This is a genomic window from Bacillus sp. S2(2019) (assembly GCF_005144805.1).
Classification (GTDB): domain Bacteria; phylum Bacillota; class Bacilli; order Bacillales; family Bacillaceae; genus Bacillus; species Bacillus altitudinis.
On the sequence record NZ_SWFL01000005.1, the window covers coordinates 115344 to 170129 of the forward strand.

Here is a 54786-nt window from a genome sequence, read left to right on the forward strand (position 1 = left end):
GAAATGCTCACTGGCAGCCATTTACAAGTAGGTCATATTGCGGCAGCCGTTGGTTATCAAAATGCAGAACATTTCATTCGTTTATTTAAGAAAAAGTATCACCTAACACCACATCAATATCGATTAAATAATAGATAATAAAAAGGAGAAATGATCATGTCAATCAAACAAGTAAAAGATTATTTTAAACAATATGATATGGATACTCGAATTCAAGAATTTTCAGTATCTAGTGCAACCGTAGACTTGGCTGCTTCTGCACTGGGCTGCGAACCTGAAAGAATCGCAAAAACACTCTCCTTTCTAGTAAATGGACAAGCTATTTTAGTTGTGACCTCTGGCGATGCAAAAGTTGATAACAAAAAATTCAAGGAATATTTTAAAACAAAAGCTAAAATGCTTTCTCCTCATGAGGTTGTTGACTTGGTCGGTCATGAAATTGGCGGAGTATGTCCTTTCGCTACAAAGAATGGCGTTTCTGTTTATTTAGATATTTCACTCAAACGTTTTGAGACAGTCTATCCAGCCTGCGGAAGCAGTAACAGTGCTATTGAACTCACAATAAAACAATTAGAAAAACACTCCGGTGATTCACAATGGATTGATGTGTGTAAGGGATGGAATGATGAATGAACACATGAAGACGGAAGGAAAAAGTGCAGTTAAAAATAAAAAAGAGCTAGAAACCCTTGATACACAAAGGTTTCTAGCTCTTTTATAACTATTCCCACTCAATCGTAGCAGGCGGTTTACTCGTAATATCATACACCACGCGGTTAATATGCTTCACTTCATTCACGATACGAGTCGAGATCTTCTCAAGTACATCCCAAGGGATTCTTGCCCAGTCACTCGTCATACCATCAATAGACGTAACAGCACGGATACCGATTGTGTAATCGTATGTTCTTGCGTCACCCATGACACCTACGCTGCGGATGTCTGGGAGAACCGTGAAGTATTGCCAGATGTCGCGCTCAAGGCCGAAGTTGGCAATTTCTTCTCGTAGAATCGCATCCGATTCACGGACGATTTCTAGTTTTTCTTCAGAAATTTCACCTAGTACACGGATTCCTAGTCCTGGACCTGGGAATGGCTGTCTCCATACGATGTCGTCTGGAATACCTAGCTCTGACCCTAGAGCACGGACTTCATCCTTGAATAGCGTATTAAGTGGCTCAATCAATTCAAACTGCATGTCTTCTGGAAGACCGCCAACGTTGTGGTGAGATTTGATTGTTTGTGCCGTTGCTGTACCACTCTCAATGATGTCAGTGTAAAGCGTTCCTTGTGCTAAGTAGTCGATTCCTTTTAGCTTGTCCGCCTCGTCATCGAATACATAGATGAATTCGTTACCGATGATTTTACGTTTTTGCTCAGGATCAGACACACCTTTTAGCTTGTTTAAGAAGCGATCTTTCGCATCTACTTTAATCACGTTCATGTTGAAACCTTCGCTAAATGTTTTCATTACCCCTTCTGCTTCGCCTTTGCGAAGAAGACCGTGGTCAACGAAAATACATGTCAGCTGATCGCCGATGGCTTTGTGGATCAATACCGCCACAACAGATGAATCTACACCGCCGCTTAGTGCGCACAGTACTTGTTTGTCGCCTACTGTTTCACGGATTTTCTGCATTTCGATTTCAATGAAGTTCTCCATTGACCATTTGCCATCGCACTCACATACGCCGAAGACAAAGTTCTTCAATAGATCATTTCCGTACTCAGAGTGACGTACCTCTGGGTGGAACTGAACGCCATAGAAATTCTTCTCAGCTAAGCTCATCGCTGAGTTTGGACAATGTGCACTTGTTGCATCAACTGTAAAGCCTTCTGGTACTTCAACGACAAGGTCACCATGGCTCATCCAAACGACTTGATCCGTTGGAAGGTCTTTGAATAAAGCAGGTGTTCCGTTAATATGAATGTCTGCTTTCCCATATTCACGCTGGCTAGCCGCTTCTACTTTCCCACCTAAATAGTGAGTCATCAGCTGCATGCCGTAGCAAATGCCTAGAACCGGAATGCCTAGATCAAAAATCTTTTCGTCACAGCGGAAAGATCCTTCATCATATACACTGTTTGGTCCACCAGAAAGGATGATTCCTTTCGGCGCCATTTCTTTAATTTCTTCAGCAGTTAAAGTGTGCGGATGAAGCTCACTGTACACACCAAATTCACGAATACGGCGAGTGATCAGCTGATTGTACTGACTACCGAAATCGAGAACCAAAATCATTTCATTTACTAAATTTGTCATGGTGTCACCTCTATGTCCAATATAGTTTTTATAAACGCACAGAAAAAATGAGAGGAGAAAACCTCTCTCAGTGTAAATCACGCTTTTGAAGCGCCCAGACTCACATCCGAACGCTTCAATTTCATGTATTTTAGAAGGTTTTAATATTCACCTATTCTAACAACAGGAAGGTACGTGGTCAAGACTATCTCCTGTTTATTAAATTTTCCCATAACTTCACCGACTGCTGCCAAAGCGCCGACGCATCTTCTCGCCTGTAGAGCGCCCGCTCATAGAACTGCGTTAGTTCAGACATGTGATGATTCCTTTCCTTGTCATCGATCAAAGAAGCAAATTCTCTTAGCGTCATGCCTGGCTTTTTCTCGATCCCTCTGCGCCTTAGCTGCTTTAATAGAGCAGCATATGCGTAGAAAAAAGCTTCCTCATCTGGCAGACGTTTTACCTTTCTCACAATAAAGATTGGCAGCCATCTTGCTCTGAACCGGTAAAGCATCCAGCCTATAAATCCAAGAAAGACAATCACACCTGCTGCGTAGCCCAAGATTGAACCAACATGAACCATACTTGGCTTTGCTTTAGCTACTTGTTCCTCTTGTTTTGCCGCCTGTTCTGGTTCTTGTTGCTGCGGCTGCTGTGTCTGCTCGTTTTCTTGTTGATCAGATGCGGGCTGATCTTTTTCATCCTGTTGATCATCTGCTTGGTCGTTGTTAGCCGTGGTTTCATTCGTAAATGTCTCTGGGTTCGTGAACCCTTTTGTCGGTTCAAAAGTCACCCAGCCACGGTTTGGAAAATACACCTCTACCCATGAATGGGCATTGTTATTGGTCACTTCATACACATTGTTTCCATCCATCTGTGTTTCATATAATTGACCTGACGTGTACCCTTTCACCCATCTCGCCGGAATTCCAATCGAGCGAAGCATGACAATCATCGAGGTTGAAAAGTTATCACAATAGCCAATCATTGTGTCAAATAAGAACTGATCCACATAGTCTTCGTTACGCCCAGGCACAGCGACATTTTGGGTTTCATATGAAAACTTCGCAGATCCTAAATAATCCTCGATCGCTTTTGCTTTATCATACATATTATCCTTCGTTTCCGTTAAGCTGTTCGCCAATGTTTTCACACGCTCTGGCAGCGAGGATGGGAGCTGCAAGTATTCACGTCCGACCTGCTGGTTCACTTGCTGCTTGGTCGGTACTTTGATCCGCTGTAAATCCTCTAGGATAAATGTAGGTGATAAGAAGCTGACTCGATAGTTCCCTAAATTTTTGGGCGGGTTTTGAGTAGATGGGACAATTTTCTCCGTTTTGCCCATCATTTGCAGTGGAATGTTTTCCATTGGCGTCAGCATAACCGTACCAATCGGATAAACAGCATGATTAAATCGATAATTTGATTCCATATCGACTCTTGTTTCATGCTCCTCTGTTTTTACGCGATTGGTAAACCACCGGTTCGGCACATCACTCCCTTTTAACCGAGTAGGTTTCGTATCATTTGAAGCATCCTCCCAGCCTTTCCCCGTGTAAATACTTTTTGTTTCTACACGAAAATAAGACGGCTCTTTTCCGCTCCATTTAAATACCGGTGTACGGTCCTCACTAAACGGTCCCCCAAGCGACGAATCATCCGCACTATATCCCACCTTATTCTGCCCGGCAGAACCATCTTGATTCGTGACCGCTTTAAAAAACGGGACAGGGTCAGGCCATTTTGGATCAGATTTTGGCAAAGAAGCACCGAGTGATGCTGATACAAGAACAAGCGCCAGCATGGGTAAGAACCAATTGAGACGCGCTTTCTGTGACACCCGCACACCTTCAGCCGAACGAAGCCGGTCGAAATAGAGCAGGCCAAGCAAACAAAAGCCAAATACCATAATTCGAACGATCGCAAAAGTCGCATCATAAGGCGTAAATGTATCAAGAATCGTGACATATACAATCGTCATCAGTAAAAAGAAGAAGATACGCTGCTGATACACAACCCAATAATGAAGTAAATAAACAAGTAGCCAAAGCAAAATATAAAACAACAATGTGCGGAAAGACGGATACATGTCACTCCACATGCCCATGCTCATCAAAGAAATATTATCTTTAATATCAGCAAACAGCGCAGGCAGATAACTTGGCTCTGATTGATAAAAAATCAAATATAATGCGAGCAAGATCAATCCAGCACAAATAGGAAACGTCACATACCACTTCAATCGAAAGAACGTAAACAAACACGTAAGCCCTATAAAAATGATGAAATAAGACGTATGACTCGTCTCTGTAAAATCTTGAAGCGGACGAAGCCACTCCCAAAGTAGCAGAAATGCGACAGCATAATAGATGAACAACTCAAAACGACTTTGCCGCTGATGCATATGCAGCATAAATGTTTGTCACCTCACAGTTCTTTCGTGCAGCCGATCCTCAAATAAAAGGGTCGTGTATATCCCAGAAGCTTTAAGCCGGTCCACAAGCTGTTTTTCTTTTGCCGTCAATCGATCAACGGCTCTCTTCACTAAAAGAACGGTGATGTTCTTTCTGTTTCGATTCCCAAGTAAAATGGTAGCAAGCTCTTCTTGCAGATGACCTGTCACCACATACTTTCCTGTCTGCTGGTGCTCACTCGCTGTTAATGATTGATAATCAGGTGCACGAGAAGGCTGATACTGCACCTTCGTTAAATAGTAGAGCATGTCCTGTAAATGCCACTCTCCTTGATCCACTCGAAATAAGTGCTGATCCCCAAGCGGGACAAGGCCTACCGGCACCCCTTTTTTCACAGCCGTTTGCAAAACCGATGCGGCCATAGACACAATCGTTTCAAAAGCGGCTTCATCTGTAAAATCAGCAAACACTACAAGATCTTTTGTCTGATTCTGTTCAAACTCTTTCGTCATAAGCTGACCTCTTCTAGCTGTTGTCTTCCAGTCCACCCAAGCGAAACGGTCTCCTTGCTGGTATTCACGCACACCTGTCGTCACATTTGTCGGTTCATTTAACCAAGAGTGCACCGCTTTGCCTCCATTTTCATTCACCGATGCAGCAGATATAACAGGAATATCCGACATTTTCGGATACACAAGCAATGTTTTCTCTAATGGAAGAATCACTTCTTTTTCAACAAACCCAAACATATCACCCGTTTTGATTCTAATCGCCGTCAACTGATGCTCTCCCCGCATGATGTCATTGAATTGATAAGAAAATCGCCACGTTTTCCGAAACCACGGAAAGATCATTCGCTTCATTTCAATTTGTTCCTGTAAATGGAAGGTTTCCGGCGGGTCATCCTCAAGTATGACGTACACGTACGGAAATAAATTCGTCCGCTTGATTTCAAGGTCAACAGACAGCACATCCCCTGCCTTTAACCGGGTATGCTGTAATGTCCTTTTGGCTGTTGCACGAAGTGGAACAAGGGCAAACAGCAAAGCATACAAAGCATATGGTGAAAATGCATAAAAAAGGAACCAGCTCACAAAGCCGCCCTGAAACATGGCATAGCAAAAGGCTGCTGCCGTGAGGAGAAGGAGCATAAACACCCGTAACCATAGTGAAAAAGCGAAACGGTCACGTGACTTCATTGAGTCATCGACTTTTGAACTGGTACGCCAATATGCTCAATCATCTGTCGTAGCAGTGTCTCCGCCTTCTTCCCTTCATATGTTGCTTCCGATGTCAAAATCATGCGATGCGGCAATGTGTAAGGCGCCAAATACTGTATATCATCAGGAATCACATAATCCCGCCTGTTCAACAGCGCATACGCCTGAGCCGCTTTCATCAATGCAATTGAACCCCTTGGGCTCACGCCTAAATAGACAGACGGATGATTTCGCGTCGCTTGGGCGATTTCGACAATATATTCTTTAATCGATGCATCCACATGTACGGTCTGAACCGCTTGCTGCAAAGCATGGATATGATCTTTTGTCATGACTGCCTGAAGCGTGTCAATTGGCGTTTGCTTCTCCTGCAAATTCAGCACCTCAAGCTCCTCCAGCATGGTTGGATACCCCATCTGCAGCTTAAATAAGAAGCGATCCATTTGCGCTTCTGGAAGTGGATAGGTTCCCTCATACTCCACTGGATTTTGCGTTGCCATCACAAAGAAAGGATCTGCCAGCGGCATCGTTTCTCCGTCCACTGTCACACTGCCTTCTTCCATCGCTTCAAGAAGGGCTGATTGTGTTTTAGGAGAGGTTCGGTTGATTTCATCAGCCAAAATAATCTGCCCCATAATCGGTCCTTGTCTAAATTCAAACTCGTTTGTCTTTTTATTATAAATCGACACACCTGTTACATCTGAAGGCAAAAGGTCAGGCGTAAATTGGATTCGCTTAAACTCACACCCAATGGATTTTGCCAGAGCACGAACCATCATGGTCTTCCCAACGCCAGGCACATCCTCTAATAGCACATGCCCCTTCGCCAAAATCGCAACAAGGCTTAATATCGCAATATCTTTTTTCCCTACCATCACTTTATTGATGTTATCTACGATTTTTTGTAAATCTGAATGCATCGGTTCATCAAATGCCATCCTGATCCTCCTATCACGTTTCCGTCAATTTTCATATAGTCTAACTTTACCATACAACACGCATTTGCATGAAACATCAACACGTAGAAAAAAGAAGCCTTCTCACGACGGAAAAGACTTCTGCTCCTCTTTAGGCTCACTTGCTGGTTCCATATGAACATGAGAGTGTAGAATATCATGTTCCTGCTTCATTCTGCGTTCAATTTCATCTGCAATATCATGGCTTTCTGCGATGTTTAAATGCGGTTCTACTTCAACGACCACATCCACATGGACGGTGCTTCCAAGATAACGAGCTTTAATGTCTTTCAAATCGCCCACTCCTGGTGTCGCTTCAATCGTCTCTTTATATTTAGACATATCTTTTATATGAAAACCGTCCGTTAACGAATGAGACGCATCTCGGAAAATCTCCCACGCCGTTTTACAGATAATTAAGCCAATCACAAACGCAGCAAGCGTATCAACCCACGCCAGCTGAAATTGAGAGGCGATAATTCCGACAAACGTCCCGATACTCACATAAGCATCTGATTTATTATCAGCCGCTGCGGCATATAGCGCCTGGCTATTAATTCGTTTAGACAGTTTACGGTTATACATATACACGCCATACATCACAACAGCACTTCCTGCTGCCGTCCAAGCTGCAATCATATCAGGCGTTTGATGCTCTGATGAGAAAAGCGACTGGCCTGCGCTCAGCAAAACCTGAAGCCCGACAAGCATCATAATAAAGGAAGCCACAAGTGACGCAATATTTTCAGCTCTAAAATGACCGTATGGATGATCCTCATCAGGTGGCTTCTGAGAAATACGCAACCCAATTAATACGGCAAGCGAAGCAATGATATCTGTCGTATTATTCAAGCCATCTGCGGAAAGGGCTTCTGAATGAAACACATACCCAATGATCAGTTTGACAGCAGATAAGATCACATAGGCTATAATGCTGACCCAAGCACCTGTTTCACCTTGTCTTAATTCGTTGTAGCGCTCCATACCGAACAGCGCCTCCTCACACATTACTTTTCTATATTTATCTTACAAAGCCAAGCCCGTGTGGGTCTACAGCAACATGATTCGCTTGAATCAGCAAAATAGGATACATAGAAATGTGTTGACCTAAGCAAACTTATTTTTATAAGGTCAATTGACCTCAAGACCTACTCCCATCAACGTTTTTCAAAACCACCCCGAAAAATGAAAAAGAACAAAATCACTCTACTATATAATTGTCAGAATAGTTTTATTTTAAAACACAACTTTTCTATCTTCCTTCTTATGCTATTTTTAAGAATGGGCAGAGGAAAATAAGGGAACATAATCTCTCAAATCCTTTATACTTTTTAACATCATGTTAAGAGGTTTGAAATGTCAGTTTGATAACCTGTCCAATGCTGAATGACAATTCAGTATGATAAAATTTAAAATATTCTAAAAACAAACTCTCGAATAAAAGAGAAATGTTTGGAGGTAAAGAAATGTCCAACATGACAAACGGTCTTCAAAAAAACCTTAAGACAAGACATATTTCAATGATCTCCATTGCCGGGGTCATTGGGGCAGGGCTATTTGTTGGTAGTGGTGCTGTCATTCATTCTGCAGGGCCTGGATCGATTCTTTCCTATTCATTTGCCGGACTTCTGGTCATCTTTATTATGAGAATGCTTGGAGAAATGGCCTGTGCCTATCCGACAAGCGGCTCTTTCTCACAATATGCGAGCGACGCCATCGGCCCGTGGGCCGGGTTTACAATCGGCTGGCTTTACTGGTTCTTCTGGGTCATCGTCATCGCCATTGAAGCCATTGCCGGTGCTGCCATTATTCAATATTGGTATGGAGATGCACCTGTTTGGCTCACAAGTCTTATCCTCACAATCCTCTTAACTTTGACAAATATCTTTTCTGTTAAATCTTTTGGCGAATTTGAATATTGGTTTTCATTGATTAAAGTCGTCAGCATTATTCTCTTCCTACTCATTGGTTTTGCATTTATCTTTGGTTTTGGCGGTCATCATACTGCAGGTCTTGCTAATTTAACGGGGAATGGCGGTTTCCTTCCAAACGGGTTCGGCTCTGTGCTCCTCGGGATTGTCGTTGTCATCTTTTCCTTCATGGGAACCGAAATTGTGGCAATTGCCGCAGGTGAATCAGCAGACCCTGTCAAATCTGTGACAACAGCTACCCGTTCAGTTGTATGGCGTATTATTGTGTTCTACGTCGGGTCGATCGCCGTCGTTGTCACGTTACTCCCATGGAATTCAGCGAATATTTTAACAAGCCCGTTCGTTGCAGTATTAGAATACATCGGTGTCCCATCAGCCGCTCAAGTCATGAACGTCATTGTTTTAACAGCCGTTCTTTCTTGTTTAAACTCCGGCCTATACACAACGTCCAGAATGCTTTATTCATTAGCAGAAAGAGGCGAAGCACCAAAACGTTTTATGAAAATCAGCAAACGCGGTGTCCCTGTAGCAGCGACAGTCGCAGGTACCTTCTTTTCCTATATTGCCGTCATGATGAACTACTTTTACCCTGAAACCATCTTTCTATTTCTAGTCAATGCCTCTGGTGCCATTGCACTTCTTGTCTACTTGGTCATTGCCGTTTCACAATTAAGAATGCGTCGTAAAATCGAAAAAGAAAATCCAGAACAACTCAAAATCAAAATGTGGCTGTTCCCATACCTTACGTACTTTACCATTTTGGTCATCTGCGCCATCTTGGCCTCTATGCTGTTTATCGAATCAATGAGACCTCAGCTCATACTGACAAGCATCATTACCATCAGTGTACTAGCCGCCTACTTCATCTTTAAACCGAACAAAAAAGTGCCTGCAAGTGCAGCGCTTGAAAATAAACACCCTTAATTCTCCCGCTGAAAAGCGGGTTTTTTTATTTTATTCACCTATTTGGATGTCCGCACTTATAATGTATCAAATTGATTTTAAGTGAGGATTAGTCAACATGAACCTAGAAAAGTTTGTTGACGAGCTGCCAATTCCAGAAGTCGCAGAGCCCGTCAAAAAAAACCCAAGACAAACGTATTATGAAATCGCTATGGAGGAGGTGTTCCTAAAAGTTCATAGAGATCTGCCCCCAACCAAGTTATGGACCTATAATGGCAGTTTGCCTGGTCCAACCATTAAAGCGAATCGAAATGAAAAGGTCAAAGTGAAATGGATGAACAAATTGCCGCTGAAACACTTCCTGCCTGTCGATCATACCATTCACGCTGGACACCATGATGAACCCGAAGTCAAAACAGTCGTTCACCTGCATGGGGGCGTGACACCTGCAAGCAGTGACGGTTATCCGGAGGCTTGGTTTTCGCGAGACTTTGAAGCGACCGGCCCCTTCTTTGAACGAGAGGTTTACGAATACCCTAATCACCAGCAAGCATGCACATTGTGGTATCACGATCATGCCATGGCATTAACACGATTAAATGTATACGCCGGATTAGCTGGCTTTTATTTGATCTCAGATGCGTTTGAAAAATCACTCGAATTACCGAAAGATGAATATGATATCCCTTTAATGATCATGGACCGGACATTCCAGGAGGATGGCGCACTATTTTATCCAAGTAGACCAAATAACACACCAGAAGATAGTGACCTTCCAGATCCCTCTATCGTGCCATTTTTTTGCGGGGAAACGATTTTAGTCAATGGAAAAGTATGGCCATATTTAGAAGTAGAGCCTCGAAAATATCGTTTTCGTATCTTAAACGCGTCCAATACAAGAACTTACGAGCTTCATCTAGATAACGACGCCACAATCTTACAAATTGGATCTGATGGCGGTTTTTTGCCAAGACCTGTTCATCACCAATCTTTTAGCATTGCACCTGCTGAACGTTTTGATGTTATCATCGACTTCTCAGCTTATGAAAACCAAACGATTGTTTTAAAAAATACGGCAGGCTGCGGTCAGGAAGTCAATCCAGAAACAGATGCGAACATTATGCAGTTTAAAGTCACTCGTCCGCTCAAAGGAAGAGCAGCTAAAACATTACGTCCGATCTTCAAACCACTGCCACCGCTCCGGCCGAGCCGAGCTGATAACGAGCGAACGCTGACCCTTACTGGCACACAAGATAAATATGGGCGCCCGATTTTATTACTAGATAACCAGTTTTGGAATGATCCTGTCACAGAAAATCCTCGACTTGGCAGTGTAGAGGTGTGGAACATCGTCAATCCAACAAGAGGTACACACCCTATTCATTTACATCTTGTTCAATTTCGAGTGATTGATAGAAGACCATTCGATACAGACATCTATCAATCAACAGGTGAAATCGTGTACACAGGACCAAATGAGGCGCCTCCTTTGCATGAACAAGGCTACAAGGATACAATTCAGGCGCATGCCGGTGAAGTCATTCGCATCATCGCTCGGTTTGTCCCATATAGCGGACGATATGTGTGGCATTGTCACATTTTAGAACACGAGGATTATGACATGATGCGGCCGATGGATATCATTTAGTAAATATGAAACCTCTCTTAATTGCGTAATATGAAAAGGGCTAACAGCTTCTATATATTAGCCCTCTATTTTCTTTTCAATCTCCATGAGAAAAAACGAACAATGTATCGCATGAATGGCATTTTTTTGAACATTACACACTTAAAAAGTTGACGAAGTAAACCGATAATACTACTATATACCCATTACCTCTATCAAAAGGCACTTAAGAAACCATGCACAAACAAATAGAAAATCGTCATAAAAAACGGAGGAGTTCAATTTGAATGAAGAAAAAGAGACTTGCCAGGTCAAGCAAGAAACAGTGGCAGGTAACAGGGAGAAGCTTTCAATTCATGAAAACGAGAGCATTCGATCAAACATTGAACAACTAACAATTGAACTCGGTGAACAAAAAGAATTCAATCACTTCATATTAGATGAAAAACAGAAGGCCATCAGCACATTATCGGCTCTCATTGCAAAAGGTGATTGTGATGAAGAGTTAAAAGCTCATTTTGTACAAGCATTACATATCGGGCTCTCTGTTATAGAGATTATGGAGATCATTAAGCACTGTACAAAGGTTGCGGGATTCCCTCATTCCATTAATGCCTTGTTTATTTTTCAAAACTTACTAGATGAAAACAATAAATAAGAGAAAACGAGAAGTCTTCTGTCCTCTCGTTTTTTTATTTCCACTTACTTTACTCTCTTACGCTGATTCTGTCACAGTAGCAAAATATCAAAATACCACTCATTTCCTTGCTTAAAAAGTGATGTTGATTTCACAAATCCGCATTTTTCACCAACACATCCCATGACAAAATAAAAAAACGTCCAGTTATATGAAATAACTGAACGCGCACCTTTTACCGATTGACAGTGAAATTGTTAACAATCCCGCCTTCTTTCTCCCAAGCGGTTTCTACTGTTTTCTTCTTAATATCATATTCAAAAATGGTTCTGACCTTCGCCTTTCGTCCTGTGTCATCCTTTAATTCCTTTGCGTTCTTTGCAACACCTAAGAAATAAACAGATGTACCATCCGCAGAAAATTGCGGCTGGGCAGCACTTAAAATACGTACATCCTGACTGTTTTTAACAAGTGTCTTCGTTTTTCCTGTATCTACATCCATCACCTTAATAGATGATACTTCTTTTTCATTTCGAACCTTCACTTCTGTATAAATGAGTTTTTTATGATCTGGTGAAAAAGAAATATCATTGATGGTTTGAGAAATACGTGCAATTCGCTTTCCCTTCTCACCTGTTTGTAGGGTAATCTTCATGGTCGTTGGTTCAGGATCCATTCCTTTTTCATTTGCCTCATCCGTCTTTTTATAATCCTCTTTTAACGAATAATGCTGAATGGCCAACAGATTTGATGCTGGATCATAAGCAAAAGAACTCACCGTATCATCATCACTTTTTTCTGGATATAACACTTTCACTTTCTGTGTTTTCAAATCAAAAGACGCTACATAAAATTGCTCACCTGAATCCTTGTTATACCTTAAATATAACTGTTTTCCGTCACCAGAAAGTCTCATACTGTCGATTGAATCGTCACTCGTAAAGAGCGTTTTTTCTTTATCCGTTTTCACATTCAATTCCCGTATACTTACTTTTTGTGTGTCTTCATCTGTATACGTGTAGTATAAAAGCTGTTTTGCCTGATCATAAGCAATTGAAGGATATGCTGTCAGTTTCTCTGTATGAAGCGCCTTGTCATGCAAGTAATAAGTATTGTTTAACTTTTGATCCGTAAATGAAACAAGCAATTCGTCTTTTGCATCTTGATTTGTTTTCACTTTTCCTGCATGTTTTGCCTCTTGCCCCGGCTTCATCATGAAGAAGATGACGGCCGCAATTGCTGCGACTCCAATCACTGTGACGATCCACCATGTTGATTTTTTCATTGATTTTCAGACCCTCTCCACAAGAAAAGAAGCCAGAAAATGAACTTTTCCCGCTTCTTTGCATGCCTATGTATTAATAAGTGTAATGCCCTTTGACGACACCTTTACTTGTTTTATACCCAAGTGCTTTGAATGCTTTCGGACTTACGTCTAATACTGCGTTTGGCATTCTACCTACATCATATTTATATACTGTAATCACTTTATGTGGTTTCGCTTTTGTTGTCACTCTTAGTTTTGTACCTTTTTTCGGTACGTCAAATCCCATTTTCGTTGCTGCATCCCAATGACCGAGTTTTTTTCCATCTGCGCCTTTTTTACCGACACCATTATACCATGTAATATTGCCGCTTACTTTTTTTGCACTTGCTCCATGTGAGAAACTAAACGCTAAAAATAAACTAGCTACTGTTACGATTGTCGCGATAAGCTTTTTATTCATTAAAAAATCCTCCGTATTTGGTTTCTGACCCTATTATACATGAAGATGCACCCAGTTATTTTACAGTCACATTACAATTCGAATACAAGTTGACCACTTAATGACCGATTTTGTTCATAAATTTCACCAAAAACAGCCAGAACATCGTAAGTAGACCTCCCCTTTCGTTTTATATAATAGAAATGAATCAAAGATAAGGAGGAATTTCCATGAAAAAGTGGTTCATCGTTTTGAGTGTAAGTTTGACCTTCGTTTTGATGCTTTCAAGTATTCCCGCCTCTGCGGCTGGTCCTCGTCACGGCGCCATCGTGACACAAACGGATGAAGCCAAATGGTCAGGTATCTCGGCTGATATTGTGCTGCCAAAAACAGCCACTATTAAAAATGGCTATGCTGACTGGTATCTTGGTCTCGGTTCTGCCGTTGTTGAAAGCGGGATTTCAAAAACATCTTCTGGCTATAAGGTATTCCTGGGCACCGGCTCCCAAGGCGGCAGTCAATATTGGAACAGCGAATACGATTCAAGTATTAAAGATGGTGCACGTGTCAACTTAAAGCTCATCAACAATGGTGATGGCACAGTGTCACTATACGTCAACGGAAAACTGCGTTATAAGCAGCCTGTTTTCAATCCTAGTCGTCTGAAAGACTTCGATGTCGTCAAAATGGTACATGGCGTACAAGATAATGGAACAAACAGCTACTCGCAAGCAAGTTTCTCTAATGTACAGCTTCGCGCAAATACATCTGGAAGTGTCTATAAAAAATGGGACGGCACCGTCAAATCATCTCTTTTACGCAAAAATCTAGAATCAGGTGCTTCGACTCCAAAATTCACGGTCATTTCGTCTATCCCACTTAGTACAACCCTTTCAGCACAATAAAACACGAGCACCCACCTTTGGGTGCTTTTGATTGTTCACAGCTTATCAACACTTCTCTTTTAATCAAAACATCGATTCGTGGTAACATAAGCATACATACTTTGAAGAACAAAGGAGAAAGAACGTGAGAAAAAGTCTACTTGTTTTCATGAGTCTTGTTGCAACCTTCTCTATCCTAGCAGCTTGCTCAAATACGGCAAAAGAAGAAAAAACAGAATCTACGGCACTTCCAACGATTAATCAACGCATTCAAAATGAAACGAAAGAGGTCATGGAGCAGTCTAAGCTCGTAAAAGACACAGCGATCACCGTTGATCAAAAGAAAAAAGTCATTTCCTTAAACGTGACATCTTCATCTGAGACCAATAGTGATTACGCTGAAGTCATTGGTTTGAACTTTGCCAAAACACTAGCTATTGGTGCATCCACTGAAAAGGAAAACAACCTGCATAAACCGGAAAATGACAGCCTCGGTGCCCTCTACTCCTTTTATGACCTAAACATTACCGTGAAACAGGAAAACGGAAAAGTACTGGCAAAAGGAAAGAAAACAACAAATGAAACAAAGATTACCTGGGAGAGAGCCCAGTAATTGGACAAGAAAATCCTTTATGGATTTTCTTGTTTTTTTTAACAAAACTATTAACATTGTGAAAAGAATGCCGATGAGTAAGATTGTGTTGGTTCTTAAGTACCAATAATTCTTATTTACATATCGGAGGAAAGTATTATGAAAAGAACAACGGAATTTGTTTTAGGCTTAATTGGAGGTATTTTTGGGTTTTTTGGTGCAATGTTTGCCATTGCCTTTGGAGGACTCGATGCCGCATTTAGTGAATCAGGTACGAGTCAAATCACAGGATTAGGCTGGGCAGCAATGCTTTTCTCTATTCTTGCGATTGTGGCATCTGTTATCGTGAAGAAAAAAGCAAAGCTTGGCGGGATTTTATTATTAGTATCTGCTGTTGGTGGTATTATTTCTATTTCTATGTTCTTTATCCTTCCAGCTGTATTAATCCTCATCGCAGGATGCATGGGTGTGTTTAGAAAAGAGCCTGTCAAAACAGTTCCAGCTGAATAAAGTTGATATAAAAAAGCTTGTAGAGGGTCGCTCTACAAGCTTTTTTCATTGTATATTTTCATTTAAATCTTCTCTTATGATATCAATCAGTGTGTCAATATCCGAGTGAGTTCTAGATGCTAATCGTACCAGCAAATGATCGATATACTCATACAAATGACGATCTTTCAACATATACTTCCCATAATACGGAATGACAAAGAAATAGAGCAAATCAGCTACTTCTAGTGCAACGTCATCACCAACTTCATTCTTTAGCGCCTCCCCAACACATTGGATCAGCCAATTCAAATCTTCTTTCTTTTCAATCGAAACGTACATCAGCTGATGAATACGGTCCGTATCTCCCGTTTGTAAAATCTGCTCCGCTGCTCCCTTTGATAGAGCACCAATCTCTTTAGAAGATATATTAAGAACCGCGAATTCATTCTCTGATCTGTCTTGATCCATTTGCAGCACGTTTTGGTCCATCTCGACTCACTCCCCGTTCTCAGATACTTTTATTATAAGGAATTCATCTGATTTTTTATGGAAATAGTGGATTTTTTTATGTAATTTTAAACAAAAAAAGAACCAAATGATATGATTCAATCTCAATTGACATAAAAAAACCATTGCACTTTATTTCAATCTATCTCAATATATGTATGTTAGTAGATTGAAAGGGATGAGAGAAATGAAGATGAAACACCCGTGGATCAAAGGAATTATTGTCAGTGTGGTTCTCGTACTTGGGCTTGGAATCTTTCCTGTCCAGCTGCCCTTTTTACACATGACTCATGCGACACCAGTCGCAAAAGCAGCCGCACCGAAATACGTGACAACAGCGAATGTTCATCTTCGCAAGGGACCTGGAACAAAATATTCAGTGATATTGACCATTCCAAAAGGGAAAAGGATTCCTTATCTTAAAAAGAATGGTTCATGGATTCAAACAAAGTATAAAGGAAAGACGGGTTACGTCAGCTCTCAATATATTAAAAAAGCAGGCAAAAGCTCACCAGCTTCATATGCTGCTCCTTCCACTAAAACGCCAGGTACGTATGTAAAAGGGATATTGGTTGTGAATAAGAAACATAGACTCCCATCTTCATACAATCCCGGAGAAAACAAACAAGCGAGAAAAGCAGTAAACGCTATGATCGCGAAAGCAAAAAAAGCAAACATCCGACTCACCGCTTTTAGCACCTTCCGTTCATACGACCGTCAGCGTGTCTTGTACAACAATTACGTCGCCTCTCATGGCAAAAAACAAGCAGATCGATTTAGCGCAAGACCAGGCTATTCCGAACATCAAACCGGCCTTGCTTTTGATATCGGCGGTGCCAATTCAAAACATTGGGCTGAAGATTCTTTTGCCAATACAAAAGAAGCGAAATGGCTGGCCAAACATGCCCATGAATTTGGTTTTATCATCCGTTATCCGAAAGGTAAAGAAAAAGTGACAGGCTATCAATATGAACCATGGCACCTCAGATACCTCGGATCAAAAAATGCGAAAAAAGTGAAAAAGAGCGGCAAAACCCTTGAAGAATATTTAAACATAAAAGGATAACAACAAAAGCACTCTTTTTCTTCAGAGTGCTCTTTTCATATATTCTCTTCTCTCTTTTTCATCGCAGCCGCCATTTCCACTTCACCCTCTGCTTCCAGCTGTTCAATAATGCGAGCATAATCTCTTTCATGGCGATTTTGGCTTAACTTAAAAGCAGCTTGAACTTCATCAATGATGATTTTGAAGCCCACAATCCCTTTCATTTGTTTCTCTAACAGTTCCTCAGACAACGTATCCCATAACACTGGCTGATCTCTATGACTTTCATATGTCTCCAGCATCGCTGTTAATTCCTTGACCAGTTCTGATTTTTCGAGCAGTGCAGCCTTTCCATATACATGTACAGCTTGATAATTCCACGTCGGTACGGCTTCTTTCTCATACCATGAAGAGGATATGTAGGCATGCGGCCCTTGAAAAATGACGAGCACCTTCTCATTTTCTTCAAACGTTTTCCACTGAGGATTTCCAATTGCCATATGCCCTGAGATCACATACGAATCGCCAATTTGATGAAAACTCACTGGAATATGTGTCGCAATGGGCTTTTCATTCGTTGTCGTCACAACTGTAGCAAATGAATGAGATTGAATAAATGATTTGATTTTCTCCATATCTTTCACTTGAAAAAATGATGGTATATGCATGTTCCCTTCCCCCCTTATTTAATTAGTAGCTTCTCTTTTTGCCTTTTTTCACATCTTCCCAATCTTTTTCGATATTCTTTCGCACCCTTAGAAGATACTCATAAATCTGTTCCGCTTCCTCTTCAGAAAACCCATCCAGCGCTACCCGATTTGAATGATCATGTTCTCGTTTGATAATTGGATAGACGGCTTTCCCTTTCTCAGTTGGAAACAATTTCTTGATTTTTTTATTCGCTGAGTCATGTTTCTTCTCAATAAATTCATGCAGCTCTAATTTTTGAATAGCCCGAGCAGCCGTAGTTCGATCCACCTTAATCATTTCCGCTAGTTTTTCCTGAATGATGCCAGGCTCCTCACAAATACGCACAAGATACAAATACTGCCCCTTCGTTAAATCATACTCTTTAAATTCAATATTACTAATGGAATCAAGCGCGCGAGCAATCACGCCGATCTCCCGCAAAATTTCTCTCATTTATCACGCCTCTTTTTTATTGTATTTACATAAATTTTAAAAATTAGTATAGCTCATGAATATTGTATATGCAATAAAAAGCCCACTTCCTCTCTGGAAGTGGGTTTAACCTCTTATTTATCACGCCTCTTCGATCCAAACAATCCAAACACGACAGCCAGTGCAACAATAATCGCCACCCAAGTCGTAAAGCCCATATGATCACCGCTTTTCTTTTAAAATCATCTCATCTCTTTATGTTAGATAAAACCAAAAAAATCACTGTCTCTTTAGTTAACGGATGTAAAGCGGTGAAAGTTTCAATTCATTTAACGCTCTTAACCAAAAAATAGACAAAACAAAAACCCCTATATTTCAAGGGGTTTTCGAAGGGTGTTACATCATGCCACCCATGTACCGTACATGAACAAGAACATTCGTTCTTATTCATTTCGTCTTTTATCTCGGAATTTCAATTGATCAGTTATTTTGTATTTTTATCAATATTCACATTCAATTTCATTTCTTGTGACCAAATATGTGACCAAAAAAGCCATCCACAAGGACGGCCGAGTGTGAGCAATATAAGAAGAAAAATCATTGAAATATACGAATTTTTTTATACCTGTTTCCGCAGGTTAAACCGTATACTCTAATTATACACCACATTTAGACACCAAACAAACATTCGGTTATAATCTCTATTGAGGTGATACTGTGTGGGATGAAAGAAAAGATCAGAATAGATGGCAGATGAAATTCATCTTGCCAGAACATAATGAGGCATTAAGACAACTGCATCTTTCAAAAAAGAAAATTGAACAGCCGATTCTAAGTCCTGAGCAATTAGAAGAATTTGAATACACCATTGCAACCGCAATGAGTGAGGACATGCCCCTCAATTTTGAGTTATTCGATAATGGGTTTTCCAGAGAAATTTCGGGGCGAGTTGTATACGTGGACCACATAAAGAAACTGTTTCATGTAAAAGATAGCCGTTCTGATACAAATTTAATAAAATTTGCAGATATACTTAATGTAAAAATACTTTAAATAAAAAGGCCGTCCTTCTGGGCGGCCAAGTTGTTGTGAATAAAGAAAGAACTCCCCTTTTGGGGAGTTCTAGAATTCAAAGGTTAAGGCCCTGGACACTCTGCCATATTGGCGGGGCATCTTAGATACCGAGTGGCTACCCAGCTGACCGTAACCTCACTATACAACATATGCATTTTTTTGTCAACGTATTAATTTATTTTGAGAAAAGTTTTTTTGTTTCCCAAATGGAAAATTATGTTTCATAAAACATGATTTCGAGATAATTTCACAATACTCTTTTTTCTTATTTTCGTATTTTTGGAAGACGGCTCCTGCGACAAAATCAGATAATTGCAACATTCGCTCACTAGTTGAATCACCAAAGGTTAAGGCTGTAAAATACATACTGTCTGCTGCTGTAAAACGTCTTGACTTCATATATTCCTCTACTGCTCGGTTTCTAACAATATCTCTTCCATCAATTACAATTTCTAAGTTTCTTTGATTCCCCAATTCTTTATTAATTGCTTGTAAAATTAACTTCAATGGAAAATTGTACCTTGCATCCATATCTTTATAAAGTTGTGTATTGTCTAGTATTAAGTGCTTTCTATAAAGAAGATAACCAATCTTAATATTCTGATCCTCTACTAATTTATTCAATATAAATTCTCTTTGTTTCGGCTTACTTTTTTGGAATTTAAACTCTTTTACCTTTTTAAAAGGAAGATTAAAGGCTTTTCTAGCATCATTAATTATATGTCTTGCTTGTGAACGATAGCTCTTTTTTATTAGAACAATTCCATATGCTAAATACTTACTTGAACCCTTATCAAAATTTATACCGGCACATCCTGATTCGTCTATGTATGCTATCCACTCTGTATTCTCAGGTGCGTCCAACACACCTAATGATTTTAATCTATCTATTTCATTTTTGTATTGAGACACTACCTTAACCTCCGAACCTGTAATCTAATGTCAAATATTCTTAATTTTTTATTATACAACATATTTTTGACTTTCGAAATTATTTTTAACAAAATAACATAAAAAAGGAAGCAACTATATAGTTGCTTCCTTTTTTGGCTTACCAGTTCTTTTTACTTTTGATTCTTCCAAATAAACTCCCTCTTTTCGCTAGTAATCAAAATACATACTAAACATATCATGATTTAACCCAAAAAAGTATATAGAGGATTATAAAGGTTGCTGAACAAAATTATTCGTAAGGGCGGTATTTCTTCCGCCCTTCTTTTAATTCTTTTTCAAGAGCCTGTACATGTTGTAACAAAAACAAAGCAACTGTTCCAACCTTTTTGACTGGTTTGAGCTTTCCTGAACTCACAAGTGCGCTTAAGCGCTGGCGTGTTACTCCGAGTATCTCCCCGACTTCTGCTGTCGTTAAAACTTCTTTTTGAATAAACTTAATTTTTTCACTTTCGTTCATGTCGCTTTTCTCTCCACATCATTATTAATCCTTTTAACAAGGTGATTACAACGGCTGCCAGTAATACAGTATTCGCAATTTTTCCAGACATACTCTGATTTGTGGAATCAATTACAACAATACCAGCAATTAAAATCATCATCACGGCAAAATCTGCTGTGCTATAGTGTCTAAAGTATTTTTTCATATCATCGTGGACGTGGGCTTTTACGGTATACTGTAACACGCTTTTGCAGTATACTATATAGAGAGTAAGGGGATTTCTCCCCTTTTCTCTAGTGTATTTAGCGCTTCTTGCTTGTCCGGCGGGAGCGCTTTTTCTTTTTCTTGCTACGCTTTTCGTTTTCCTTCGTCCATATATCGTAGATATGTTTTACGATGGTCACGATACCTGCGGTAGCAAGAATCCAGTTTCTAACCTCGTCCACTTTAGCACCTCCTTTCTATACTTTAATTATAACATACCTGTTTACAATAGTAAACAGGTATGTTTAAAAAAATCCCCTTTTTGAAGAGGGGAAGAAGATTATTTAAAAATATTACTTCAAGAGTTTCTCTAAAACTGCTTTTGTCTTCGGTCCGTATATGCCGTCCGCCGTTAGGCCGTTCATTAATTGAAATCGCTTGACTGCATCCGCTGTTTTTGGACCATAGTAGCCATCAATCCCGTTGTTTTTTGCTCCCTTTTCAGGATAGAATAAAAGAGCGGCTAGTGCTTCCTGTACGGCTTTTACACCAGCGCCCTTTGTCAAAGGCTTGGTCACTTTAAGGATTCCAGATGGTAAGTTAAATGACTTCTTGGACGTGCTTGTTTTAGGCTTGATCGTGCTTTTTGATGGGGATGATTTAACAGGTTTAGCTTTTGTTGTTTGCTTTACTGTGCCAGCTAAAACCGCTTTATAATCAAAGACAGGACACGCTTTCCAAGAATAGCCCGGAAACTCATTGTGCCCTCTTGTTCTTTTGTAATTCGGCATATCTTTCTTCAATGCCGTTACTAAAGCTCGAAAACTCGTTTCCTGTGCTGCTGTCGGCTTTTCGGTTCTAAAATCCCCCACAAGACAAATGCCAATCGCAAAGCGGTTTGAATTGCCTACATGATAGGATTTGATTCCTAGATCATGATTCCATTCAATTGTACCGTCTTTGAGAATGACAAAATGATAAGCTATACCCGGCCAACCATTAGTGCCTACATGATAGTTTGCAAAAGTTGCACTGTTCCCCGATGTTGTTAAGCTATGATGTACTGCGATGTCGGTCTTAGCATTGACACCAACATTTGCGTAACTCCCCTTACTCTTTGTTTTTCCTCGAAGATCAACAAGCTTGCTTAATTGTCTAAAATTCATTTGCGTTCTCCCCATTCGTTTAATGGAATTTAAAAAAGCTACCCGAAGGCAGCTTCTATTTTGTTAATCCTTTTTGTTTTAGAACTTCTTTCTGCTTCTGTCCTCTAGGTGTCACATAGTTGTTTTTGAACCATGTGATAAGGGTCATAACCGTTGTAAAGAGTGTCGAGAAAGCAACATATAAAACGTTCGCTAAATTGTTTACAGACTCTTCATCCAATGGTAAAGGCGTTTTACCGAACATCACTAAAATTTGATTGATCAATGCAATTAAAAGAAGCACCGTGCGGATCACAGTGCCTTTGTCGATGTTTTTCATAATTCATTTCCCCATTTCATTTATTTTTGTAAGAATGTAAACGCAACGGCAATCACACCGCCAATCACTCCACTAATAACAGCTGTTATCATCGCCCCTGTGATTGTTCTTTTAATCCATGTTGTATTTTCTTCAATCTTGTTAAGCTGATTGTTTAAACTTTGAATTTGTTGATCATGCTTATCATAATTTCTCTCAAGAGTGTTAACACGCTGTTCCAAAGCCTTCTGACTAGACTTTAAATCTACCATGTCCTTTTGTATGATGTTCAAGTTGTTGACCTCCGTCACCTCTGACATCAGTAAGCCCCCATTCCTATTTCAAGTTCCTCACCTCCTTAAAGAAGGCAAAATAAAAACGCCTATTCAGCGTTTGCGTTTGTGTCATTCTCTTGTCGATTTAATAAAGCTTCTTTAAGCTTCTTATGTTCATCTGACAACATCGTATATGTCGCCCTCACTTCTGCAAATTTATTGTTTGCTTCATTGAGCAGCTCGCTTAGACTGATCACTTTTAACTGTGTTGCCCTCAGCTCTGTTTGCAGCTGTTCTTTTGTCATTTCATTACTCATGTGTTATCTCCTCCTGTATCTTTATTTCTTCTTTAATCTCTTGAAGTGTTTTTTCGGCTTCTTTCAATCTTTCTTCCAGTGATTTTGTAGGAGCGGCACCTCTAATTACGTTGGGTATCAGTTCCTTCATCTTCAATCACCCTTTCTGTAAAAGCATTTATATATCCATCTCTTTCACCTTCAACGCCTATTTTGATACTTAATAGAGTTAAAACGAGATAGTCAGAACCGGCATAACACGGCATTTGATCAGGTGACATGTAACTTTTGTCCAAATGATAAGTATGTTTCTTTTCTTGATCCATCGTTATATAAAGGTCATACAGCACTGGATATTTTCTTTCTTCATCCGCATCAAGCTTTATCAAAGCTGCTGGAAGCTCTCCTGTAACTAATTCCCCCTCATACATGTGATGAATAGTGCAAGCGCTCAATTCAATTCCTTGATCTGTTTCCTTTGCTTTCAGTGAACGAAAAAATGGATTACTTCTCTCTTCATCTCTAATTTCAATCACAGTAATTCTCCCTCACTTTGCTTCTGTAATCATCATAATATTAACGGTGTATGTCCTATTATCCGCATTAGAATTACCAACATTTCTAAGATATATTCTAAATCCCGAAGTTGTTTTATTTTCAAAGCCTGCAACAATGGCATTTGAATAAGCTCCTTCAACCTGCAAAAAGACATGAAACATATTTTCAATATTCCGGCCCGACCATACAGTAAAATCATGGCTCCCGATATTACTAGACACTCTTATGGGGATTGATTGAAAAATAATTTGACAATTTGTTTGAAGTCGATTCATGTTATCTTCCATCCATACACCAGCAGCTCTCAACAAGGTTTTAGTTTCGTTTCCGCTATACATATGAATGGTATGAGCGTTCAAGTCTCCCAAACCATCTAATGTATTTATAATAAATCCTTTTTTTGCGAATACATAAAAATACCCGTTATCTACATCAACTGCAAAGTTACCATCTTTGCTGACAGTCCATGAGCCTTCATTATATTGTCCGTTACCTTTAATATAATAATTTGTTCCTACAGAATTGATAATAGTTTCTTCATTTGATGTGATAGTAAGGTCAATGGTATCTGCTACCATAGAGAAAAGTTCTCTCTCAGTCGATCCGTTGTATTCCGTCATTTTAAAACCTGAACCATCTATGAAATCAGAAAACAGGTAGAATCTATATGTATCTTTACCTGCCACTGATAATCCTGAACCACCTTCAAGGGTTATAAAGCCTTTATCAATTGTTGTTCCTCCAACCACTTCTTTATTGTCATCTCTAAATGATTGTTTAAAAACTCCTTCTTTTATAGTTAATACGTTTGTCGTTCCGTCAAAATATTCTTGATATATCTCATTAGCAGTTATATAAGATTTATATCTGGAATTTTGAGAAATTGGCTCGATTCTAGCCCCTTTGATGATCGAACCCTCAATCGTAATCCCTTTAATTGTGCCAGCTGTGATTTTGTCAGCAGATAGATTGGCTATTTTGGCATTTGTGATGGCGCCATCTGTGATGTGCGCCGTGTCAATTATCGCTGTGCCTAAATGTGCTTTTTGGATTGCGGCATTTGCAATTGCAGCTGATCCAATCGCTGCATTAGAAATGTGCGCTGAGTTTATAGCTGCTTCATTAATATGCAATGATGTAATTGACTTTTCGGTAAGCATCACATCATAGGGGCTTGGTGACCATTCTTTTATTTCACTGCCTGACCTTAACTGTACATTGCGTATATCGAACGAAACAGATGTCACATCTAAAGTTTCAATACCTTCCACAGTTGTTGATGATCTCGCAACACTACCTATAATGGTATCTTGTGAGTTTGGCGTAAAATTGACCCAAGTTGAATTATTGTTGTATTGCCATTGTGAGCCGTTATATCTCACTACTCTGAAATCATATGTTTGTACCGTGACACCGCTTGTAAACCTTGAATTATCTGATCCTGTAAACATTAAAAAGGCATTGGTTTCAGTAGAATTTGCTCCTATACCTTCTAAATTTGTGCTAATTTCGGTGCTTCCCTTTGGAAATTTGTAAATAGTTCCGTCTGGCGTTGTAAAAGAAGCATTTTCACCGAAGATAACTTGAATTTCCCCCGGGTTGTACGATGCGGCGAAGTTCATATTTTTTAAAAACTGTATGTCTCTTACTCCCCCGCCACGTTGAACCCCATTTACTGTTAGGGCAGGTACCTTTCCACCTAAACCAGCTATTAAGATGTAATAGTCAGAATTTGTTTTGCCAGTAAATTCGAAAGGAATATCATATCTCACAAATTCTTCTTCTGGATAATTGGTTATGTCCGTGTATGGCGATGGAATCAGAACACTTTCCGTACTATTAGAATTGGTAATTCTTCTTACATAAACATAATTGAAGTTATCCATTAAACCTCTTTTGGCTTCGAAAGACAAAATATATTGTTTTCCGTTTTCTAATCTCAACGTTTTTCTTTTGTTTGTTGTAATTCCTATAGCATTATAAGTCGAATTTCTCATCACAGAAACGACATTAGACCTTTCGTTTTCCTTGAAGAAAAGAAAGCCATTATTCACCGCTGTTAAATCGCTTGATCGCAGGAGAGAACCCGGTAGTATGTTTGAATTCTCAATGTCTGTATATAGCTTTTCAGCAGTGACCGAGAGCGATGCCAATTTATCCGCTGTGACAGCACCGAACATAATATCATCGGTGAGGATTCTCACTGTCTTTGCTTCATATTCTTCTGACCAATCACTAGCCGTTCCATGTGTATTTATGGTTCTCAATCGGTAATACCATACCTGATCAGCTTCTACACCGTCTTGATGATGCCAGCCGCCTGTTTTGCCTCGGAAAATAAGCTGTGCGGCTGTAGGTGTAAACCCCTTATTTTGTGATGCGTACACTTCATACGCAGCTATAAAGGATCTAGGGTCATAATCCCATGTAAGTGAAATCGTCTTGTAAAGACCTTCTACTTTGATATTAGCTGGACGTGGCGGCTTCGTGTTTGGGAAACTACCATCTGTCACGTTGCCCGCTTCCGGCTTTCTCTCCCATGTGCCACGATTACTATCAATGATCTTTTGCAACTGCTTTACTCGGTCATCACCCTGTAAGGCTGACAAGAACTGCCCGATCTCAACGACACACGTATTTTCAGGATCTGTGATGTCATATTCCATTACTATAATTCGCTGTGAAGTTTCGATCGGAATTGCGAAATTACGGTCAATAGCAATGGTTGTATCTCCAAGATCAACATGCTCATGCTCATACCCCTCAACGCCTTCAAGAAGCTTAACCGATAATTCATAGTTGACTTCTGTTTTTGAAGCGACAGTGATTAAATGGTTGTAAGTTGCTTTCAACAATTCTTCGGGATCTTCAATATCTTCATCGCTGAAAATATCTTCTCTATGAATTAATTCCCCATTTTTCAAGCGGCCGTATTTTTGTAATAGAGCAGGATCACCTACCCACTCTTGCCCCTTTGGTTTGTCTACTGGATCACCATTTGATTTTTTCCACTCAACATCTGCGAAGTCGATAAAACGGGAATATCCCCCTGTTTCTTCTCCGTCATCGTCAGTTGTTTCCAATGATGCGCCATAACCATATAAAGCAGTCTTCGGATAGCTGATCACAGTACGTCTTATACTTTCAGTGTCTTTATCAATTTCAAACCGTTTGCCGCTGTCTTTACCTCTGCGCGGCAGGACCTTGATTGTGCGTTTGGTGATGGTATTCCCATCAAACTCCACCACGTCTTTAAACTCTCCGCCCCATTTGTTTAAAACATCGCTTAAACATTCAAGAGCATTCATTTTATAAAATGATGTCGAGTTTAGACCTAGTTCGGCGGTCACTTCTGCGGTCCACCGGGTTCTTTCAAACACTTGATCAAGAACATACTGCGCCGTTTTATCTTTTGGCCGCTTCTCTTTAATGATTGTTTCAGCCAATTCCATCATTGCGGCTTCACATGTTACGAGAGTGTTAATCTCGGCACCATCATCTGTATCATCAAGCTCTTTTATAACAAATGCACGTAATTCGCCGTCCTTATCTCGGAACACGACTTGATTCTCTTCAAACAAATAACGTGCGTCAGGATGGGAAGCATCCGCAATAAAAGAAAAAGAAGAACCCAAGTTGAGTTCTTCTTTGTATTTAGCATCCCAAAAATTACATGAGTCCTGTCCGTCACTGGACAGAACAGCCAAAAGTTCATCTTCTGGCGATAAAATAAATATCTCAGCCATGACGGACCCCCTTATAGATAAGCTTCATTGAATTTGATACTACTTTTATGGCTAAATCTTAACTTGACTGGCTTTTGAGCAGGAAAATCGAAAAACTCAGATTGGATTTGCAGGCCATTCATAATTGCTTTTCCGTTGTTCATGATTTTTCGTTTAGCAATGTCAATTACAAGCGTGTCACCAGCGATGAAATTATAAACAATTTTAATAGTTTTTTTCACGCTATTATCTGAATTTAGAAGAGACACTTCATATGAAGTAGCAGCTGCCGTAAATACGCATTCTATTTGCGGTTCAACTGTTGCTAAGCTCGGATTCGTAAATGTCCTCAAGCCGCTATTAAATTCATAAAGTGCCGTTGCTCCGTATTTAATTGGATCAGTACAAAGAAAAGTTAGTGTAGCACGTTGTAAACCTCCCTTTGTTTCCCCCTCTGTCGAACTCTCAAATATAGCATTGTATACCCTGTCGGGCTCATCGAAAAATACAAGCGGCTTTTCTTCATCTGTATGCAGAATAAAGTTCAATTCCTCTTGTTTTTTCTTTAATTCACTTTCACTACTAAATGCAAATAGAACCTCTAAGGTAATAACTCTTGTTGGAACTCGTGTACGACGAAGAAAACCGCCTCGGCGGTTCCCTTTCGTTTCAATATTCACTTCTCGACCTACAACACCCCTGCCGCTGGGTGCCTCTTTAAGGTAAAAATATTGTGATATGTCGATACCGTTAAAAGTGATCTTCCATTCATTGGGGACAAGTTGTTGATAATTTATCATGTGATCCTCGTCCTCCTTGCGTTCGCTCTCTTCTGCTCGTTTTCAACTGGCTTCGCAACACCTTGACCAACCTTTTTGCTGTCCATTTCAATAACAATCACTTGCTCGGGCAGTTCAATGTTTTGCAGTTCTGCGCTTAACTCATGTTTAACCGCTCCTATTTTACTGTTTGTAATAGAAGCATCGTAAGCGATGTTTAAATCTTCTTGTTTGATGTACATTGCATCTGTTACGGCATTCATTGCTTTACTCACAGTACCTACACCTTGCTGAATCCCCACAGCAATACCAGCTGGCACCATGACACCCACTTGATCACGCATTAAACGTGAAGGCGAATGAATTTTCAGCTTCTTTTTGATCGTTTTTTCAATTGTAGATGCGATGCTATTGGCTTCCTTCGCAAGCTCGCCTTTCATGTTTTTCATTCCTGAAATAATGCCAGCCATCGTGTTAGATCCAATAGCTTTCCCGCTCTTTTTAAGTGATCCCAGCTGCTTAACATTTACAGTCAATTCACTGATCTTATTCATGTATTCATTTTTCAGTTTGTTTAGTTCTGAGTTAGCCGCATTTCTCAATTCAGTGATCTTTTTAGTTGTTGCATTTTTAAGATCCGCAAGTTCTTTTGTCGCTTGTTCGCTTGCCATGCTGTGTTTTTGTTTCCATAGAGAGATATATTTATCTAGCTCTGGAGCAGACATGGAAGCAATAGCTTTTATTTGATCAGCTGATCCCACGCCCATTTGTCTTAATTCATCAACGAATTCTTTTGGTGCGCTGCCTGTTAGTTTTGATAGGTCAGACTGGAAACCTTTCATTTTATCAATTTGCGCTTGAAGATTATCCAGAAGCTTTGACCCACTTACTTTCTCTGTGGTAACACTATCAAATAATCCCATAGCATTGTAAATGGAATCAGTACGATCTTTAAGAGCATTTTTATATTCTTCATTAGCCTTCTTGATGTCGCTGGTTAGCTTGTCGTTAATGCTTTTGAACTTAGATAGATAAGAATTGTTTGCTGAAAGAATACCTTTATTCAGTTTTTCAGCCGCTTTCTTCTCGTTCTCTTTCTTTTTTAGTGCTTCTCTAGTTAGATTATTCTGCGTTGCATAGATTTCCCGCTGAATTTTATTACGCTGGTCAGCTGTCAGTTTTTCCTTCTTTTTAATCTTCTCAAGCTGCTTAATGTATGTCTGACCACTTATTTTCTTGGTGTCATACTTCAATTCTGCATTAGCGATCTTTTGAGAGACTTTCTTTTGATACGCCAACTGCGCTTTTGCCTTTTTGCGCTGTGCCTCAAGTGCCTTCTTCTTCTGTTGAGCCTGTGTTTTCTTCTGTGCATTGTATATTTCACGCTGGATCTTCGCATTTTGAGTAGATGTTAACTTGTTGTGTTTCTTGATTGCATTTAATTGCTTGATATATGTCTTTGAGCTGATCTTACCTGTGTCAAACTTGGTTTCCACAGCTCTAATCTTGTTATCAACGCCTGTTTTTCTTCTCGCATTCGCCTTGCGTGCCGCAGCAGCTTGTTTTTTCTTCAATGCTGCCGCTTGCTTTTGCGCTTTCTTCATTTCAGCCTGCGAAGCTCTCTGCGCTGCTTGTGTTGTCTTTTTGGCAGAAGAAACAACTGTATTAGTTGATTTATCCAAACCAACAGCCATACCAGCACCCAAGTTATATCCGATCTCATCCCGCATCCAACGTGAAGGAGAATGGATTTTAAATAGTTTGGTGAAGGTGTTTTTGACATTGTTGACGATGCTTGATGCTTTATTATAAAGACTAGATGCCATTCCACCAATACCACGAACAAGACCAGCTATGATGTTTTTACCAATGCTAAACAGATTTATTCCTTTGAAGAACCGCACAACCCCATTCCAGATGTTACTAATGGTTGTTTTAACAGCTCGCATTGTATTGCCAATAGCGGTTTTCATGTTGTTAAAAATAGATTTAACAGTGTTGAAAATGCCGCTAACTAGACTTTTGACTGTGTTTTTAATACCATTCCAGACACTAGAAATAAAACTTTTTATTCCATTAAAAACTGATGATGTAAGTTTTTTTATGTTGTTCCAGTTGTTCACAAAGAAGTTTTTAATGCCGGCTAAAACGCTGCTGAAAAATGATTTAATTCCATTCCAGATTGATTTAGCCACATTTTTAATACCATTCCAAACGCCCGAAACAACGGATTTTATTGCATTCCAAACAGTTGTGAATATTTTCTTGTGTGTATTCAATGAATTGACAAAGAAAGATTTAATACCGTTCCATATATTGGATGCAACCTTTTTGATGGCATTCCAAACACCGGTTATAAAGCCTTTAATAGTTCCCCAAACTGTTTTCACAATTTTTTGGTGAGCTGCAAATGTTGTTTTAAAGAAATTTACAATACCCGTCCAGACTGCGGAAGCGACTTTCTTTATTCCTTCCCATAATCCTTTTAAGAAGTTTGAAACAGCACCCCATACTTTTAGAGTAAACGCTTTGACTTTATCCCAATTGGCGATGATTAAAGCCACAATTCCTATTACTGCGGCTGTTATCCAGCCAATAGGACCCATCGCAACAACCCAAGCCGCTGCCATTCTAACAGCATTCGCCATCGCTTGAGCGGCCATAACAGCCATTCGTGCAATGAATAAAGCCATTTGTTTTATCCCATTTTGTAACATGAGAATGAATGAACTCATCTTCGTTGCTGTCCACGCTGCTGCCATTCTTGTTGCATTCGCAATGGATTGTGTAGCCATTAACGCCATTTGGGTGACCCATAGAATCATTTGTCTAATGCCGTTTTGCAACATCATGATAAATGAATTTATGTTCATGATCGTCCATGCCGTTGCTGTTCTCGTCGCTTGAACAATTGACTGAGCAGCCATAACAGCCATGTTTCTTATCCATAGAGACATTTGAACGATTCCGTTCTTCAGAGCAGTGACAAACGCCGAAATTTTCATTGCTGTCCAAGAAACTGCCATTTTAGCGCTGTTTGCTATAGCTTGAGCCGTCATAACTGCATACTTTGCTATAAATTTAGAAATCCATATGATCCCTAATTTCAACTGGCCCACTAAACTAATTAATTTAACTCCGGCTGCTGTTTCTTTAAAGCTTCTTATATACAATGCCGCTGCTTTAAAATCTTTAAATCCGTTAGTTAATGAACTGACAGCTACCATTGCCGGAACAATCGCTCTAACGACACCAATAAGAGATAAACCAGCTGCGATAAATTGTCCAATTGCTGGATTTGCTTCCATTGCAGCATTAGAAAATTTCAAGAAGCTGTTTACAGTTTCTAAAATTGTTTTTCCGAGTGGAGCCATGCCGATCAGTAGATTTATTATTGTCCGAGAAATTTGACCAAGCGTACTCCACACTGTTGGTCCTGTTTTTTCAATGTAGGCGATGAAGTTTTTGAAACCTTCTGTGTGTTGAACACTTCCCGCCCATTCTCTGAATCTGGCTGTCATATCAACTAAAGAAGTGAGCATGTCGGAAGACATTGGACCAAACGCAGCGAATAAACGGCGTAATGCACCTGAAAAGTTTGTGATAACTTTTAAGATTTTCGGGCCGTTTTCACGGGTATACGAAATAAAATCTTGGAACCGTTGTGATGAGCTTAAACCTGCCGCCCATTTAGCCCAAGAAGCAGTTGCTTTTTCCATGCTTGCAGCCATATCATTTCCTAGTGGACCAAAAGCCACAATAAGGTTCATGACTGTTCTCATAACATTTCCGGCAATGTTCCCGAAGGTCACAAAAGCTTTACCTGCATTGTTGTTCATCCATTTGATGAAATTTTGCATGTCTTTTGCTTTGAAAGCATTATCAAGGTTTTTCGTTAATGTAACCGCTCCATTTGCAACGTTAACAAACATAGGTCTAAGACTATTCAGAACCGTTTTAAACGTTGTGAGAGAGTTCGTGAACGATTTCAAGATGGGTTTTTGTGTGATCTTCGCAATGTCTTGCCAGTTATCTTTAAAGTCTTCTAAAGTAGCAAGGGCTTTCTTCTCTTCTTTCCCTAGCGACTCTTGCAAAACTTTGATTTTTTCCATGATTTTGGCTCGCTCTTTCGCATTGGTGGCATCATCTAGCTTGGCTTGTAGCTTGTCTAAATCTTGACCAGTTTTGATAACACTACCAATGGACGTAACAGCCAATGCACCAAAAGCCACAGCGCCAGTACCGGCAGTAGAAAAAGCACTGACAAGCCCCATTAATCCACTCGTAGCCGATCCAATCATTGGACCAAGTGCCCCAATTACTCCCACAGCACCAGATAAAGTAGGAGCTAAAGCAGGTAATAGAGCAAGCAAACCACCACGCAAAGCATTCCCCATAACATTTGATATGGAGTTTGTTATTTTTGAAAGCCTGTTCATGGCATTCTCAAATTTATCTAGCCGTTCCTCGAAACCCTTCCATACATCTTTTATTTTAATAACAACAGTATTAGGAAGACTCGCTAATGCTGCTCTTGCAATCGCCACAGAACGAATCAAAGCCGCTGAACTTGCATTTATAATTGTTGTAACCCTGTTCGGTATGCTTGCTAATGCAGCACGAGCAGCGGCAACAGATGAATTTAAGTTACTTGCGTTTCCTGCAATCATTGTCGTCACTCTCTGCGCTATTGAAGAAAGAGCGGTACGAGCAACGGCAACCGTTGAAACTAGCGGGCTGGCATTAGCTTCAATGATTGAAGTTACTCTTTGAGATATAGAAGATAATGCCGTACGTGCGACAATTACAGCTCGTCCTAAAGGAGTAGGATTTCCAGCTATGACGGTTGTCACTCGTTGAGCGATTGACCTTAGCCCTGCTTTAGCACGAGCTATTGAACTAGTTAATGGATTGTTATCTCCCGTAAAATAAGTATTAATTCGTTGCGGAATCTCACGCAATTTTTGACGGGCAATACGAACCGCCCTTGTTAAAGGATCTGCATCAGCGTCTAGGTCAACTCGGTTGCGTTCATGACGGCGCAAGAAACTGTCCATTTGCTGTTCAGCTTCCCTAACACGCCTTTGAAAATCAGCGATTTCAGCATCTACTTCAACAGTGTGATGATCACGCATACGGCGCATCATATCGTTTACTTTGTCCATTTGCTTTTTGAATTTACGTGTTTGCGCCTCGACAACCGCCGTTAATTTTTCGATCAAATCCTCACCCCTTTTCTTTAGAATTTCTAAGTATGTTCCTTAATCCAATGTTGAGATCGTTTAGCTTTTTGGCATCCACTTGATTTTTGAAGCCGTTTCCAGTGACATCACGCTCAAGCTCTGTCCTAGCTTTTTGTGCATCAAACATTTGTGACGGTTTAACTTTTTTGGCGTTATTCGCATACCGATGAAACATTGCGTTAATTGTCATTCGCTCTATTTCATCAATTTCACGCAGCTTGGCCGCCTTGAGCTTGCGTTTATACTCGTTTGGAGTCCATGACATGATGAGATCGTTGTCATAGACACCCATCCAACGAGCTGCATCTTCTATGACTTTGAGGTAGTCGATCCCATCCGCTCTTTGCGGGCTTGCTTGAGCATTTCCATGTACTCTTTCGCTTGTTCCTGTTCCTCGATCCGTTTCGCTGCCATTTCTGGCGTTTCGTTCGGTGCCGCTTTCTTCGGTGCCCCCATTTTCTCCATCATGGTCCATTGCTGACGGATCTTGCCTTTGAAAAAACCCGCATTCTCAAGCGTCTGGAATGCTTCGTTAATCAAACGGTCAGTAGCATCACCTTTAGTGTCTTCGTCAATGATTTTCATAATTGCATCTTCAATTTGTTCTGAAGACGGTTTACTGCCTTTAAGGTGAGATAAAGCGCAATCCCAAAAAGCTGAAAGCATTAAAGCATCTTCGTTTAGCAAACCCATGTAAATGTTAAGCGTACCGCCAGCTTTGTCTTCCTCTTTCGTTGTGTATTTTTCGTTTGCTGTACGGTCAAATGCAAAGTCACATCTTGCTGTATATTCCTTACTTCCAATTGTTAAAGTAGCCATTTATAAAAACCCCCGATTTGTTTTTTGTAATAGAAAAGAGCCTCCAGATAATAGAGGCCCTTCAAGTGTTATTCTCCTGTGGAAGCCGGTTCTGTCTGTGTAACGATTTCACTCATTGGAGACTCGCCAGCTTCATTCACTGCTGTCACATTAATGGTCAGTTTCGTATCAGGATTCATCCCTGTTGCGACATAACTTGTGTTAGTGACGTTTTTATCAAGACGCTTGTCTGCACCTCTGTATACGTTATATGAAGTCGCCCCTTCTACCGCATCCCACTTTACTGAAATACTGTCAGACGTAGCTGTAAACGATAGATTTTGGGGCTGCTTAGGGTGTCTCAACTTTCTTATTAAGTTCACCAAACTGCTTGAAGCTGTCAGCACCAGCAGCAGATCGAATTTGAGCAATTAATTCTGGATCTAGCGGCTCTAATTCGTCTTTAAACGTCTTGCCGAGAACAGGAAGAGTTGTTGAAACCTCGATAAAACCATCCTGCGGTGCGCTTTTCTCAAGGCTTTCAATGATCGCATGACCATATTCAGCATCATGTTTTCCATTTGCGTTTAAGTTAAGATTTACTTTCCATACCTGTACTGCTTCCTCTTTGTCAAAAGCAGCTTCAATGGCTTTTTGACCTGGATCATCGTCCGCAGCATAAAAAGATAACTCAAAACTTTCACTTTTTGTTCCATATCCAACGATACGACCTGATTTTGTGCTTTCGTCAAGTGAATCTTGCTCTTTCGTGTGAGAACCCTCAGTCTGAAAAGCAATAAATAATCCTTTTTGATCCGTTGCGCTAATTGGTTGAACAATGAAAACTTCATCCTTACCATTCAATAGGTTTACCACTAAAAACACCCTCTCAATTGTTTATCGTGTATCTCATTCGCAAGATACCGTGTTTTGTATATCCGTCTATGTCTGTGATGACCTGCATCCCTCGCAGCTCAGAACGGCATAAAGAAAAGCCCTCTATTTCTAGGGGCCTTTTGGTCAATGCTTGCAACATGAGGTCTATGACCTGCTGCGCTTCCTTTTTTCCTTTGTAATCTGACCAGCAGTGTAAAACCACGTTTACAACCTCGCCAGCAGATGTTTTTGTCTCAAATAAGGACACATCGTCATCACCCATTGAGACATAAGGCTTTTTAGTATCTTTGGAAACCGCATCAAAAACGCCTGTGACACGTTCGTTTAACCGCTTATCCATAGATAGCCTTTCAAATATAGCAGCCTGTAACGGCCACAATGATGAGCGCATTTCAGCAGCTCCTTTCTATTGCGTTTCACGGGCAAAATGCCTCATTCCCTCTTCTACAGCAGGATTAAAGAATGGTTGCGCCCTCATACCTCTAGTCATCACCCATCGGCCTAGCTTTTCATCATAATAGACCCACGGTGTTTGACGGCCGCCGCCTTCCTCTGCATAAATACCGGTTCCATACTCAACGTATATGGCGTAATCGGCACCAACGGTGATTATGGCTTTCAATCCTTCATCACGATATTCGACCTCAATAGAGTTCTTAAGGTTCCCACCATCAATCATGGCTGTTGGCGCATTAATGACAGCATGACTGTAAATCAGTTCTGCTGTTTCTGTGACAATTTGTTTTGCTCGATCTATGACTTTGCGCTCGAATTTCTCAACCGTTTTCGCCATTTGCTTTGCCCATTTGCCGCTTACCTCAGCCATTTAGCACCTCTGACACTTGGCATTTGAGACACATGATCTCATTTTCTCCACCTTGATCAATAGGATCTGATTTCAACGTGAGTATTTTATTTTTGTGTTTAATTCTCATGGTCTTTTCAATGTCTTCTCTGTACTCGAAATAGACATTGTGATCAACTGGGTTTTGCAGCTGTTGAGCTTGATAAAACTCTCTTGATGTAACACTTGTCACTCGTGCGGGTATTGTAAGATAGTTCACATGCTTTTCAGTGTAGCCGCCGCCACCGTCCGGCACTTTTCCAAGCTTTTGAAACGTGATTTCATGTGGGAACTCTTCAAATTCATAACTCACCAATAAGCCCTCCTATACGGGTACAGGTACTTAGTGACCGTTTCAGGAAAATCAGTGTCATAAGAGTACGACACATCACCCATGCTTCGACTTGCCAAACCTGCTGGTTTTAAATTGTACTCAGCGGCTTTCGCAATAAAGAGTTTTACACCCGCCGGAAGGTCATCTGCATCAAATTTGTTCTTACAAAAATCAGAAGCATATTCAACAAAAATAGGAACAACCTCAGACAAGTAATCATCGTGCTTATCTGTGGTCATTCCTATCATTCTTTTAATCTGTTGGATGTCCATTGGATCACCCTTTCAATTTTTCAAGCAGTGTTTCACGCTTCATGTTGTAATAACCAGCAATACCTTTATCTTTAGCTTCCTGCTTTAGCTGCTCAACAGTCATTTCATCATAAAAAAGTTCCTCTTGAGTAGCACTCTTTTTCATGTCAGCTCGCCTTTTCAATTCTTGTTCTAAGAGCCAAAAGGTTGTTGCTCCCATTTACTCGGTGCCTCCTTCTGCTTCTGTTTTAGTTGCGATTTCTGACATTGCAGATTCGCCGCTCTCATTAACAGAAGTGACATTGATTGTTAACTTAGTATCAGGCGTTAGACCGTCAGTGCTGTATTCAGGCTTGGTTACATTCTTATCAAAACGCTTGTCTGCTCCCCGATAAACATTGTATGAATCCGCCCCAGCTACGGCATCCCAATTGACAGTCACAGATTTACTTGTGCTTGTAAACCGTAGGTTTTGGGGCGCATTAGGGCGTAGGAATAGGCTCTTCCACTGGAAGTGAATCATCAACAATAATAGATTTTTGAAGGTATGTTCCAAAACCTACATCAGCTCTATTATTAGGAATGAACTCAATCAAGTTTTGTTTCTGTAAATTTGTATGCGTTACCGAATGCATTGCAATTGAAGTGAATTTCCCTTTAGCATCCCCAAGTAATTGAGCTGCATCAAGAATCACTTCACCGCTTAATTTTGATTTAGCTGCTGCGTTTGGTCCTTCATTGGAAATAATCTTCACAATTCGGACTTTCTTTTTGTCATAAACACGTTCATAGTTTCTAGCGCTTGCCAATTCTTTGAAGGTAGGCATTTCGCCAGCAACTTCTGCTTCTGTCCACTTGAAACCACGAGGATGCATAATGAATTTCTTGCGATTGATCAGAATATCTTCACCTTTAAGTGAATTTCGATCTGTTTCGGTCGGTACTTTAGGCACTCCTGGAGCATAACCAACCGCACCACCAGCAAATAAGTAAGTTGTATACTTTTTCTCGTCACCGCTCGAAATATCTAAAACAAGATCCCCATCATTATTAGTAATGTTGCTACTAAAGACACCATTCAGCATAAGAAAAATCATTCGCTGCATTTGTCTTTCCCAATAATTATTAACACGATCCCCAATTGCTTTCATTGGGTCAGAACCAGCAAGTTCACCCGCTAAATCTTCTGCACTCCAAGCCTTTCCATACAGAAATACACGGGCAACGTCTTTACCTGAATTGATTTTTTCTGGTGTCAATGCGAAGTTTGATTGAATCGCCTCTGGATCTCCTTCAAGGTCATTCCAGAAAGGCATATTGACTGTATCTCCACCGCTTGGAACTTCTAAGTTAGGTACTGGCTGAATAATTCCACTTCGATATACTGCTGTTTGTTCAACAGTGTTATTCATTGTGTACTGGTTAAAAATTTCTGGGATGATAACATCCTGAACTCTAGTTACTGCCATTTAAATTCTCCTTTATAATCCATAGATTGCAGGATTCCCGCCTGCTTGGATGATTAATTTTTTAGCTTGTTCTGGATCACTTCTTAAAATGTTCCCTTGCTCAGTTAGGTTTAAATGGTCCTGACTGAATGGATTTTTAGCTGTTGGCAAATTAGCCGCTGAATTTCCTGTTCCATGTGGCTGTCTTCCCGCTAAACCCGGTGAACTGTCATTATCTGTGTTGAACAAATAACTGTCACTCTCTTTTAGAGCGGTTAATTGCTCATCAAGACCAATGACCTTATCATCAGATAATTTAAGCCCATCTACGTTTAAATTGGCTTTTACAGCTTTGATGTTTTTCGCCTTTGCATCACGTAAAGCACTTTCGAGAGCAAAGTCAAAGGCTTGTTTCTCCAGCTTTTGCTGATATTCCTCAGACACCTTTTTATTTTCTTCTTGCAGCTGCTCAATTGCGTTTTGAAGCTCTTCATTTCCCTTTGCTTGCTTCTGTAAAGCGGTTAACTGCTGATCCCGCTCGTCAAGCTGGCTTTTCAATTCCTTCTTTTCATTGTTCACTGCGTCAAACCGCTCTTTCGGGAACCATTGACCGTTACTAACAATATCAATTTTTTGATCTCCAGCTTTTTCGACTACTTGAGCATACAGATCGTCACCGAGTAATTCTTTTAAACTCATTTCAACCTCTCCTTTGATGTTTTTTTGCGTGTCCACCTCACGCACAGGATTTACGCTTAGTTTGGCTCCAAGCCTTTAGAATGAGCAAAAGAGCCTTTTTATGTCATGCTCAGGACAAAAGGAAAACAATTTCATAATGACTACCTAATCCATTCTATTTTTTGTATTTCTCTGATAGGGAAACTGCAATTACAATCGTTGATGTAACCTTCTTCAGCTGAAAGAGCGTCTTTTTTCATGGCAACCAAAATTTGTTTACTCACATGCTCGCTTAAAACCACTTTCTCGCCACTTTTTAGATGTAATACTGCATGTTTGATATTTTCCATCATTATTTCCCCTTTTTAATTGTTTTGTACCACTCTTCATAGGTTTGGTATGGAATGACCTCACCTGCTCCCGAACCGCCTTTTCTCGCTCTTCTCGTGTCTGGCATTTTGCCATTCACTTTGAACGAGACAGTGCAGCGGCAGTTTATATCATCTTTGGCATTATTCATGTGACCAGGAGCGGGGCCGACACCGCCGTAAATAGAAACGAACAAACCATTTTTAGCAGTCTTCCCATCTAGCTTTCTATGCCCCGCCCTTGTTTTTAGGTCAAGGGTAGAATTCCATACCTTTTCTAAGTTTGCATGCTTAGAAGCCTGTTCAGCGCTTTTCATCCTCGCCGAGACTTGTACCCTATGAACTTCCGTTCTCGCTACGTCACGGGCTTTTTTTCTTGCGAATTCTGTGCTTCTCTCAATTCGCTTGGCTATTTTGCTATAATCCTCACCCGCTTGAATGCCTTGAGCAATGGAAATTTGAATCTGCCGGACATAATCATCACGGTGACGCTTATATAAAGCTGAAAGAGTCAATTCAGCTATCGGGTTTAGAATAGCTTGTTGAATCATTGCCGTTGTCGGCAACGTATAACCCATCTTCACCGCTGCTTCTATCTCGTAGAGATAAGCGGATCGCATGTAATTCTCAAGAAACTGCTTGGCGGCTAATGCTTCGACAATGATGATCACAGTTTTGAATGCTTTGCTTGATTCCTCTGTCATCCGCTCCATTTCTTTTTTGAAGCGGTTGTATTTGTTTAGATCAGCCATAGACAACTTGCCATCTATACTGTATTTCGCATAAAGGGCCGCGATTTGTTGATTGATTTCTTTCAATCTCTTAGCAAAGACAGCATCAATTTTCTTGGCATCCTCTGTGATCATGTCATCGAGCAGTTTATCAATCTCGTTCTGGTTCATCTTCATCACCGCCCGTTTCAATCTCAGTTAACGGCGGCATGCTGTTTCTGTATTCTACTTCCTCTGCCTCAATACGTTTTAATTCTGCTTCTACATCATCTACCCACGGATGATTTGCAATTCGTGTTTCACGGCTTAAATCTGTGCTCTGATTCGACATTTGAACCTGCTCAAGCTCGTTTGTCATTCGAGAGCGGTTAAAAGTCATCTGTAAAAGCGTGGGATCGTATTCGCCTTGACCTGTCATTTTTAGATATTCAGTGAAGAACCAAAAAAAGGCGCTTAAAGCTGGCCGGAACTTCCGCTCTGCTTCATTCGCCTTTAGATCAAGCAATGAATATAGGTTTTTAATTGCAACGTTGGTCGGTGAATTTCCCACTTTGTCAGGATTGTTGTTTACACCCTGTCCGAAGCGGTATATATTCTCTTCTAATCGGTCCAGATGTGAATTTGCGCTGTCCATCGGGATTTCAGCGCTCTTCATTTCTAAACCGCCATCCCCTGACACTTCCACAGCTTTATAATGACGTAGATTCGTTGTAAATTCACTTAAATCTTGCCCTGCGAAGTTTTTCAAAACGTAGATCAAGTCTTGCATCTCATCAAACGTGTTAGCGTTATTTGAAATGTTGTTATTATATTGATCAATCAAGTCTTTATAGAAGATAAGGTCACTGACACCCTCTTCATTGTTCTTAAACTCGATCATTGGAACCTTACCCCAGCCATACCCCTTCCCTCGTTTGTCGTAGAAATGGCTTTCAGGGTTGTTTTTATAATCAAAGTCTTGAATCAAAGACCCGTTATGCTCTACATAGTAGAAAATCTGTTCATCTGTGTACAATTCCACTTTGCGGGTGATCTCATCATCAATGTTTTTAACATCGTAGTAACGGATAGCATAAAGCAGACTTCGTTTTTTGGTTGAATCGTAAACCGGTATGACTTCCTCTGCTGGAATGCGAAGATAATCAAAGTTACCTTCTTCATCAACAAACGGATGAAGCCACTCTTTACCCTTATTACTGGCGTTTTTAAGAAGCTCCTGCATACAATCATCAAAATCTTCATCTATAAAGTCGTTCACAACTTCAAGGAACCTATCTTCTTCTGCGTTAAAGGTGATGGGTTTCCCTAAAAGGTATTGGACCTTCTGTTGTACCAGCAGCTTATGCCAGTTGTGAGAGATTCGATTGTTTGGTTTCTCCGTATCAACCTTTTTTATGCCGTGCTCATAGTAATAGCGTTTGCGTTTCTTAATGTCCGCTTGGTTAAGATAATAAGCGACACCTTCGATCATCTGATCCCGCTCTACAGCGTGCTTATCAATCATCTTTTGAAGGATGGTTGTATCAGGCATATTGTCGGATGTTTCTGCGCTATCCTCGATGATTTTAAGCAGCTCTTCTGTATGTGTTGGCGATGTTGGGTACATGGTCATTCCTCCTCTCTATACCATTGTTCAAACATGTGATCCATGAGCGTATGTGTCATGTTTAACGCCTCTTGATAGGTTGCTCCTCGATAAACCAAAACGTACTGATCTTGTTCAACCTCAGAAACAGCAATCATCTTGTTTATCTTTCCGCTTTTTGCATCAGCAAGCATTTTTTCTAATGATTCCACTATGTTTTTCTGATCTTCATTAAGCTGCACACGATTCTTTTTGCGCCAATCATTTGGTTTTTCAGTTTCAAAGCTGATCTTTTTCACGTTAATATCCTCACCCCCGATTGTTGCATATCGCGCTCAAACGCGTATCTAGTCGCATCAATAGAGTGATTTTCTTTATCCTCAAGGCGTGGTTTCGGGTTGCCGTCTTTATCTGTTTGATAATCAATGTTCTCAAATTCACGGGCTAGATTTGGTGTTATCAATGGATCAATGACTATTTCATCTAAATCACCAAGCCATTCCTCACCATATTGAACCGAATCAGGCCCCTTTTTTGCTCCTGAAACCCTTCTAATGCCGTGTTCCTTTTTCAGCTCGTCAATGCTTTTTGGTTCAGCACTATCGGCTGTGATCTCGTTGCTTTCATAGCCTTTTGATTTAATCCACTTCGCTAGTTCTCTGTTAGAAACTTTGTGATCATATAATTCATCAAGTGCATATATTTTGCTTCGCTTCTTATCATAATGCCACCTGACGAAAGCAAGCGGATCTGGACCATAACCAAAGTCAACGCCTTGTCGTATATTGTCGAAGGAGCGGACCATATCATCAGTTATGCTGCCTTTCTTGATATGAAGGTTATCAAATGGAACAACGCCAGTTCCGATTGCTTCCCCAAGATATTCCCATCTATATTTCTTTTCATTTTTGGCTTTAGTTGTCTCAGCCTCATTGATAAACGCTTTTGATAGATGAGGGTTATCTAGGTATGTTGAATGATGAATATACGTGTTCTCAGCAGGGAATGCCGTTTCATACTTCTTATTAACCCAATTTTGCTTACGCTTTGGCGGGTTATAAGTGTAATAGAACGTATAATCAAACTTCCCTGCTCGTTTACGTGGGTTATCAGGCTTTATTTTGTGTGTTAGCTCTTCACGTAGAACCGAGTTCATAATGGTACTTACTTCTTCGTCGGATTTGAATTCTGCAAGCTCTTCAATCCACATAACACCTATTGGAAAATCAGCGTCTTTGATTGATTTGAGCTTTTCAGGATCATCAGCACCAGCAAAGTAAATCTTGTTCCCTCTTGGCTTGTATATGATCTCTAACCTAGAAGGAACAAACTTGAATAGATGAGAGACACCCAGCGTTACTGTTGCTTGCTTTATCTGTGCGAAAACTGATTTAACAAGCGTATTCTGTACTTTACGCAGCACGAGAGCGGAAACAGGGTATTCAATAATATCTGTTACCACACCATTACTCACGCTGAATGATTTACCAGAAGCCCGGCCGCCCTTTAGAACGTAATGAAGATGCTCTTTTGCTCTTCTGTATCTCCAAAACTCACGAAATGCCGGTGCCAGCACTTCCGATACTTTAATCATCGTCATCACCTATATCATCAACAATGTAAACTGGTGCAACGTCACCTAATTCCATTTTCTCGACTTCGGCTTTTGTTTTATCAATGTTCAAGCGCATCTGCTCCAGTTTAAGCCGTCTTTCGTCTGTCTCATGGGCTATGTTGTCAAACTGCTTTATTAAGCCCCTAAGCTCAGACATTGCCCTAGATTGAGCGTTTAGGAATGTAGCATGACGATCCCAAGCGAACTGGAATTCGTATTCTTCTTCTTCAATATCAGCTGAATCTGAAACAACTGACTTTTTCTTTTTCAGCTCTTTGATCATTTCATCTTTATTCTCGACAAACATGATCTTCTGCGCTCTTACAATAGCGGTAAATTGAATCTGTATTTGCTCCCACAGCAGATCAACAGGTGAAAACACCTGAATGTCCTGCATGATCTCAAACGCTTCTGCTGGCATGTGCTTTGAGTAAAAGCCATGTGTCTTTGCATTTTGGTTTCTTGCAGGAGCACCACCGCTATTCCCTACAGCGTTTTTGTTCCCAGGTTGCCCACCTTTTTTTGTGTGCACACTTTTTTCTTTGGGTGCACCCTTTTTCCTTTCCCAACCATGCCGCTTTTTCCATGATTTTATGGTGTTGATCGACACCCCGTATTTCTCGGCAAGGTCCTTGTATTTCATGCCTTTGACGTAATCTTTCTCCGCCTGAATGTGCTTGGATTCCATCTACATTCACCTGCCGCCTCCTTCTGATTCGTGTTGTTTTGGGATTTTTATTTCCTCTAAACTGCCGCCGCACTCTACCTTTAAGCCGATACTTTTTATAGAGATTCTTCACCGGAAGCAGTTTACAGGGAACAAAAAAAGCACCCCGCAGGATGCTTTCGATATCTTACAATTGTGTTGTTGTTCTTTCAGCAAATATAAGTAAATTTCCCTTTGGAGACAATACCTTTTTGGAAATTTCATAATAATCAACAGATCCCATATCGTTGTATGGATTTATACTGTATCTAACAAAACTGTCTGTTAAAAGTAATTCTTCTTTCTTAAATTCTTCTGTAATGTCGACAGTACTGTTTTCATCAATGACAAAAATTGAGTTTGTATTTTTATCAATAGATCTCCATTTAACAGATCGCATTATATCTTCCATCTTTTCACCTCCCGCCTTTATATCGGCAGAAAGTAAGCACATGGAACTATTCGCGAAATTTGTCGAACGAATTTACTATATGATCGTTTTGTTTTTATATTAAAATCAAACTAAGCTTTTTAAGCTGGGAGAGGGCGGTGTCTCTCGGATTAGTCCGAAAACGCCGAAATCCTCCTCGCCTAGATGGGGGTGTGGTTATGGAAATCCACATTAAAATTTCCAGAGCGTTTGCGGTGTCAGTAATCATTGCGATCGCTCACGCCTTTCTCCGATAGGAGAGAGGTTTTTTTATTTTAGCTCGCAAGAGCAAGTGAAAATATATTAATTTGTGGTGACACGGGAAATTATGCCTCCCCGTCCTGCCTTCAAGTTTACACTGCGGTTTTAAGTGATTTCAAATGTTGAAGAAAATTGACTTTCTTGACTTCTTTGACGATGTTGCCGATTATTTCAGTTTTGATTTTTCTAATTGTGTCTCTTGAGCATTCAAGGTGATCTGATATAGCGGTGTAACTCATTCCAGTCATCATGCAGTCATAAACGATTAAATGTCTTTCCTCTTGCATTTGGTCCACGGCTTTATTAAGGAAATTAGCAATAGCTTCGTATTTGAGCAGTCGCTTTTCTCTGCGGTCAAGATGTCTTAGTTCAGCTTGGCTTATTCCTGCTGATCCTTTAGGCATTGCAGCTTCATCACCGTATGTTGCCGTTAGCTTTTGACCTCCAGCGAATTCAACACGGTTCAGGAGCCTAGTGAGCCTGTCGATCTCTCGTAACATAAATTCATAGTCTCTAATCCATTCTTCTACCTTCCAAGCAATCATTTGATCTGTCATCTATATTCCCTCCCTTTATTTACGTTTATAAGCCCCGCCTTTGGCTCTTTTTAACCGCTGCATGTTTTGCCCCATCAGCTCTCTTAAATCTCTGTCAGTAAGCTGCTGCGGCTGTTTTTTCGGTTTCTCCTTCTTCATGTTCATCCTCCGTTCAGACAAATAAAAAACGGACACCAACCAGCACCCGTAAAGGTGTTGATCAGTGTCCGCAGGCTCTCCGTCTTGGACTTATTCGTATGTCTCTTCTTTGAAATCCCAGTAAGTTTTTCCTGTTTCTACTTCATTTCCTTCTTGATCTTCCTTTGTTACAGGTTCCCCCGTATCGTGCGAGTATAATTGCTTAACAATTTTTGATAGTATGACGCGTTCATCGCCATCAAACTCATTGTTAGTATCATGAATATACTGTCTAAGTAACTTTTTTGTTTTTTCATAAACCTTTACGGCTTCTTGTTCGTCTGCGTATATGCCGACAACACCCTCTTGGTAGTCGGATACCATCCATAGATCAACATTTTGAATTGTCATTCCATTTCCTCTGCTTCTGAATACATAGCAGATTCAACCTTAGCTAATATCCCTTTTTCGATTTCATTTAGATCGTGCCCGTTCATTTCTGTAAAGAGAATGTTGTCCTTGATAGCCGCTAGTTCTGATCTATCAAATTTGATTGTCATTCCGCTACCTCCTAATTTAATACGCCGCTTTCATCTTCAAAAATCCAATCCATATCAACATCTTCGATTGGTGGCATGTCTCCTAATTTTTCAATAGCCATTTTTTTCATCTTTTCGAGTTGTTCGTCATAGTCCTTTATGTTTACAATGCGTACTAATGATTCCCCGACATTGCAGAGAAAAGCCATTGCACCTTCTTTCGTTTCTGTTTTTAGCATAATCCCTACACCTAAAGGTATCGCGAGCATTTTACAACCGGACGTAACCTCAGTAATATTGATATGTCCATCCATCGGAATGGCACAAAATCTATATTTACCAACCCTGATCTCATGGCCGACCATTGGTTTCCAAAGCTTTTCTGTAGCTAAATAAAAGCGTTGAGGTTGTTCGTTAACTGTTATTTTCATTTCCTCACCTCGAAAGCTGGCGTATAAATGTACCCCTTAACGCCTGTCCAATTGCTGTTCTTATATATGGTCATCTTGATACGGTGCGTACCAGCAGTGTGATTGACGATGTAAAACTCTTTTGCTGGCGTGGCGGACTTAAACGATCCAACGAGACTAAACCGCTGATCTTTCCATTTGCCGCTCACCTTCTTTTGTAGCGTGAAGCGATAATAGACCGTTTCACTTCCTGTTTTGCGTGCTGTGACATCAATGCTTTTGGCTCTCTGTGTGTATGAATTGGCATCCGTCGATACGCTGACTGTATGCCCTCCAATTGTTTTATATCCGCTCGTTACTGCCGCAGCAGACGGCGCATAAAGCACCGCCGCAATAATAATAGTTAGTGTGATTAGTAGTTTTTTCATTTGTCATCCCTCACTTCACTCATATCATGAATCTCTACTTCTACGCTATATGGACTTCGATAATCGTCATCTGAACGTTCCAAAACTTTTAACCATTTCGTCTTTTCAAGAACATAAGACACATCTTGTCCGCTCGATGAAGTCTTTTCAGCATCATCAAGAACAGCATTAAGTGCACCTTCTGGTATATCTTCTGGAATCTCAATAAGCACGCTACGGTGGTATTTTAGTGTCTCTTCAATTTCCAGTTTGATTTTTTTAGTTTTCATCTTCATTCCCCTTTCAATCCTCAGCTTTTATGAATTCCAGTAAAACGGACATTGGTTCAATATCATACTCATCATGTTCGGATGATACTTTGTTCCAAACGTGCATTGTGGCTTCCTTGTCTCTACCGTTAATTTTTGTGTTTATTTTTAATGGTTCTGACCCGTGTAAATCCTCTTTTGATGCTAGATCATTAGAATGATCCTTTATGTGTTGGTCAAAGCGTTTTTCGGCATTCTCGATGTTTAAGAAAAAACTTTCTTCTATCGGTAAGCCCATATAGAAAAGCTGAACTCGAATGATTTCATTTTCCTTCCTCATAGCAAGCTCCCGTCAATGATCAGTACCATTTCTTCTTCGTTTGTTAAATGCTCAAGCACTTCTTTGACCGGGATCACATTGTTGTCCTCTCCATTTACTCGGCTGTATATGATTGTTGCATATGCTTCTGTAACTTCGGTTATTTCTTCTGATAATCCGCCATCATCATCAGCGACAACATCAGTATAGATTGTCATAGCATTTTCATCGTTTTTCGCTTTGATCAGTGCGTAATACGGCTCGTTCACCTCATAAAACTTCATTTCTTCTTTTTTGCTTTTAGCCTGTTCCTCAAGTAGCTGAATTGCAGATTCGAGATATGTCGCAAAATCAAGCGTCTCTTCTTGAGCGTGTTTCATCCAGCCTTTCAAATCATAGGAGGAGGTTTTGACTTCCTCACCGTACTTTTGCAGGCCTTTTTCCTGCTGCCGTTGTAGTTTTTCAATCACTTTTGAAATAATCGGATTGTTTTCGTTCATCGTTTTTCCTCCTTCTCATCGAACATTTTCAAAATTTCTCTAATAATCCTCTGCTGCGCCAAAAGGTTTTTTTCGCAAGACAAGTGTTCCAGCAACTCTTTGAGTTCTTCTCTTTTCTCCATCAGGCTTGTTCCTTCCAGTGAGGGTAATCTTCAAATTGAGGAATATGCTCATCATGTGATGCTGCATACTCTTTCATTGTCATGTCCCAGCAGTCTTTACACATGCTTCTGGTGTCGCCCATAAAAGGAGAAGGACGTACTTTGTTTGCTGATTCTCCGCAATAATCACACAAGCCGCCATTATGAAAATCAAGCTCGATCTTTGCTAGTTGCTCATCGCTTATTTCAACTTGTCCGATTGGTTCTTGATAGAAATTGTGTGTTTCTACTAATTCAGGCACTCCACTAAATGCTTTGTGCTGACTCTTTTCGCCCTGTCCAAGATCAATAATGAGTCTGTCGTCAATCAAATATAGTGAGTAGTTCATCAGTAACCCTCCTGCTGCCGCTTATGATTGACGGCGTTTTTGTCAATGTATGCTTTTTCAATTTGGTCAGGGGTGAAGCCTAGATAATTTCCCAATGCGTTAAATCTCAGAAAGATTTCTTGATAATGACGCTCAATAAATTTCCGTTTGAAATATTTATCATGTGAAGACAAATATATTGATTCACCCCTTAATTCTCCGCTAAGTGATGAAATGGAATTGAACAAATCCCTGAAAGCAGACACACCCCTGTGCTCAACAGCTATAAATTGCAAATCAGTAACATCATTAGCATTTAAATATGCAATCTGATTACCGATGCTCAAGATAAAGTGTAAGCAGTCCACGTATTCTTCGAGTAACTTTTCTTCCCTCGGCTGCTGGTCATTGCTCCAGAACTTAAAGCCACGCCACTCGTTAGCACATTCCGCTAGTTCAACTTGTAAAGCCAAGATAAGTCCGGGCAGCAGGTCTTGACCTTCCAGCCCTTTTTCTCGGATGATCCGTTCATCTAACCCTTTTTGCATTTCAAACATTTTTAATAAGTTCATTCCGTTTCCTCCTAAGCCGATAGGCTTCTATATATTTGTAATCATTCCGTAATTTTCTTTTAATCTAAAAGCATCCGTTTGCCTGTTAAAATTAGATAGATTGAAAGGCGGTGAATAAATGCAACATTATTTGGAAGATATTATCGAAACAATTAGAAGTTATGTTCAAAGAGTTACTGAAAAATTTTTTGAACTTGGTTTAGTACCATTATCTTTTTTAGGAATAATAATATTATTAATCTTTGCAGGGACTTGGTAATCCCTGCTCTTTATTGTCAAAGTCCACCTATCAACCCAGCGATCACGATAATTGCCATGAACCCAAGCACCGTGAGTATTACAGGTCCGTTTGACTCGCGCTTTGCCATGACCACGTTACCTTCTATCACGAGATCATCATTTTTGCGTACCAGCATCGGCACCACATAGCCAGGCACTCTAATTTCAGCAGCTGCATCATCTATTGTCATCGCTTGATTTTTGCAGGCTTTGACGGCCTGTGAAAGCTCGACGTGTTTTGGTAGACTCATAATCTCTTAACCTCCGAAGTAAAATTATTTGATCTTGAATCCTATTTCATGGTCAACTCTTGCAAAGTGACCTTTAGCAGTTTGAATGATTGTTTTTCCGTGTTCAGGTGCGTCTGTGATGTGGGCTGTTCCTTGCGTGCCATCAATCACGATGATGCGGACCTTCCCAGGTTCTATTGCGCTTTGAAGTGTTGTATCAAAGTCTTTAATTTCAGTTGGTTTCATCCGCTTCATGCCCCCATGTGTTATAATTAAAGTGTGAGATTTAATTAGCACTGGAGCAGCGGCTTCGGTGTTTTTTTATGCCCATTTATCCATCTGGTATGATGGTGACGGTTTTAGTTCTTCTCTATACACAATCGGGTGCTTTGCTAGATACGCCTCAAGCTCTTCCTTTGTCATCTTCCACTCGATGACCGGACCCGCAGCATATGGATTGTTAGGCTTTCCGCTCATGCTTTCCACCTCCGATTCTCGGTATTTCTGCTCCGCCCATCCTTTTGCAATCTGCTCCGAAGCGGCTTGAGCATTGTTTGAACTGCTTGCAACGTGTCATACAGGCCATAAGCTTATCTTCCTGCCTTACCCACAACGGACGATCGTCTGCTATTACCACGTTTAACAGTTGGTTTCCCCGCCTTCCTTTTCAGCTTTTTGAGTTTGTCCAGCTCGATAAATCCTAGTGACCGATCAAAAGCAATGACCTTTAGCGGCGTATCAAATTTGCGTTCGTACAGCTTTCGCTTGATGGCAAACTCCTTTGTTTCCATGCCTTTGATGTCGATTACTTCTTTCGATCCATCGAGATTAGTGACCTCAAAATCTGCAATATATTCAATCTTCCGAAAAGTCTTGTCGTGTTTCTTAAAGGTTTCTTGCAGTTCAAAGCGTGGCTGCAATGAAAAGTCTTTTATCTGCTTGGCTTGCTTGAGCCATTTCAATTGCTGATAGTATTTGGCTTCTGCCTTACTGTCGAAGGTGATGCCGTCTACTATCGTTTTGTGTGCGCCGTATTTATTGGACATGTTTTGTTGATCCTCGCTTTCCGTTGCTGGAAGTGCTTTTTCAGTTCGGCAACGAGTTTTTCTTTTTCTGATTCGTTTAGGTTGGTTCGTTTCAGTAGTTCAGTGATGCTAGGATTCATTATTTTTCTGTAAACAACTCCGGGTTTTCATAGATGCTTCCGATTCTAGTGTTTCTGTGGTCTGAATTGTGGTAGACTTCCCAAAACTTTCCTTCACCGTCTGTTAACTCAATTGTTCTCCGTTTATGCCTCACAAAAATTCCTATTTTGGTTGGGTTCATTGTGCCAGCCCATCCATTTTCGATGATGTCACCAAATTTAAACTTTACCTGCTTCATTCGCTTACCTCCCGTCATCCCGCAGCCATTGCAGGAGCTTCCTTTCTCTTGATGATGCTGTTAAAGCGATAGTGATTATTGCGGCCATCGTCTTCATGCTGTCTTTCCTTCCAGCGCTCTTGCTTCCACTAACATTCGATCTAACATTTCAATGACTGGCTTTAGGCTCTGCTTACGTCCTGTGGTGTTACATTCAGGACATGGATAGTAGCCCGCCATGAAAGTATTTTCGTTTATGACGACTTTCTCGCCATTGCATGTGTTGCACATCTGACATTCTCCTTTACTCGTATAGTTCCAAAAGCAGGTCTTCATTTTCTTTTTGCGCTATCTTTTTACGAATCTTTTCATCTGGCATAATCACAGGGAACGCCAGTTTTTCAATTCTGCTACTGATCCGACCACTTTTATAAACTGTGTCAAGATCATCTATACTTAAATTGCTTGTAAGAATCGTAGGCTTCTTGTTTTGAAGTCGGTAATCAAGAATACGTGTGAATGTTTCTTCAACAAAATCAGTTACCTTTTCAACCCCAATATCATCTAGGACAACAAGATCCGCTGTCTTGACCGCATCTATAATGTCGGTACTCTTCACCTTCGATTCGTTATCAAACGTGCTCTTTATTTCTCCGATTAGATCGGCTGTAGACGAATAGATGATTTTAAGTTGTTTGTACTTTTTGGTTTCTTTGTCATAAACCTTGTCATGAGTTTTGGTTATCGCATGAAGAATACTGGCAGCAAGCCTTGTCTTTCCGCTGCCTTTCTCTTTACTAAAGAAATACAAGCCTTTTCCAAGCTCCCGCATCTTTTCAAATTTCAAAATGTAGTTTTTAGCAACCCTTTTTGCATTGGCTGCTCGCTCTTTGGATTCGGGTTTTTCGTAAACATTGATATCAAAAGAGTTTAGAGAAGCGTCTTTGAACTCTTCCGGTAGTCTTGCGCTCATAAGCCTATTTGAGAGCTTTTTCACTTCTTTACACGGGCACTCTTTCATAAACTCTTTGTTTTCCTCATGATCTATAATCCATATCAACCCCGACCCATCGCATTTCCCATACATGCAATGTTCTTCAGAAATCACAGTGAGTGTCTCGTACCTGACCGGATAGACCTTTTCTTCTTGCAATTTCTTGGAGTCTCTCAGTCTCTTCGCTAGTGCTGGATTTGCTTTCTCCAACGACTTTAAGGTATCGCCCATACTCTGCATCTTTCTTCACTCCTTCTTGTGCCCGCTGATTTGAAAGGACCCGCTGAACATATTTGATGTTCTGAACGCCGTTTTTCAAGGTGACTTCCATTGCTTTAATCACGTTTTCTTCTCCAAAATCGTCTATCAGGTCACCAATTCGTTGACTAACAAAGCTGTTTAGTGTTCCTCCAAAGTGGCTTTCATAAAATTCAAATGCGTTCATAGGTTGCTCGTCCTCCTGTCGTGTTGGTTTTTCTTCTTTTGGCTTTTCAGGTACAGGGCTTGCGGCGTTTTCGAGGCTGATTATGCGGTAACGTCCGGCTTTCTTTCCTTGCGGGATGTATTCGATTCTCCCTGCTTCGACTAGGATCTTTCGATGCTCAAGAACCGTTTTCTCCGAGACATTTAATCGTGCCACTAAAGTTGTATTACTAACCGTAAACCACTCTCGCCAGTTGCAACCGTTGTTAATGTCCATGAGCTGTAACCACAGTGCTTGTGTAGTTGGCTTCAATGGTGACGTTTCAAGCCAACGCATGAAGCCGTTTATTTCTTTTAGGTAGTTCAAGCCCCTACCTCCTTTCACATAATGCATACAAGCCCTGTATGCGAACAAAGCGCATATCAGGCTCATTAGTCTTGATGTAATCTTTCACATAGTCTTCTGCTAATTTGAAAGGATCGGAAGTGCCTTTGACCATCCATGTGTAGCAATAAGGGATAGGAACTTTAATCAAATGGGCTTCGGTTTTCATCCACTTGCTCCGTATTCGGGCTTTCTAAAGTTGGTTCTACACTGTACGGCATATCAAGGACTTCCTCGTCATAAACCGACTTTGCTTCTTGGGTAATATCTTTTCGTACCGTTTCGTCTTGCGCTGCGTACTGCTGAATTTCAATACTGATAGGCAGGTACTTCCACATGCGGCGAATGACAGTTTTCTTCGCCATTTCTTCATAATCTGTTTGCCACGGGCCACTATCCTTTGACTTGCTTCGTTCACGAACAGCCTCAACATCTTGTTTGCTGAAAACCTCGAATTGATAACCGCCATCTTTGAAGTGAGCCACTGCATATACATGAGTCATTTCACCTCTATGCCCAGTTGCTGGCTTGTGAATTAACTTCGGATTTAACCCTAGTTCATACTCGAATTGGTCCTTTTCATAAACAACATGAGAATAGATACTTTCGATGTGACCAGAACGTCTAGCAAGGTCGATCATGCCCTTATATCCGATGATGAACTGAACTTCTTTCGTCCATTTATCCTTCTCACCATTTTGCCCCTTGATCTTTTTATTGAAAGGGACAAAGTAGCAATGACCTATTAATCCAGGTTCTAATCCTAGTTGTGCGGACTGCATGACAGCCCCCAACAATGAAGCGGGTGAACATTGTTGCAATTGCGGGTTACTTCTGATTGTCGTTAGTGCGATCCTAGTCAGCCTTTCAGGTGTCATGTGTTCAGGCAATGCCTTTTGTAATTCCGGCTGCATTGAAGCCAAGTAGTCAGCAATTGTTTTAGGTTTATCCTCCTGCTGCTGAACGTTATTGGCTGCTTTGTTTGCCAGCTGATTCCGAATATCTTCGTTTTTAGCCATTGTCTACGCTCTCCTTTATATAAAATCTTCTCTGCGGTTTCGTGTCGCTGAATTCCTCAAATAATTCAGGATGTTCACTGGCGAACTTCTTTGTATTAAAGCGGTTTGTTTGAATGGTCTTCCAAGTCACCCGATGTTTAGTAGCAAGACCGATTTCATTTTCTCCTAGCATGGCTTTTAGCTGATTTTCATCTGCTTTAATTCGTTCATCAATTTCTTTCTTTTCTTCTTTTGCGCTTTTTAGTCGGACTATGATTTCATCCGCTTTTAAAGGCAGGCTAGTTTCCTCGTCAATTCCAATGGGGTACATGTGATTAAGTAATTCTGTTGATGAATCTGAACCGTCAAACATTGGCGGCTCTTGCTTTTGAACGTGATTCTCCCAAAAGTCTTTTTCAATCTGAATCAAGTAACCTATCAATTCCTCGTCACGATCGACTTTTTTATAAATGAACTTGTTTCCGCCGATCAGAACAGCGATCCACCATGCTTTATAACCTGTCACAGCCATGTAATGTTGACACTGGATCAGATAAGCGTCTGGAATCTCTTCTCCCGTCCATTCTTCTTTCAAGTATTCAGAGGCCGTTTTGCATTCAAGCCCTACATTTTCACCGACAATTAATCTATCAACGTTTGCAAGCATGAAAGGATATAGAGGGTGTTGTAATATAGCCTTTTTTCGACGGACCTTCTTTCCAGTACGGTTGCTAAACTCTCTTGCGACCACTTCTTCGAGTACGTGGCCCCAATATGCGGCTTCTCCTGCTTCATCTTCCTTTGGTGACTGGCCCAATTTATCCAAGTAAACTGAAACGGGTGATCTCCATCTACTCATTCCAGCAATGGCGGCGGCATCTGAACCCCCTATACCTGCACGTCTAGCCTCAAGCCATTGCTCTTCTGTCATCTTCTCGGTTGAAATAAGGACCTTCGCTTGCATACTACATACCTACCTTTTGGCGATATGCCGCCTGCCCCAATTGGATGTATTTTTGTTTTGCTTGAGCATTTGGGAAGCAGAAGACCGGTAATCCTTTTTTATAGTCGATCCAACCGCCTGCCTGCTCCAAACGCTCCTGTGCTTCACGGCGGTGATCAAAACTGATTTGATATTTTGACATCGTGTATACCTCCATTGAATTTTTGTTAAAGATTTGGTATACTGTCGGTACCTAATCGAAGCAGTACACCTTTTCAAAACTCGCTCTCCAAAGCGGGTTTTTTTATTTGTCTTCATCTTCTTCATCTTCATATCCATTGCGCTCCGCTTCGTCCTTCCAGTAGTCTTTCGGATAACCAAAGCTATTAATTTGTGTGATCATCGGATGCTCAATATTCAATTGTCTCGCTCCTTTACCATGCCTGTAACCACCGAAATCTTAATTCCCCGAATTTGCATTTCTTTCGCTATTTCATACAACCGACCTTTGTTGTTCAATCTTGCTAGTTCTTCGCTATAGGTTTTGATGTTAGCGGCAATGCTTGTTACTTCTTCAATCATTCCTAGTTCATAAAATTTTTGTAGATTTCCCATAAGGAATTCAATGCTCTCCATGAGAATTACAGCCTTCGGAATATCTTCACGGATGACCTGGATTTTGTTTAAAACAGATTGATTCATACCAATACAGCCTCCCTATCCTGTCTTTTGTGCATTGCTACCTCTGCGACAATGGCCTTTTTAGACCATTTCTCAG

Annotated in this window: 76 protein-coding genes (2 of these 76 running past the window's edge); 11 read left to right on the forward strand and 65 right to left on the reverse strand. The window is 40.5% G+C overall.

Translation table 11 applies throughout. The features are described from left to right. Positions 1-138, forward strand: partial view of a helix-turn-helix domain-containing protein gene (locus FBF75_RS17355; protein ID WP_099496356.1) — the 3' end only. 918 nt of this gene lie to the left of the window's left edge; 138 of the gene's 1056 nt are visible here — the last part of the coding sequence; its start codon lies off the left edge, out of view; it ends in the stop codon at positions 136-138. Between the two features lie 18 nt (positions 139-156). Then, positions 157-633 carry a YbaK/EbsC family protein gene (locus FBF75_RS17360; protein WP_099496355.1) on the forward strand — a complete coding sequence of 159 codons (477 nt, stop codon included), beginning with the start codon at positions 157-159 and terminating at the stop codon, positions 631-633. 88 nt (positions 634-721) lie between these two features. Here the strand turns inward: FBF75_RS17360 and guaA are convergent, their stop codons facing one another. The 5 genes from guaA to FBF75_RS17385 form a co-directional block, all read right to left on the reverse strand. Next, positions 722-2263, reverse strand: coding sequence for a glutamine-hydrolyzing GMP synthase (gene guaA / locus FBF75_RS17365; protein ID WP_017359841.1), 1542 nt, complete (start codon positions 2261-2263; stop codon positions 722-724). 184 nt (positions 2264-2447) lie between these two features. Continuing rightward, positions 2448-4655 carry a transglutaminase TgpA family protein gene (locus FBF75_RS17370; protein WP_165378751.1) on the reverse strand — a complete coding sequence of 736 codons (2208 nt, stop codon included), beginning with the start codon at positions 4653-4655 and terminating at the stop codon, positions 2448-2450. 9 nt (positions 4656-4664) lie between these two features. After that, complete coding sequence (locus FBF75_RS17375; protein WP_099496354.1) at positions 4665-5855, reverse strand: DUF58 domain-containing protein; 1191 nt, start codon at positions 5853-5855, stop codon at positions 4665-4667. Next, a complete protein-coding gene (locus tag FBF75_RS17380; RefSeq protein WP_099496353.1) occupies positions 5852-6814 on the reverse strand; it encodes an AAA family ATPase in 963 nt (320 codons plus the stop codon). Before FBF75_RS17380 ends, FBF75_RS17375 begins: the two co-directional genes overlap by 4 nt. 102 nt (positions 6815-6916) lie before the next feature. Continuing rightward, positions 6917-7816 carry a cation diffusion facilitator family transporter gene (locus FBF75_RS17385; RefSeq protein WP_008344349.1) on the reverse strand — a complete coding sequence of 300 codons (900 nt, stop codon included), beginning with the start codon at positions 7814-7816 and terminating at the stop codon, positions 6917-6919. A 482-nt stretch (positions 7817-8298) separates the two neighbouring features. Here FBF75_RS17385 and gabP point away from each other — a divergent pair, with 482 nt between their 5' ends. From gabP to FBF75_RS17400, 3 genes are all read left to right on the forward strand, one after another. Then, positions 8299-9687, forward strand: a complete 1389-nt coding sequence (gabP, locus tag FBF75_RS17390; protein WP_017359846.1) for a GABA permease — start codon at positions 8299-8301, stop codon at positions 9685-9687. Between the two features lie 97 nt (positions 9688-9784). Continuing rightward, a complete protein-coding gene (locus tag FBF75_RS17395) occupies positions 9785-11314 on the forward strand; it encodes a multicopper oxidase family protein (protein ID WP_025206837.1) in 1530 nt (509 codons plus the stop codon). A gap of 262 nt (positions 11315-11576) precedes the next feature. Further along, on the forward strand, positions 11577-11951 hold the full coding sequence (locus tag FBF75_RS17400; RefSeq protein ID WP_007496965.1) for a carboxymuconolactone decarboxylase family protein: 375 nt from the start codon (positions 11577-11579) through the stop codon (positions 11949-11951). Positions 11952-12165: 214 nt separating this feature from the next. On the opposite strand, the gene FBF75_RS17405 is transcribed toward FBF75_RS17400, so the two are convergent. Together FBF75_RS17405 and FBF75_RS17410 are read right to left on the reverse strand one after the other, a co-directional pair. Continuing rightward, a complete protein-coding gene (locus tag FBF75_RS17405) occupies positions 12166-13215 on the reverse strand; it encodes a hypothetical protein (protein WP_046342824.1) in 1050 nt (349 codons plus the stop codon). A gap of 73 nt (positions 13216-13288) precedes the next feature. Beyond that, on the reverse strand, positions 13289-13657 hold the full coding sequence (locus FBF75_RS17410; RefSeq protein ID WP_003213878.1) for an RlpA-like double-psi beta-barrel domain-containing protein: 369 nt from the start codon (positions 13655-13657) through the stop codon (positions 13289-13291). A gap of 209 nt (positions 13658-13866) precedes the next feature. Here FBF75_RS17410 and FBF75_RS17415 point away from each other — a divergent pair, with 209 nt between their 5' ends. The 3 genes from FBF75_RS17415 to FBF75_RS17425 all read left to right on the forward strand — a co-directional run bounded on the left by FBF75_RS17415 (position 13867) and on the right by FBF75_RS17425 (position 15622). Beyond that, a complete protein-coding gene (locus FBF75_RS17415; RefSeq protein ID WP_035391490.1) occupies positions 13867-14541 on the forward strand; it encodes a hypothetical protein in 675 nt (224 codons plus the stop codon). A 124-nt stretch (positions 14542-14665) separates the two neighbouring features. After that, positions 14666-15133 carry a hypothetical protein gene (locus FBF75_RS17420; RefSeq protein ID WP_048002791.1) on the forward strand — a complete coding sequence of 156 codons (468 nt, stop codon included), beginning with the start codon at positions 14666-14668 and terminating at the stop codon, positions 15131-15133. A 138-nt stretch (positions 15134-15271) separates the two neighbouring features. After that, the gene (locus FBF75_RS17425; protein WP_008344359.1) at positions 15272-15622 is read left to right on the forward strand and encodes a DUF4064 domain-containing protein; all 351 of its coding nucleotides are present in this window, start codon (positions 15272-15274) and stop codon (positions 15620-15622) included. Between the two features lie 45 nt (positions 15623-15667). On the opposite strand, the gene FBF75_RS17430 is transcribed toward FBF75_RS17425, so the two are convergent. Next, positions 15668-16093 carry a hypothetical protein gene (locus FBF75_RS17430; protein ID WP_048002790.1) on the reverse strand — a complete coding sequence of 142 codons (426 nt, stop codon included), beginning with the start codon at positions 16091-16093 and terminating at the stop codon, positions 15668-15670. 205 nt (positions 16094-16298) lie between these two features. Here FBF75_RS17430 and FBF75_RS17435 point away from each other — a divergent pair, with 205 nt between their 5' ends. After that, positions 16299-17177: a D-alanyl-D-alanine carboxypeptidase family protein gene (locus tag FBF75_RS17435; protein ID WP_019743784.1), complete on the forward strand. Its 879-nt coding sequence runs from the start codon at positions 16299-16301 to the stop codon at positions 17175-17177. Between the two features lie 35 nt (positions 17178-17212). Here the strand turns inward: FBF75_RS17435 and FBF75_RS17440 are convergent, their stop codons facing one another. Together FBF75_RS17440 and FBF75_RS17445 are read right to left on the reverse strand one after the other, a co-directional pair. Next, positions 17213-17824, reverse strand: coding sequence for an FMN-binding negative transcriptional regulator (locus FBF75_RS17440; RefSeq protein ID WP_081114873.1), 612 nt, complete (start codon positions 17822-17824; stop codon positions 17213-17215). A gap of 22 nt (positions 17825-17846) precedes the next feature. Continuing rightward, positions 17847-18299, reverse strand: coding sequence for a MarR family winged helix-turn-helix transcriptional regulator (locus tag FBF75_RS17445; RefSeq protein ID WP_125590703.1), 453 nt, complete (start codon positions 18297-18299; stop codon positions 17847-17849). Between the two features lie 696 nt (positions 18300-18995). Between FBF75_RS17445 and FBF75_RS17450 the strand changes: the two genes are divergently transcribed. Then, positions 18996-19331 (forward strand): YolD-like family protein, encoded by a 336-nt coding sequence (locus FBF75_RS17450; RefSeq protein WP_136944990.1) that lies wholly within the window; start codon positions 18996-18998, stop codon positions 19329-19331. Between the two features lie 183 nt (positions 19332-19514). On the opposite strand, the gene FBF75_RS17455 is transcribed toward FBF75_RS17450, so the two are convergent. The 42 genes from FBF75_RS17455 to FBF75_RS17655 form a co-directional block, all read right to left on the reverse strand. Beyond that, entirely contained in the window at positions 19515-20264 is a 750-nt protein-coding gene (locus FBF75_RS17455) for a DUF3800 domain-containing protein (protein ID WP_169476122.1), read from the reverse strand. A gap of 271 nt (positions 20265-20535) precedes the next feature. After that, the gene (locus tag FBF75_RS17460; protein WP_136944992.1) at positions 20536-20763 is read right to left on the reverse strand and encodes a helix-turn-helix domain-containing protein; all 228 of its coding nucleotides are present in this window, start codon (positions 20761-20763) and stop codon (positions 20536-20538) included. Between the two features lie 284 nt (positions 20764-21047). Continuing rightward, positions 21048-21191, reverse strand: coding sequence for a hypothetical protein (locus FBF75_RS19715; RefSeq protein WP_169476124.1), 144 nt, complete (start codon positions 21189-21191; stop codon positions 21048-21050). 111 nt (positions 21192-21302) lie between these two features. After that, positions 21303-22115 (reverse strand): peptidoglycan recognition protein family protein, encoded by an 813-nt coding sequence (locus FBF75_RS19865; RefSeq protein WP_276606739.1) that lies wholly within the window; start codon positions 22113-22115, stop codon positions 21303-21305. 55 nt (positions 22116-22170) lie between these two features. Then, positions 22171-22434, reverse strand: coding sequence for a phage holin (locus FBF75_RS17480; RefSeq protein ID WP_039167446.1), 264 nt, complete (start codon positions 22432-22434; stop codon positions 22171-22173). Between the two features lie 20 nt (positions 22435-22454). Then, positions 22455-22733 carry a hemolysin XhlA family protein gene (locus tag FBF75_RS17485; RefSeq protein WP_039167447.1) on the reverse strand — a complete coding sequence of 93 codons (279 nt, stop codon included), beginning with the start codon at positions 22731-22733 and terminating at the stop codon, positions 22455-22457. A 62-nt stretch (positions 22734-22795) separates the two neighbouring features. Continuing rightward, positions 22796-23005, reverse strand: coding sequence for a hypothetical protein (locus FBF75_RS17490; protein ID WP_136944994.1), 210 nt, complete (start codon positions 23003-23005; stop codon positions 22796-22798). A gap of 101 nt (positions 23006-23106) precedes the next feature. After that, a complete protein-coding gene (locus FBF75_RS17495; RefSeq protein ID WP_136944995.1) occupies positions 23107-23520 on the reverse strand; it encodes a hypothetical protein in 414 nt (137 codons plus the stop codon). 12 nt (positions 23521-23532) lie between these two features. Beyond that, entirely contained in the window at positions 23533-27288 is a 3756-nt protein-coding gene (locus FBF75_RS19870) for a prophage endopeptidase tail family protein (protein WP_240692402.1), read from the reverse strand. An 11-nt stretch (positions 27289-27299) separates the two neighbouring features. Continuing rightward, positions 27300-28067 (reverse strand): distal tail protein Dit, encoded by a 768-nt coding sequence (locus FBF75_RS17510; protein ID WP_136944996.1) that lies wholly within the window; start codon positions 28065-28067, stop codon positions 27300-27302. Next, positions 28064-33268: a phage tail family protein gene (locus tag FBF75_RS17515; protein ID WP_136944997.1), complete on the reverse strand. Its 5205-nt coding sequence runs from the start codon at positions 33266-33268 to the stop codon at positions 28064-28066. Before FBF75_RS17515 ends, FBF75_RS17510 begins: the two co-directional genes overlap by 4 nt. Before the next feature lie 4 nt (positions 33269-33272). Next, the gene (locus FBF75_RS17520) at positions 33273-33581 is read right to left on the reverse strand and encodes a hypothetical protein (protein ID WP_136944998.1); all 309 of its coding nucleotides are present in this window, start codon (positions 33579-33581) and stop codon (positions 33273-33275) included. Between the two features lie 17 nt (positions 33582-33598). Further along, a complete protein-coding gene (locus tag FBF75_RS17525; protein ID WP_136944999.1) occupies positions 33599-34108 on the reverse strand; it encodes a tail assembly chaperone in 510 nt (169 codons plus the stop codon). A 68-nt stretch (positions 34109-34176) separates the two neighbouring features. Beyond that, positions 34177-34452 (reverse strand): fibronectin type III domain-containing protein, encoded by a 276-nt coding sequence (locus FBF75_RS17530; RefSeq protein ID WP_346763441.1) that lies wholly within the window; start codon positions 34450-34452, stop codon positions 34177-34179. Next, entirely contained in the window at positions 34439-34963 is a 525-nt protein-coding gene (locus FBF75_RS17535; protein ID WP_046526964.1) for a phage major tail protein, TP901-1 family, read from the reverse strand. Before FBF75_RS17535 ends, FBF75_RS17530 begins: the two co-directional genes overlap by 14 nt. A gap of 13 nt (positions 34964-34976) precedes the next feature. Next, a complete protein-coding gene (locus FBF75_RS17540) occupies positions 34977-35375 on the reverse strand; it encodes a DUF3168 domain-containing protein (RefSeq protein WP_136945000.1) in 399 nt (132 codons plus the stop codon). Between the two features lie 15 nt (positions 35376-35390). After that, entirely contained in the window at positions 35391-35810 is a 420-nt protein-coding gene (locus FBF75_RS17545; RefSeq protein WP_046526966.1) for an HK97-gp10 family putative phage morphogenesis protein, read from the reverse strand. Then, on the reverse strand, positions 35803-36144 hold the full coding sequence (locus FBF75_RS17550; protein WP_136945001.1) for a phage head closure protein: 342 nt from the start codon (positions 36142-36144) through the stop codon (positions 35803-35805). Before FBF75_RS17550 ends, FBF75_RS17545 begins: the two co-directional genes overlap by 8 nt. Continuing rightward, complete coding sequence (locus FBF75_RS17555) at positions 36138-36434, reverse strand: phage head-tail connector protein (RefSeq protein ID WP_136945002.1); 297 nt, start codon at positions 36432-36434, stop codon at positions 36138-36140. Before FBF75_RS17555 ends, FBF75_RS17550 begins: the two co-directional genes overlap by 7 nt. Positions 36435-36438: 4 nt before the next feature. Then, positions 36439-36633, reverse strand: coding sequence for a hypothetical protein (locus FBF75_RS17560; RefSeq protein WP_136945003.1), 195 nt, complete (start codon positions 36631-36633; stop codon positions 36439-36441). Next, positions 36634-36936: a fibronectin type III domain-containing protein gene (locus FBF75_RS17565; RefSeq protein ID WP_080673871.1), complete on the reverse strand. Its 303-nt coding sequence runs from the start codon at positions 36934-36936 to the stop codon at positions 36634-36636. It lies immediately after the preceding gene. Then, positions 36896-37882: a coat protein gene (locus FBF75_RS17570; RefSeq protein ID WP_136945004.1), complete on the reverse strand. Its 987-nt coding sequence runs from the start codon at positions 37880-37882 to the stop codon at positions 36896-36898. The genes FBF75_RS17565 and FBF75_RS17570 overlap by 41 nt, the downstream gene beginning before the upstream one ends. A 12-nt stretch (positions 37883-37894) precedes the next feature. Next, positions 37895-38560, reverse strand: a complete 666-nt coding sequence (locus FBF75_RS17575) for a phage scaffolding protein (protein ID WP_136945005.1) — start codon at positions 38558-38560, stop codon at positions 37895-37897. 140 nt (positions 38561-38700) lie between these two features. Then, complete coding sequence (locus FBF75_RS17580) at positions 38701-38889, reverse strand: hypothetical protein (protein ID WP_136945006.1); 189 nt, start codon at positions 38887-38889, stop codon at positions 38701-38703. A gap of 2 nt (positions 38890-38891) precedes the next feature. Further along, positions 38892-39809 (reverse strand): phage minor head protein, encoded by a 918-nt coding sequence (locus FBF75_RS17585; protein WP_136945007.1) that lies wholly within the window; start codon positions 39807-39809, stop codon positions 38892-38894. Next, the gene (locus FBF75_RS17590) at positions 39790-41244 is read right to left on the reverse strand and encodes a phage portal protein (RefSeq protein WP_136945008.1); all 1455 of its coding nucleotides are present in this window, start codon (positions 41242-41244) and stop codon (positions 39790-39792) included. Before FBF75_RS17590 ends, FBF75_RS17585 begins: the two co-directional genes overlap by 20 nt. Before the next feature lie 2 nt (positions 41245-41246). Continuing rightward, positions 41247-41522, reverse strand: coding sequence for a hypothetical protein (locus FBF75_RS17595; protein ID WP_136945009.1), 276 nt, complete (start codon positions 41520-41522; stop codon positions 41247-41249). Next, a complete protein-coding gene (locus FBF75_RS17600; protein WP_136945010.1) occupies positions 41519-42823 on the reverse strand; it encodes a PBSX family phage terminase large subunit in 1305 nt (434 codons plus the stop codon). Before FBF75_RS17600 ends, FBF75_RS17595 begins: the two co-directional genes overlap by 4 nt. Further along, positions 42810-43526: a phage terminase small subunit gene (terS, locus tag FBF75_RS17605; protein WP_136945011.1), complete on the reverse strand. Its 717-nt coding sequence runs from the start codon at positions 43524-43526 to the stop codon at positions 42810-42812. The genes FBF75_RS17600 and terS overlap by 14 nt, the downstream gene beginning before the upstream one ends. 166 nt (positions 43527-43692) lie before the next feature. After that, on the reverse strand, positions 43693-43956 hold the full coding sequence (locus tag FBF75_RS17610; RefSeq protein ID WP_136945012.1) for a hypothetical protein: 264 nt from the start codon (positions 43954-43956) through the stop codon (positions 43693-43695). A 371-nt stretch (positions 43957-44327) separates the two neighbouring features. Further along, entirely contained in the window at positions 44328-44792 is a 465-nt protein-coding gene (locus FBF75_RS17615) for a hypothetical protein (RefSeq protein ID WP_071168002.1), read from the reverse strand. Between the two features lie 15 nt (positions 44793-44807). Further along, complete coding sequence (locus tag FBF75_RS19960) at positions 44808-44930, reverse strand: hypothetical protein (RefSeq protein ID WP_276606740.1); 123 nt, start codon at positions 44928-44930, stop codon at positions 44808-44810. A gap of 90 nt (positions 44931-45020) precedes the next feature. Then, on the reverse strand, positions 45021-45320 hold the full coding sequence (locus FBF75_RS17620; protein WP_136945013.1) for a hypothetical protein: 300 nt from the start codon (positions 45318-45320) through the stop codon (positions 45021-45023). Further along, a complete protein-coding gene (locus tag FBF75_RS19720) occupies positions 45317-45469 on the reverse strand; it encodes a hypothetical protein (protein WP_169476127.1) in 153 nt (50 codons plus the stop codon). The genes FBF75_RS17620 and FBF75_RS19720 overlap by 4 nt, the downstream gene beginning before the upstream one ends. An 11-nt stretch (positions 45470-45480) precedes the next feature. Further along, the gene (locus tag FBF75_RS17625; RefSeq protein WP_136945014.1) at positions 45481-45879 is read right to left on the reverse strand and encodes a hypothetical protein; all 399 of its coding nucleotides are present in this window, start codon (positions 45877-45879) and stop codon (positions 45481-45483) included. After that, positions 45876-46286, reverse strand: coding sequence for a hypothetical protein (locus FBF75_RS17630; RefSeq protein ID WP_136945015.1), 411 nt, complete (start codon positions 46284-46286; stop codon positions 45876-45878). Before FBF75_RS17630 ends, FBF75_RS17625 begins: the two co-directional genes overlap by 4 nt. Then, complete coding sequence (locus FBF75_RS17635; protein WP_136945016.1) at positions 46283-46555, reverse strand: hypothetical protein; 273 nt, start codon at positions 46553-46555, stop codon at positions 46283-46285. The genes FBF75_RS17630 and FBF75_RS17635 overlap by 4 nt, the downstream gene beginning before the upstream one ends. 13 nt (positions 46556-46568) lie before the next feature. Further along, entirely contained in the window at positions 46569-46874 is a 306-nt protein-coding gene (locus FBF75_RS17640; protein WP_047946047.1) for a hypothetical protein, read from the reverse strand. After that, on the reverse strand, positions 46871-47353 hold the full coding sequence (locus FBF75_RS17645; protein ID WP_136945017.1) for a hypothetical protein: 483 nt from the start codon (positions 47351-47353) through the stop codon (positions 46871-46873). The genes FBF75_RS17640 and FBF75_RS17645 overlap by 4 nt, the downstream gene beginning before the upstream one ends. Next, positions 47350-47475: a hypothetical protein gene (locus tag FBF75_RS19965; RefSeq protein WP_257788744.1), complete on the reverse strand. Its 126-nt coding sequence runs from the start codon at positions 47473-47475 to the stop codon at positions 47350-47352. The genes FBF75_RS17645 and FBF75_RS19965 overlap by 4 nt, the downstream gene beginning before the upstream one ends. Beyond that, positions 47475-47843 carry a hypothetical protein gene (locus tag FBF75_RS17650; protein WP_136945018.1) on the reverse strand — a complete coding sequence of 123 codons (369 nt, stop codon included), beginning with the start codon at positions 47841-47843 and terminating at the stop codon, positions 47475-47477. The genes FBF75_RS19965 and FBF75_RS17650 overlap by 1 nt, the downstream gene beginning before the upstream one ends. Then, the gene (locus FBF75_RS17655; protein WP_136945019.1) at positions 47843-48394 is read right to left on the reverse strand and encodes a dUTP diphosphatase; all 552 of its coding nucleotides are present in this window, start codon (positions 48392-48394) and stop codon (positions 47843-47845) included. The genes FBF75_RS17650 and FBF75_RS17655 overlap by 1 nt, the downstream gene beginning before the upstream one ends. A gap of 118 nt (positions 48395-48512) precedes the next feature. Here FBF75_RS17655 and FBF75_RS19725 point away from each other — a divergent pair, with 118 nt between their 5' ends. After that, a complete protein-coding gene (locus tag FBF75_RS19725; RefSeq protein WP_169476129.1) occupies positions 48513-48653 on the forward strand; it encodes a hypothetical protein in 141 nt (46 codons plus the stop codon). Between the two features lie 16 nt (positions 48654-48669). Here the strand turns inward: FBF75_RS19725 and FBF75_RS17660 are convergent, their stop codons facing one another. From FBF75_RS17660 to FBF75_RS17715, 13 genes are all read right to left on the reverse strand, one after another. Beyond that, positions 48670-48924 carry a hypothetical protein gene (locus FBF75_RS17660; RefSeq protein WP_136945020.1) on the reverse strand — a complete coding sequence of 85 codons (255 nt, stop codon included), beginning with the start codon at positions 48922-48924 and terminating at the stop codon, positions 48670-48672. 24 nt (positions 48925-48948) lie between these two features. After that, positions 48949-49149 carry an XtrA/YqaO family protein gene (locus FBF75_RS17665; protein ID WP_240692405.1) on the reverse strand — a complete coding sequence of 67 codons (201 nt, stop codon included), beginning with the start codon at positions 49147-49149 and terminating at the stop codon, positions 48949-48951. A 75-nt stretch (positions 49150-49224) separates the two neighbouring features. Continuing rightward, positions 49225-49380: a hypothetical protein gene (locus FBF75_RS19730; RefSeq protein WP_162842487.1), complete on the reverse strand. Its 156-nt coding sequence runs from the start codon at positions 49378-49380 to the stop codon at positions 49225-49227. 113 nt (positions 49381-49493) lie between these two features. Then, positions 49494-49949 carry a DUF1064 domain-containing protein gene (locus FBF75_RS17670; RefSeq protein ID WP_136945022.1) on the reverse strand — a complete coding sequence of 152 codons (456 nt, stop codon included), beginning with the start codon at positions 49947-49949 and terminating at the stop codon, positions 49494-49496. Between the two features lie 118 nt (positions 49950-50067). Beyond that, a complete protein-coding gene (locus FBF75_RS17675) occupies positions 50068-50286 on the reverse strand; it encodes a hypothetical protein (protein ID WP_136945023.1) in 219 nt (72 codons plus the stop codon). Positions 50287-50379: 93 nt separating this feature from the next. Next, entirely contained in the window at positions 50380-50556 is a 177-nt protein-coding gene (locus FBF75_RS19735; protein WP_169476131.1) for a hypothetical protein, read from the reverse strand. A 13-nt stretch (positions 50557-50569) separates the two neighbouring features. Continuing rightward, on the reverse strand, positions 50570-51373 hold the full coding sequence (locus tag FBF75_RS17680; RefSeq protein WP_169476133.1) for an ATP-binding protein: 804 nt from the start codon (positions 51371-51373) through the stop codon (positions 50570-50572). Continuing rightward, the gene (locus FBF75_RS17685) at positions 51363-52049 is read right to left on the reverse strand and encodes a DnaD domain protein (protein ID WP_136945025.1); all 687 of its coding nucleotides are present in this window, start codon (positions 52047-52049) and stop codon (positions 51363-51365) included. Before FBF75_RS17685 ends, FBF75_RS17680 begins: the two co-directional genes overlap by 11 nt. Positions 52050-52210: 161 nt before the next feature. Next, positions 52211-53086 (reverse strand): recombination protein RecT, encoded by an 876-nt coding sequence (gene recT, locus FBF75_RS17695; RefSeq protein WP_136945027.1) that lies wholly within the window; start codon positions 53084-53086, stop codon positions 52211-52213. After that, positions 53079-54029 (reverse strand): YqaJ viral recombinase family nuclease, encoded by a 951-nt coding sequence (locus FBF75_RS17700; RefSeq protein ID WP_136945028.1) that lies wholly within the window; start codon positions 54027-54029, stop codon positions 53079-53081. Before FBF75_RS17700 ends, recT begins: the two co-directional genes overlap by 8 nt. Before the next feature lies 1 nt (position 54030). Further along, positions 54031-54210, reverse strand: coding sequence for a hypothetical protein (locus tag FBF75_RS17705; RefSeq protein ID WP_098676743.1), 180 nt, complete (start codon positions 54208-54210; stop codon positions 54031-54033). A 215-nt stretch (positions 54211-54425) separates the two neighbouring features. Continuing rightward, entirely contained in the window at positions 54426-54710 is a 285-nt protein-coding gene (locus FBF75_RS17710) for a YqaH family protein (protein ID WP_136945029.1), read from the reverse strand. Then, positions 54707-54786 carry the 3' portion of a helix-turn-helix domain-containing protein gene (locus tag FBF75_RS17715; protein ID WP_136945030.1) on the reverse strand. It continues 490 nt past the right edge of the window, so the window shows 80 of its 570 coding nt (coding positions 491-570); the start codon falls outside the window, past its right edge; its stop codon occupies positions 54707-54709. The genes FBF75_RS17710 and FBF75_RS17715 overlap by 4 nt, the downstream gene beginning before the upstream one ends.

Coding starts and splice junctions, on each gene's coding strand:
- FBF75_RS17360 (WP_099496355.1), top strand. CDS start 157: ATGTCAATCAAACAAGTAAAAGATTATTTTAAACAATATGATATGGAT.
- guaA (WP_017359841.1), bottom strand. CDS start 2,263: ATGACAAATTTAGTAAATGAAATGATTTTGGTTCTCGATTTCGGTAGT.
- FBF75_RS17370 (WP_165378751.1), bottom strand. CDS start 4,655: ATGCTGCATATGCATCAGCGGCAAAGTCGTTTTGAGTTGTTCATCTAT.
- FBF75_RS17375 (WP_099496354.1), bottom strand. CDS start 5,855: ATGAAGTCACGTGACCGTTTCGCTTTTTCACTATGGTTACGGGTGTTT.
- FBF75_RS17380 (WP_099496353.1), bottom strand. CDS start 6,814: ATGGCATTTGATGAACCGATGCATTCAGATTTACAAAAAATCGTAGAT.
- FBF75_RS17385 (WP_008344349.1), bottom strand. CDS start 7,816: ATGGAGCGCTACAACGAATTAAGACAAGGTGAAACAGGTGCTTGGGTC.
- gabP (WP_017359846.1), top strand. CDS start 8,299: ATGTCCAACATGACAAACGGTCTTCAAAAAAACCTTAAGACAAGACAT.
- FBF75_RS17395 (WP_025206837.1), top strand. CDS start 9,785: ATGAACCTAGAAAAGTTTGTTGACGAGCTGCCAATTCCAGAAGTCGCA.
- FBF75_RS17405 (WP_046342824.1), bottom strand. CDS start 13,215: ATGAAAAAATCAACATGGTGGATCGTCACAGTGATTGGAGTCGCAGCA.
- FBF75_RS17410 (WP_003213878.1), bottom strand. CDS start 13,657: ATGAATAAAAAGCTTATCGCGACAATCGTAACAGTAGCTAGTTTATTT.
- FBF75_RS17415 (WP_035391490.1), top strand. CDS start 13,867: ATGAAAAAGTGGTTCATCGTTTTGAGTGTAAGTTTGACCTTCGTTTTG.
- FBF75_RS17425 (WP_008344359.1), top strand. CDS start 15,272: ATGAAAAGAACAACGGAATTTGTTTTAGGCTTAATTGGAGGTATTTTT.
- FBF75_RS17430 (WP_048002790.1), bottom strand. CDS start 16,093: ATGGACCAAAACGTGCTGCAAATGGATCAAGACAGATCAGAGAATGAA.
- FBF75_RS17435 (WP_019743784.1), top strand. CDS start 16,299: ATGAAGATGAAACACCCGTGGATCAAAGGAATTATTGTCAGTGTGGTT.
- FBF75_RS17440 (WP_081114873.1), bottom strand. CDS start 17,824: ATGCATATACCATCATTTTTTCAAGTGAAAGATATGGAGAAAATCAAA.
- FBF75_RS17445 (WP_125590703.1), bottom strand. CDS start 18,299: ATGAGAGAAATTTTGCGGGAGATCGGCGTGATTGCTCGCGCGCTTGAT.
- FBF75_RS17460 (WP_136944992.1), bottom strand. CDS start 20,763: ATGAACGAAAGTGAAAAAATTAAGTTTATTCAAAAAGAAGTTTTAACG.
- FBF75_RS19865 (WP_276606739.1), bottom strand. CDS start 22,115: ATGAATTTTAGACAATTAAGCAAGCTTGTTGATCTTCGAGGAAAAACA.
- FBF75_RS17480 (WP_039167446.1), bottom strand. CDS start 22,434: ATGAAAAACATCGACAAAGGCACTGTGATCCGCACGGTGCTTCTTTTA.
- FBF75_RS17485 (WP_039167447.1), bottom strand. CDS start 22,733: ATGTCAGAGGTGACGGAGGTCAACAACTTGAACATCATACAAAAGGAC.
- FBF75_RS17490 (WP_136944994.1), bottom strand. CDS start 23,005: ATGAGTAATGAAATGACAAAAGAACAGCTGCAAACAGAGCTGAGGGCA.
- FBF75_RS19870 (WP_240692402.1), bottom strand. CDS start 27,288: ATGGCTGAGATATTTATTTTATCGCCAGAAGATGAACTTTTGGCTGTT.
- FBF75_RS17510 (WP_136944996.1), bottom strand. CDS start 28,067: ATGATAAATTATCAACAACTTGTCCCCAATGAATGGAAGATCACTTTT.
- FBF75_RS17520 (WP_136944998.1), bottom strand. CDS start 33,581: ATGGGTGTCTATGACAACGATCTCATCATGTCATGGACTCCAAACGAG.
- FBF75_RS17525 (WP_136944999.1), bottom strand. CDS start 34,108: ATGGCTACTTTAACAATTGGAAGTAAGGAATATACAGCAAGATGTGAC.
- FBF75_RS17540 (WP_136945000.1), bottom strand. CDS start 35,375: ATGCGCTCATCATTGTGGCCGTTACAGGCTGCTATATTTGAAAGGCTA.
- FBF75_RS17545 (WP_046526966.1), bottom strand. CDS start 35,810: ATGGCTGAGGTAAGCGGCAAATGGGCAAAGCAAATGGCGAAAACGGTT.
- FBF75_RS17555 (WP_136945002.1), bottom strand. CDS start 36,434: ATGGACATCCAACAGATTAAAAGAATGATAGGAATGACCACAGATAAG.
- FBF75_RS17560 (WP_136945003.1), bottom strand. CDS start 36,633: ATGGGAGCAACAACCTTTTGGCTCTTAGAACAAGAATTGAAAAGGCGA.
- FBF75_RS17565 (WP_080673871.1), bottom strand. CDS start 36,936: ATGATTCACTTCCAGTGGAAGAGCCTATTCCTACGCCCTAATGCGCCC.
- FBF75_RS17570 (WP_136945004.1), bottom strand. CDS start 37,882: ATGGCAGTAACTAGAGTTCAGGATGTTATCATCCCAGAAATTTTTAAC.
- FBF75_RS17575 (WP_136945005.1), bottom strand. CDS start 38,560: ATGAGTTTAAAAGAATTACTCGGTGACGATCTGTATGCTCAAGTAGTC.
- FBF75_RS17580 (WP_136945006.1), bottom strand. CDS start 38,889: ATGGAAAATATCAAACATGCAGTATTACATCTAAAAAGTGGCGAGAAA.
- FBF75_RS17585 (WP_136945007.1), bottom strand. CDS start 39,809: ATGAACCAGAACGAGATTGATAAACTGCTCGATGACATGATCACAGAG.
- FBF75_RS17590 (WP_136945008.1), bottom strand. CDS start 41,244: ATGTACCCAACATCGCCAACACATACAGAAGAGCTGCTTAAAATCATC.
- FBF75_RS17600 (WP_136945010.1), bottom strand. CDS start 42,823: ATGACGATGATTAAAGTATCGGAAGTGCTGGCACCGGCATTTCGTGAG.
- terS (WP_136945011.1), bottom strand. CDS start 43,526: ATGGAATCCAAGCACATTCAGGCGGAGAAAGATTACGTCAAAGGCATG.
- FBF75_RS17610 (WP_136945012.1), bottom strand. CDS start 43,956: ATGGAAGATATAATGCGATCTGTTAAATGGAGATCTATTGATAAAAAT.
- FBF75_RS17615 (WP_071168002.1), bottom strand. CDS start 44,792: ATGACAGATCAAATGATTGCTTGGAAGGTAGAAGAATGGATTAGAGAC.
- FBF75_RS19960 (WP_276606740.1), bottom strand. CDS start 44,930: ATGAAGAAGGAGAAACCGAAAAAACAGCCGCAGCAGCTTACTGACAGA.
- FBF75_RS17620 (WP_136945013.1), bottom strand. CDS start 45,320: ATGACAATTCAAAATGTTGATCTATGGATGGTATCCGACTACCAAGAG.
- FBF75_RS19720 (WP_169476127.1), bottom strand. CDS start 45,469: ATGACAATCAAATTTGATAGATCAGAACTAGCGGCTATCAAGGACAAC.
- FBF75_RS17625 (WP_136945014.1), bottom strand. CDS start 45,879: ATGAAAATAACAGTTAACGAACAACCTCAACGCTTTTATTTAGCTACA.
- FBF75_RS17630 (WP_136945015.1), bottom strand. CDS start 46,286: ATGAAAAAACTACTAATCACACTAACTATTATTATTGCGGCGGTGCTT.
- FBF75_RS17635 (WP_136945016.1), bottom strand. CDS start 46,555: ATGAAAACTAAAAAAATCAAACTGGAAATTGAAGAGACACTAAAATAC.
- FBF75_RS17640 (WP_047946047.1), bottom strand. CDS start 46,874: ATGAGGAAGGAAAATGAAATCATTCGAGTTCAGCTTTTCTATATGGGC.
- FBF75_RS17645 (WP_136945017.1), bottom strand. CDS start 47,353: ATGAACGAAAACAATCCGATTATTTCAAAAGTGATTGAAAAACTACAA.
- FBF75_RS19965 (WP_257788744.1), bottom strand. CDS start 47,475: ATGGAGAAAAGAGAAGAACTCAAAGAGTTGCTGGAACACTTGTCTTGC.
- FBF75_RS17650 (WP_136945018.1), bottom strand. CDS start 47,843: ATGAACTACTCACTATATTTGATTGACGACAGACTCATTATTGATCTT.
- FBF75_RS17655 (WP_136945019.1), bottom strand. CDS start 48,394: ATGAACTTATTAAAAATGTTTGAAATGCAAAAAGGGTTAGATGAACGG.
- FBF75_RS19725 (WP_169476129.1), top strand. CDS start 48,513: ATGCAACATTATTTGGAAGATATTATCGAAACAATTAGAAGTTATGTT.
- FBF75_RS17660 (WP_136945020.1), bottom strand. CDS start 48,924: ATGAGTCTACCAAAACACGTCGAGCTTTCACAGGCCGTCAAAGCCTGC.
- FBF75_RS17665 (WP_240692405.1), bottom strand. CDS start 49,149: ATGAAACCAACTGAAATTAAAGACTTTGATACAACACTTCAAAGCGCA.
- FBF75_RS19730 (WP_162842487.1), bottom strand. CDS start 49,380: ATGAGCGGAAAGCCTAACAATCCATATGCTGCGGGTCCGGTCATCGAG.
- FBF75_RS17670 (WP_136945022.1), bottom strand. CDS start 49,949: ATGTCCAATAAATACGGCGCACACAAAACGATAGTAGACGGCATCACC.
- FBF75_RS17675 (WP_136945023.1), bottom strand. CDS start 50,286: ATGAAGCAGGTAAAGTTTAAATTTGGTGACATCATCGAAAATGGATGG.
- FBF75_RS19735 (WP_169476131.1), bottom strand. CDS start 50,556: ATGTGCAACACATGCAATGGCGAGAAAGTCGTCATAAACGAAAATACT.
- recT (WP_136945027.1), bottom strand. CDS start 53,086: ATGGCTAAAAACGAAGATATTCGGAATCAGCTGGCAAACAAAGCAGCC.
- FBF75_RS17700 (WP_136945028.1), bottom strand. CDS start 54,029: ATGCAAGCGAAGGTCCTTATTTCAACCGAGAAGATGACAGAAGAGCAA.
- FBF75_RS17705 (WP_098676743.1), bottom strand. CDS start 54,210: ATGTCAAAATATCAAATCAGTTTTGATCACCGCCGTGAAGCACAGGAG.
- FBF75_RS17710 (WP_136945029.1), bottom strand. CDS start 54,710: ATGAATCAATCTGTTTTAAACAAAATCCAGGTCATCCGTGAAGATATT.